This window comes from Micromonospora echinaurantiaca (assembly GCF_900090235.1).
Lineage (GTDB): Bacteria > Actinomycetota > Actinomycetes > Mycobacteriales > Micromonosporaceae > Micromonospora > Micromonospora echinaurantiaca.
Map to the genome: position 1 here is coordinate 7,107,117 of NZ_LT607750.1, position 55,565 is coordinate 7,162,681.

Consider the following 55,565-nt stretch of genomic DNA (forward strand, 5'->3'; position numbering starts at 1 on the left):
TCGCTGCAGCCGCAACAGCTGCACCCAAAGGTGTTTCGGCGCCGGTTGGGGGTGGCTGGGTGCTCAGACGGACGTCCCCGCACCGGAGACCGGTACGGGGACGTCGGGTCGTGCGTGGGTCAGTCGGCGGTCGCCTCGGCCGGCGTACCGGCGGCGGAGCCACCGCCACCACGGCGGCGCCGGCGGCGGCGCGGCTTCGTGGCGTCGCCCTCGGCGGCGGCCGGGGCGTCGGCGCCCGCTGCGCTGATCACCGCGGTCGGCTCGCCGGCGACCACCTCGCCCGCCCGGCGGCGCCGGCGGCGGCGCGGGGTGCGGGCGGCCTCGTCGGCGGTGTCTTCGGCCACGGGCTCGGTGGCCTCCGGCCCGGCGGCCGACTCGCCCCGGCCCCGGCGGCGCTCCCGGCCGCGGCTCTCACCGCGCCGGCCGCCCCGGCTCTCGCCCCGGCGCGACCGGCCGCCGCCGAGGTCCTCCTCGACCTCGGCCGACAGCCCGGCCCGGGTGCGCTCCGCGGTGGGCAGCGTGCCGGTGACCTCGCGGGAGATGTCCAGGTCCGTGTAGAGGTGCGGGGACGTGTGGTACGTCTCCGGCGGCTCCGCCATGTCCAGGCCCAGCGTCTTGTCGATGATCCGCCAGCGGGGCATGTCGTCCCAGTCGACGAAGGTCACCGCGACACCGGTCGCCCCGGCCCGGCCGGTGCGGCCGATCCGGTGGGTGTAGGTGTCCTGGTCCTCGGGGCAGTCGTAGTTGATGACGTGGGTGACGCCGCTGACGTCGATGCCACGGGCGGCGACGTCGGTGGCGACCAGCGTGTCGATCTTGCCGGCGCGGAACGCCCGGAGCGCCCGCTCCCGTGCGCCCTGTCCGAGGTCACCGTGCACGGCGGCCACCGCGAAGCCGCGGAAGTCGAGATCCTCGGCGACCCGGTCGGCGGCCCGCTTGGTACGGGTGAAGATCATGGTCAGCCCGCGCCCCTCGGCCTGCAGGATCCGGGCCACGATCTCGATCTTGTTCATCGAGTGGGTGCGGTAGGCCAGCTGCTGGGTCTGCGGCGACGGGCCGGTCTCGGCGGTGTGGCCGGCGTGGATCGTCACCGGGTGGCGCAGGAAGCGCCGGGAGAGGGCGACGATCGGGTCCGGCATGGTGGCCGAGAAGAGCATGGTCTGCCGGTCCTCCGGCAGCATCGCGAGGATCTTCTCGACGTCGTCCAGGAAGCCCAGGTCGAGCATCCGGTCGGCCTCGTCGAGCACCAGCGCGTGCACCCGGTCGAGGCGCAGGTGCTTCTGCTTGGCCAGGTCGAGCAGCCGGCCGGGCGTACCGACGAGGATCTCCACGCCCTTGCGCAGGGCGTCGATCTGCGGCTCGTACGCGACGCCGCCGTAGATCGGCAGCACCCGGACGCCCCGGGTGCGGCCCGCGGCGGCCAGGTCCTTGGCGACCTGGAGGCCCAGCTCGCGGGTGGGTACGACGACCAGCGCCTGGGGCAGGCCGTCCTCGCCACCCTCGCCCGGAGCGAAGACCCGCTCCAGCAGCGGTACGCCGAAGCCGAGGGTCTTGCCGGTGCCGGTGGGCGCCTGGCCGATCAGGTCGCTGCCGCGCAGCGCGATCGGCAGCGCGTACTCCTGGATCGCGAAGGCGCGGGTGATGCCCGAGGCGGCCAGCGCGTCGACGGTCTCCTGACGCGCGCCAAGCTGGGCGAAGGTGGGAGCCTCCGGTCGTACCGGGGCGGTGGGGGCCAGTTCCTGGCCGTCCATGAGATCTTGGGTCAGCTCGCTCATATGGATTTGGGGGTGCCCTCTCGTGGGTGCGCCCCGTCATGTCCTCAGGGCGCGATCGGTATGGCGCGGGCCACACGGTCGGGCGGCAGACTGCCGAGCCGGACCGGGCCGCACGCGCGCCGCGGGTCGGACTGCGACCGGATCGAAGGCCGGCCGGATGGGCGCCCACGGCAACTGCTACATCCTACCTGAACCGCCTGGACGCCGTCCTGATTCCGGGTGGCGCCCCGCAACTGGGGGCAAGTGATGTGACCCAGGTCACTACCGAGGGGCTGTCGGCGGCGTCCCCCACGAGTCGTCGGCGGGCGGTAGCCTGCGCTCGTGTCCGCCCCCGCCCCGCCCGGCCCAGCCGTCGTCGACCTGCTCGGCCTGGTGGCTCTCGGCGAGCTGCTCGCCTTCGAACGGATGGCCGCCGACGCGCGGCTCGCCCCCGACCTGCGCCGCCGGGCGGCGCTGGGCGAGATGGCGGCTGCCGAGATCGGCAACTACCGGCGGCTGGCCGGCCGGCTCACCGCGCTCGGCGTGCTGCCCGACGACGCCATGGCCCCGTACGTCGCGCCGTTGCAGGCGTACCACGACTCGACCGAGCCGCGGGACTGGGCCGAGGCGGTCACCAAGGCGTACGTCGGCGACGCGATCACCGACGACTTCCTGCGCGAGATCGCCGTCGCCCTGACCGAGCCGGACCGGCAGCTCGTCCTCGACGTGCTGCACGAGTCGCGCTACGCCGAGTTCGCCGCCGCCGAGATCCGGGCCGCCATCGAGCTGGATCCACGGGTGGCCGGCCGGCTCTCGATGTGGGCGCGGCGGCTGGTGGGCGAGGCGCTGTCACAGGCCGGCCGGGTGGCCGCCGCCGACCGGGGCGCGCTCACCGCGCTGATCGCCCAGGGCGACCAGGTGGACGTGCAGGCACTGTTCCGCCGGCTGACCGCCGCGCACACCGAGCGGATGGCCGCGGCGGGCCTGAACAACTGACGCGCCGGCCAGCGCCGCCCGCGGTGGCCGCGTGGTCCGCGGCAGGTGCGCGCGGTCACCTGCCGCGGACGGAGGGCCCGCTCAGCGGACGGTGAACCCGACCGCGCGCGGCGACGCCTCGGCGATCTCCACGTAGGCGACCTTGTCGACCGGGACGACGACCCGCCGCCCCTTCTCGTCGGTCAGGGACAGCGTGCCGGTGTTCTTCGCGATGGCGTCGGTCACGATCTGCTCGATCTCGGCCGGCGACTGCGCGCTCTCCAGAACCAGCTCGCGCGGCGCGTACTGCACGCCGATCTTGACCTCCACGGTGCCTCCTCAACTGGGGCGAAAAAGCCGCCGTGCGAAGGCTATCCGATCTCGGGGGTGGCGGTCAGGCTGACTCACCTTGCAGCGGGAAGCTGGCGATGCCGCGCCAGGACAGCGCCGCCACCAACGCCTCCGCCTCGGCCTTGGGCACCTGCCGGCCGCCGGCCAGCCAGAACTGCGCGGCGGTCTCGGCGGCGCCGACCAGGCCCGAGGCCAGCAGCTCTGCGTGCGCCCGGCTCACCCCGGTGTCCGAGATGATGGTGTCGGTGATCGCCGCGATGCAGCCCTGCTCGACCCGCTCCACCCGCTGCCGCACGGCCGGGTCGTTGCGCAGGTCGGACTCGAAGACCAGGCGGAACGCCTCGCTCTCGTGGTCGACGAAGTCGAAGTACGCGCGGACCGAGGCGCTGACCCGTTCCTTGTTGTCGTTGGTGCCGCGCATGGCCTCGTGCACCTTGGCCACGATGGCGTCACAGTGGGTGTCGAGCAGCGCGAGGTACAGCTCCATCTTGCCCGGGAAGTGCTGGTAGAGCACCGGCTTGGAGACCCCCGCCCGCTCGGCGATGTCGTCCATCGCGGCGGCGTGGTAGCCCTGTGCGACGAACACCTCCTGAGCAGCGGCGAGCAGCTGCTTGCGACGCGCGGACCGGGGTAGGCGCGTGGGCCGGCCGGCGGTCTGGGCGCCGTTCCCCACAGCGGTCATGGGAACCTCCGAGTTTCCTGTGTACGAGCCGGCACTTTTCCCCCGAACCGGTCCGGGCTCGTGACCCGTCGCGGAATTGGCCCGCCGCTGTAACTTATCGCCACTGTCACCACACGGTAGCCTCAGCGGGGGCGACCAAGGAGCGCGCGGTGAGTGAATCAGGGCAACCCGGTGCCGCCACCCCGGGAGAGCACGGCGACGGGACGGGTCAGCAGGACGACCTGGCCCGTACCGGCAACGGATGGGCGCCCGCACCGGCCGGCTGGGCCCGAGGCGGGGAGACCGGTGGTTCCCGGGAGCCGGCGCCGTCCTGGCGCCAGCCCGAACCGACCCTCGGCTGGGGCGCCTCCTCGCCCCGGCACGGCGACCTGCCGGCACCGCTGCCCGGCGTGCCCGTCGAAGCCCCGTCGGCCCGGGTCAACGGCCGGCACACCAACGGCGTCGGCCAGCACCCGACCGAGCCGCCGGCCGACCGGTCGGCCCCGGTCAGCGCACCGCCCGGCCGTGCGACGCCGGTGAGCGCCCCGCCCGGTCCGCTCGGCGACCCGCGCCGGGACTCCGACGGCGACCGCCTCGTGGTGCCGGCGCAGCGCCCCGCCCCGGCGGCCGAGCAGCCGGCCCCGCAGCACGGGTTCGCCGAGCCGGAGTCCGGCCCGGCCCGACACGCGTCCGACGACCCGCCGAACCGCTGGGCGGAGCCCGGCCCACCCACCTCCGCGCCGCCCGCCGTGCAGGTTCCGCCGGTCGGGACGACCGCCTCGGGGTTCGAGGTGCCGCCCGGTTTCCACGCGCCGACGCTCGACCGGTCCGCGGCCGGGGAACCGCCCAGCGCCGTCGACCCGCGCGGCTGGGGCGACCAGTTTCCGCCGGAGCAGTCCACCGCGGAGCCCCGCCCGGTCCCGCCGGGCAGCGACCGCACCGCCGGCCTCGACCGCGCGCTGAACGCCGGTGAGCCGGCCGGTCCGGTCGCCGGCCCGCCCGCCGACCGGACGCCGCCCGCCGAGCCCGACTGGACCGGCCCGAACTGGAACCGGCCGAGCTGGGGCAGTGGCTGGGCGCCGTCCTGGGCCCGGGACGAGGCCGAGCCGGCCGGCCGGCGCGCCCGCGACGAGTCCACGCCGGGCTGGGCCAGCGAGCCGGGCGGGCCGTACGAGCCGGTGCGCGCCGAGCCGTCGCGCCCCTACGAGACGCCCCGGCCCGAGCCGACCCGGCCCTACCAGCCGACCCGCGCCGAGGCCGAGCCCCGGCCGGCGTACCAGCCGCCGGCCGAGCCGCGCCCGGCGTACCAGCCACCGGCCGAGCCCCGGTCGGCGTACGAGTCACCTGCCGCCCCGGCCGAGCGGCCCGCGCCGACCGAGCGCCCGTCCTGGGCGGGCGGCCCACCGGCCACCGTCCCGGCGAGCGGGCCTCCGTCCCCGTACGCGCCCGAGGCGTCCGCCGCCGCGTCGTCGCCGGCCGAGGAGGAGCCCCGCAACACCCGGCCGTTCCGGTTCCGGTCGGCCGAACCACCTGCCGCGACGCCGGAACCGCCCGCCGACTCGGCGACCCCGCCCGGTCCCGCCTCGGCGCCCGCCACCAGCGGGGACGCCCGCCGCGACCGCACTCCGCCCGCACCGACGAGCGCCCCTCCCTACGCGGCCCGCCGATCCGCTCCCGAACCGGTGCCGGCGGCCCGGCCGGCCGAAGACCGGCTGCCGGACCACCCGTCGGCGGTGCTGCCACAGCGCGTCCCGGCCGAGCCGGACGTGCCCGTAGTGCCGGAGCCGCCAGCCGTGGAGCCATCCGCCGAAACCCCGGAACTCGCCCGCATCGCCACCCACCTGCGCCGCGACGACGAGCCCGCGCCGATGCGGGAGCGGCCGGAAGGCTTCGACGTCAACGCGATCCTGGACGCCGTCCGCGAGGTGGCCGGCGTGCGGGACGCGGCGCTGCGCCGCACCCCGGCCGGGGCGCACAGCCTGCGGCTGGACCTGGCCGACGGCGCCGACCCGGCCGAGGTGAGCCGGCAGGTCGCCCGCCTGCTCCAGGAGCGGATGGGCCTGGCCGCCGCCCCACAGAACGTGCCCGGCCTGCCCGCCGCGCCACCGCCCCCGGTGCGCCGGCGCTCCGCCGAGCCCCGGCCCGGGGAACGGGCTGCCGAGCCCCGCTCCGCTGAGCCCCGGGCTGCGGAACGGGCCGGGGAACGGGCTGCCGAGCCGCGGGCGACCCGTACCGCCCCGCCGGGCGCGGACCCCGCTCCCGGCGGCCGGCCGGAGGCAGGTCCGACCCGGGCCGAGCGTCGGGCCGAACCGGAGCCGGAGGTCACCCCGCGTCGGCGGCGGCAGTCCGCCGCCCCGCACCGGGGCCGGGCCACCGTGGAGGAGCCGGGCTCGGTCTCCGCCGCCCCGGCGGGGATGGCCACCGGCAGCCCGGCCACCGTCGGCTCCTACTCCGGCGGGCAGGTGACCACCACCGAGAGCGCGCCCTCCCGGCCGCTGGCCACCGGCGGCACGTCAGGTCCCCGGGTGGTGATCGACCACGTGCAGGTGAGCACGTTCGGGCTGGACGCCACCGTGGAGGTACGCCTGGTCGCCGGCGGGCAGAACGCCACCGGCTACTCCACCGGCCCGGCCGTGGACGGCTTCGTACTGCGGCTGTGCGCGGTGGCCGCCGCGGCGGCGGTGGACGAACTGCTCCGCGGCGCGGTCTCCGCGCCCGAGCGGGGGCGGTGCTTCGTTGAGCACGCGGCGGTGGTGCCGTTCGGTAACTGCGAGGTGGCCACGGTGGTGGTGCTGCTGGTCTGCGACGGCTGGGTCGAGCAGCTCGCCGGCTCGGCCCTGGTCGCCGGTGACCCCCGGCAGGCGGTGGTCCGGGCCACCCTGGCCGCGGTCAACCGACGACTCGAGGCGCTGCTGGCCTGAGCGTTCCGGGGCAGACTGGAGCGATGAAGCGCGCCACCCTCTGGCCGGATCATCTCCTCCCGGAGCATTCGGTCCCGCCGCCCTGGCCGGGCCGGGAGGTACGCCTCGACGGGGCGGTCACCTACGTCCGGGATACCCCGGCGACCGCGCCCGGCGCCGAGCCGGCGCTCTACGTGCACGGCCTCGGCGGCTCGTCGCAGAACTGGACCGACCTGGCCGGGTTGCTCGCCGACCGGCTCGACGGGCAGGCGATCGACCTGCCCGGGTTCGGCCGCAGCGAGCCGGGCCGGCGGTACACCGTGCCGGCCTTCGCCGAGCGGGTGATCCGCTGGATCGAGCACTCGGACCGGGGGCCGGTGCACCTGTTCGGCAACTCGCTCGGCGGGGCGGTGTCGGTGCACGTGGCGGGCGCCCGGCCGGACCTGGTCCGCACGCTGACCCTGGTCTCGCCGGCCCTGCCGTTCCTCGACTTCCGCCGTTCCCTGCAGGGTCGGATGCTGCCGCTGCTGGCGGTCCCCCGGGGCGAGCGGCTGGCCGCCTGGCGGCTGGCCCAGTTGGCGCCCGAGGTGATGGCCCAGCAGGTGATGGAGGCGTGCGTGGCCGACCTCAGCCGGATCTGCGAGCAGCGTCGCCGGGAGGCGCTGGAGGAGATCCGGGTCCGCTACCAGGCGGAGCACTACGCGGCCGCGTACGTGCGCACGTTCCGCGGGTTGGTCTACAGCTTCCTGCGGGCGTACCTGCCGGGCTCGGGGTCGCTGTGGCGGCTCGCCCGTTCGGTCCGCGCGCCCACCCTGGTGGTCGGCGGGCGGCAGGACCGGATGGTCGACGTGCGGGTGGCGCCGCAGACGGCCCGGGTGATCCCGGACAGCCGGCTGCTGCTGCTGGACGGGGTCGGGCACGTGGCGCAACTGGAGGTGCCGCGCCTGGTGGCCCGCGCCGTGGTCGGACTGCTCGCCGAAACGGAGGACACCGCCCGGCGGCCCGACATGGCAGGCTGACCAGGATGTGCCCCTCCCGCCGGTCCGCCGCCGGTCACCAGCAGCGCGCCGCGCGGGCCGACGGTCGCCGCGACCACCGCCGCTCCCCGGGGCGGGCGGCCCGCCGATTCCGGCGGGTGCTGGAGGCGATGGTCTTCGTCGTCGCGGTGGTGACGGCGGTGGCGGTGGTGACCGACCGGCGCGGCGCCGACGCGGACGCCGAGGTGGGCGCCGTGCCGGAGGTGGTCGCCGCGCCCACGCCGGCGGTGACGCTGGCACCCAGCGTGCCGGTGACGCCGAGCCCCACCGCCAGCACGCCCCCGCCGCCCGTGCTGCGGCTGCCGGGGCCGGTGCCCTCGGCCGGGCGGGGCAGCTTCGGATACGACGACCGGGTCGGCCCGGTGCTCGGCGAGGCGGGTGTGCTGCGGCGCTACCGGGTCGCCGTGGAGGTCGGCTCCGGCGAGGACGCGGGGGAGTTCGGGGCGGCCGTCGAGACGGCGCTCGCCGGGCCGGGGAGCTGGGTGGACAGCGGCCGGTTGCGGTTGCAGCAGGTCCGCGCGCGCTCGCCGTACGACTTCACGGTCTACCTGGTCACCGCTGCGACGGCACGCCGGATGTGCGCGGCGGGCGGGGTGGACATCCGGATCGGCGGGCGGCCCTACACGTCCTGCCGCGCGCCGGGCAAGGTGATCATCAACCTGGACCGCTGGCGGCTGTCGGTGCCGCACTTCGTGCGGGCCGGTGTGCCGCTGTCGGTCTACCGCACCTATGTGGTGAACCACGAGGTCGGCCACCAGCTCGGGCACCGGCACGAGCGCTGCCCGGGTCGGGGGCGACCGGCGCCGGTGATGATGCAGCAGACGCTCTTCTTGAACGGCTGCGTGGCGAACCCCTGGCCGTACCGGGACGGCCGCCGCTACGCGGGCCCGCCCCTGTAACCATTCCGGCACCTGCGTCAAAGGGGGGGCTAACCGGAAAGGGAATCTGAAAGGACGCGACGGAGCGAATACAATTTGCCCTATTCGTGTTTAACGCGCGGAAATACCCGGTTAACGTGCGACGCTGACCACATGACGTCGTCGTCCCCTTGCGACCCGCCTGATCCCGGCTCCGCCCGGCCGCGCCCGCGGCCCGGTCTGGTGCGGATGCGTCGACGACGACGCCGTACCGTCCTGCTCGGCCTGGTGCTGCTCGTCGCGGTCGTCGGCGCGGTGGCACTGACCCCGGGCGGCGACCCCGCACCCCGGCCGCCGTCCGCCGGTCCGGGCCCGATGGCGTACGGGGCGGACCAACGCACCGAGCCGACCGGCTACCCGCGGGCCGGCGCGGGCAGCTTCACCGCCGCCGCGGGCGAGTCGCCGGTCGTCGGGGCGGACGGGCCGCTGCGCCGCTACCGGGTGGCGGTGGAGCGGGGCACCGGGCAGGACGTCCCCGCCTTCGCCGCCGCCGTCGACGAGGTGCTGGCCGACCCGCGCGGCTGGACCGCGGGTGGCGAACGGCGGGTGCAGCGGGTGGCCGACGCGGAGGTCGCCGACTTCACCATCTACCTGGCCACCCCGCGCACCTCGGAACTCATGTGCGCCGAGGGCGGGCTGAGCACCGAGGGGTACACCTCGTGCCGGCTGCCGGGGAAGGTGATCATCAACCTGGCCCGCTGGCTGGAGGCGGTGCCGGACTACGGTGCGCCGCTGGAGGTGTACCGCGCCTACGTGGTCAACCACGAGGTCGGGCACGAGTTCGGCGAGGGGCACGAGGCCTGCCCGGGGCCGGGCCGCCCGGCGCCGGTGATGCAACAGCAGACGTACGGCCTCCAGGGCTGCGTCGCGTACGCCTGGCCCTGGTTGGCGGGGCAGCGCTACGCCGGCGAGATCGTTCCCTGACGATTCCCGGCACCGCCGCTTTATTCCCGCTCCCGAATGGCGGGCGACGTGTCCCTCCTCATGGCCGACCGGCCCGCCGGCGAGCGACAATGGCGCGGTTCGCCACCGCCGATCCCGGGGAGTCCACCGTGTCGTTGCCCCCGCTCGTCGAGCCCGCCGCCGAGCTGACCGTTGACGAGATCCGCCGCTACTCGCGCCACCTGATCATCCCGGACGTCGGGGTGGAGGGGCAGAAGCGGCTGAAGAACGCCCGGGTGCTCTGTGTCGGCGCCGGTGGCCTCGGCTCGCCCGCCCTGCTCTACCTTGCCGCGGCCGGCGTCGGCACGCTGGGCATCATCGACTTCGACACCGTCGACGAGTCCAACCTCCAGCGGCAGGTCATCCACGGCGTCTCCGACGTCGGCCGGTCCAAGGCCGAGTCCGCCGCGGCGAGCATTCGCGAGATCAACCCGCTGGTCACCGTCGAGATCCACAACACCGCGCTGGACCGGGACAACGTCCGCGAGATCTTCGCCCAGTACGACCTGATCGTCGACGGCACCGACAACTTCGCCACCCGCTACATGGTCAACGACGCGGCGGTGCTGCTCGGCAAGCCGTACGTCTGGGGGTCGATCTACCGCTTCGACGGCCAGGCGTCGGTCTTCTGGGCCGAGCACGGCCCCTGCTACCGCTGCCTCTACCCGGAGCCCCCGCCGCCCGGCATGGTGCCGTCCTGCGCCGAGGGCGGCGTGCTCGGCGTGCTCTGCGCGTCGATCGGCTCGATCCAGGTCAACGAGGCGATCAAGCTGCTCGCCGGGATCGGCGAGCCGCTGGTCGGCCGGCTGATGGTCTACGACGCGCTGGAGATGTCGTACCGCAAGATCAAGGTGCGCAAGGACCCGAACTGCGTGCTCTGCGGCGAGAACCCCACGGTCACCGACCTGCTGGAGGACTACGAGGACTTCTGCGGCGCGGTGTCGGTGGAGGCCCAGGAGGCGACGGTCGACGCGACCATCACCGCGCTGGAGCTCAAGGAGTGGCAGGACGCCGGCAAGGACATCTTCCTGGTCGACGTGCGGGAGCCGGCCGAGTACGAGATCGTCCGGATCCCCGGCGCCACGCTGATCCCCAAGGGCGAGATCATCTCCGGCGAGGCGCTGGCCAGGCTGCCGCAGGACCGGCAGATCGTGCTGCACTGCAAGTCCGGGGTCCGTTCCGCCGAGGCGCTCGCCGCGCTGAAGGCGGCCGGCTTCCGGGACGCGGTCCACGTCCAGGGCGGGGTGCTCTCCTGGATCAAGCAGATCGATCCCGCACTGCCCGCGTACTGACCGGACGGCCGGGGTCGGCGGCGGCGACGCGCCGCGCCGACCTCGGCCGATTCCCCGAGGCGGAATCGCCTTTGCGCAGGTAGCGTGTCCGCCGTGGTGGATCTCGACGCCGCTGTCGGCTTCGTCGTGGCGCACGGCGACGCGGTGGACCGTGCCCGGCTGTCCCGGCTGCGCACCGGCGCGGCGGTGCCGGCCGACCTGCTCGACGCGGCCGAGGCCGGGCAGACTCCCGACGGCGGCTGGTCCGCCACCCTCGACAGCCCGGTCGGCTCCGTCGACGCCACCTGCTACCGGTTGTCCGAGCTGGACGACCTCGGCGCGCTCGGCCGCCCGGCGGCGCGGCGCGCGCTGGACTGGCTCGCCGCCCGGCAACTGCCCGACGGCGGCTGGGACGAGGACCCGTCGCTGGCCGAGGTCGCGCCGGAGTGGGCCCGGCCGGGCGACCCGGAGGCCCGCTTCTACCTCACCGCCAACGCCGGATTCTGGCTGACCGTGGCCGGGCTGGACGCCCGGGCGGCCGGTCCGCTCGATCACCGGGTCGGCGGCGCGTACGCCGGTGTGGTGCAGGCGGCGGCGCACGCCGTGGCCGGCCAGCTCGCCCCGGACGGCAGCTGGCCGTCCTTCCTGCCGGCCGGTTGGCTGAGCGCGGTCGTGCTGCACCGGCAGGGGATGTACGACGAGTCCGCCCGGATCCAGGCGGTGCTGGCCGAGCGGGTTCCGCGGCTCTCCCCGGCCGACGCGGCGTGGCTGGCAGCGACGCTGCGCCGGGTCGAGGTGGGCGAGGAGCAGTGGCTGCTGGTGTCGGCGCGCCGCCGGCTGGCCGAGACGCAGCGCAGCGACGGCGGCTGGGACAGCGACGACGGTCACCAGTTCGACGTGCACACCACGCTGCGGGCGATCCGGGCCTGCCGGCCGGCGGTCACTTCAGCTGGCTGATCACCAGCGGCCACCACGCGTCCGGACCGAACGCGGCCGGGTCGATGCTCTCCAGCGTGGTGCGCAGCGCCTCGGCCCGCTCGGCCCGGCCGGCCTTGCCCTCGTCCGCCTCGACGAAGAGCGCGAACTGGTAGAGGAACTCGACGAAGGTGCGGAAGTCGCTGTTGACCGCCTGCACGTCCTGGGCCGCCAGGTCGAACTGGAGGATCTCGCCGGTCTTCGGGTCGAGCACGTAGAGCAGGTCGGTGTTGTCGGCGACCGCGCCGACCACGATGAGTCGGACGTCGAGCGAGCCGTCCTCGGTGGTCAGCTGGATGGTGTCGTACAGCTCGATGTCGCCTTCGAGGAAGGCGGTGAAGACCACCGCCACGTCGAGCGGGATCTCGTCGCCCTCGGGGAGCATGTCGGGGGTGAAACCCCCCTCCAGCCACGCCTCGCGCGGGTAGGGGATGAGCTCGTCCTCGTTCCACAACGCGGTGAACCGCGGATCAGCTGCCATGACGGTCCTTAAGCGGGGTCGACGGTGGGTCAGGAGGACAGGCCGGCGGCGATCAGCAGCCGCCGCCAGTTGTCGGCGTACTCGCCGGCGTGCCGGCCCTTGCGCAGCCGTTGTTCGGTGGCGGCCGGACCGAAGACGACGGAGGTCAGTTCCGGGTAGCGGGGGCCGAGCACGTGCTCGTCGAAGAACGTGGCGACATCGGGGGCGATGACGGTGAACTCGACGTCCTCGTCCGGGTGTTCGTACTGGTAGACGTACGCGCTGGACTCCATGTAGTACACGTCCAGGTCTTCCCGGTCGAGGTAGATCGGGTCACCGCCGCGGATCTCGGCGCGCAGGCCGGGGGGGACGCTGTCCATCTCGTAGCCGACGATCAGCGGGCTGCCCATCGGGTCGTTCGGGTCGACCTCGTGCTCCGCCCAGGCCTGCGGGGTGAGGATCTCCTTCGGCGCGTGGAACCGGAAGTTGTCGCCCTCCAACCGCTGGAACAGGCTGTAGACCTCGGCGACGCCGGGCAGGTCGGCGATCGGCTCCAGCGGTGCCGGTCCCTCGATACGGACACCGAAGCCGTGCTCGGCCTCCACCCGGGTGAGCAGTTCCAGCTTCTCGGCGATCCGGGTGAGGACGGCGGGATCCGGCCGGGTCATGGCAGGACCTTCACGATGACCGGGGTGCCCTCGGGGACGTCGCGCAACGCCACGGAGATGTCGCTGCCGATCTGGCGGTTGGTCCAGGCGTCCATCAGCCTGAGATTAGCGTATTCGTCCTTTCCGTCGAGTTGCAGCTCGTGCACGTGGTCCGGGTCGAGTCCCTGGCCCCGGGCGGTGATCGGCCCCCGGCCCTCGTAGAGGCGGTCGACGAGGTCCTTGTTGGCCAGGTACTGGTTGGTCTCCGGGGTGCCGTGCTGCTGGGTCAGCCGCTTGTTCCTGGTCAGCCGGCGGGTCACCCGGTCCCGGAAGACGTTGGTGCGGGTCCTGGTGCCCGGCTTGGTCCCTCGGCCGCCCCGGTGGTAGACGCTGTTGGCCGTCCGATCCGACTTCGCCTTGCTCAGCCGGCCCTCCTGGCCGAGCCGGACCAGGTCCTTGGCCTTGCGGTCGAAGTCCCGCTTGTCGAAGTCCGGCCGGTTGCGCAGCACCAGCACCGCCGGGCCCTTCGGCTTGGTGCCGGCCGACTTGGCGGTCCGGAACACGTCGGCGTTCTCCAGGTACGCCGAGACGATCTTGGCGCCCCTGGCCTGCGTCTGCCGGGGCGGCGCGGTCCGCTTCCTAGCCATTGAGCACCATGTCCACCGCCATGCCGATCAGCTGATCGATGATCATGCCGGTGATCATCTTGAAGATCGGGATCTCCAGCAGGGACGCGCCGAAGGTGACCGCCGCCGTGGCGATGGCCTGCGCGATCTGGATGGCCAGCAGCGCCAGTTGGACGATCACCTGGATCTTCAGGGCCAGCACCACGCCCGCCGCGACCATCAGCCCGATGCCGATGACGTTCGCCGGGTTGGCCACGTCGGCGATGTTGCGCGCGGCCGACTCGGCGTCGTTCCACTCGCTGGCGAAGGCGGTGAAGCTCTCGCCCCGGTTGTTGTCGAGCACCGTCCGCGCCGCCGACTCCAGTTGGGCGACCGAGCCGGAGATCTGCCCGGCCATCCCGGTCCACTCGCCGGCCAGCTGGAACAGCGCCGTCTCGTCGGACTGCGGCCACTCGTAGCCGAGCATGGACAGCAGGGAGGCGAGTTCGCCCGGCAGGGTCAGACCCACCGTGACTCCTTTCGTGCGTCGCTCGTCCGCCCGGCGGGCCGAGCGTTCATCCGCCCAGCGCGCCGAGCATCGAGCGGAAGGACGCCGTGACGTCCTCCTCCACGGCCCGGTAGCCGTCGGCCATCTGGTGCAGCCCGTCGGCGTAGCTGGTCAGCTCCTCGATGTTGGTGCTGAGGCACTCGGTCAACGCGTCCACACAGGCCTGATGGGCGATGCCCAGCAGCGAGCCGATGTCGTCGCCGCCGAACGCGGCGGCGTACCCGGCGACCGCGGCCTGGAAGCTCTCGAAGGTCTGCCGGACCGACTCCCGGGCCTGCTCCAGTTCCGCCGCGCCCCGGCGCAGCGCGTCGATGTCGACGTCCAGGTTCTCCACCGTCAGCTCCGCTGCTGCAGCTTGCGCATGGTCTCGCTGATCGCCTGGCTCATCTCGCGCATCTGCCGCAGGCTCTGGTCCTGCAGGCGCTCGACGGTGGCGCTGATCGCGGCGAGGTCGGGCATCGGCTCGGTGGCGGCCGTGCCGTCGTCCTGCCCGTCGAGCGCGGCGTTCACCGCCAGGCGCAGCTCGTCGGCGAGGTAGTCCGAGCCCTCGCGGAGCACCCGCGGGTCGATCTCGATGGCGCTGACCCGCCCGTCGGTGCCCAGGGTCACCCGGATCCGGCCGTCCGCCGCCTCGGCCACCGACTCGGTGCGCTCCGGCGGGGTGACGCCCCGGCCCACCTCGCGCAGCGCGGCCCGGGCCTGTGCCAGTTGCTCTTCCAGGGCGCTCTCGCCCAGCATGTCGCCTCCCCAGACAAGCCGTGCCGAACCGGCCCCAGACTATCGGCCGGCCGCAATCCCCGGCGACGCCCCGTCGCGGTCCACCCGGGACGCCCCCGGCGGGCGCGCCCCGGGCCGTTCAGCCGCGCAGGTGGCCGTTCCCGGTCACCACGTACTTGGTGGAGGTCAGCTCGGGCAGGCCCATCGGGCCCCGGGCGTGCAGCTTCTGGGTGGAGATGCCGATCTCGGCGCCGAAGCCGAACTCGCCCCCGTCGGTGAACCGGGTGGAGGCGTTCACCATCACCGCCGCCGCGTCCACCCGGGCCACGAACTCCCGGGCCGCCGTGGTCGAGTCGGTGACGATCGCCTCGGTGTGGCCGGTGCCGTAGCGCCGGATGTGCGCCACCGCGGCGTCCAGCGAGTCGACCACGGCCACCGAGATGTCCGCCGAAAGGTACTCGGTGGCGAAGTCCTCGTCGGTGGCCGGCAGCACCGCGGCGGAGTGCGCGGCCACCCGCTCGTCACCGTGCACCGTCACGCCCGCCTCGGCGAACGCGGCCAGCATCGGCGGCAGGAAGGCGTCGGCGACGGCCGCGTGCACCAGCAACGACTCGGCGGTGTTGCAGGTGGACAGTCGCTGGGTCTTCGCGTTCAGGGCGATCGCCACGGCGTTGTCCAGGTCGGCGGCGGCGTCCACGTAGACGTGGCAGTTGCCGACCCCGGTCTCGATCACCGGCACGGTAGACTCCTCGACCACGGTGCGGATCAGCGACGCGCCGCCGCGCGGGATCAGCACGTCGACCAGGCCGCGGGCGCGCATCAGTTCCTTGACCGAGTCGCGCGAGCCGGCGTCGAGCAGTTGCACCGCGTCGGCCGGCAGGCCGGCCCCGGCGACCGCGTCACGCAGCACCGTGACCAGCGCCGCGTTGGAGTGCGCCGCCGACGAGGAGCCGCGCAGCAGCGCCGCGTTGCCGGACTTCAGGCAGATGCCGGCCGCGTCCACGGTGACGTTCGGCCGGGCCTCGTAGATGATCCCGACCACTCCGAACGGCACCCGGATCTGGCGCAGCTCCAGGCCGTTGGGCAGGGTCGAGCCGCGAACCACCTCGCCGACCGGGTCGGGCAGCGCGGCCATCTGCCGCAGCGCGTCGGCGATGCCGGCCACCCGGCCCGGGTCCAGGGCCAACCGGTCCAGCACGGCCGCGGTCAGCCCGGCCGATCGCCCGGCCGCCAGGTCCGCCTCGTTCGCGGCCAGGATCTCCGGCGTACGCGCCACCAGCGCGTCGGCCATCGCGTGCAGCGCCGCGTCCTTGACCGTACGGGTGGCGACGGCGAGTTGCTCCGCCGCCGTACGGGCCCGCCGGGCCTGCTCGGTCACGCTCATCGGACACTCCTCACAGCAGCACCAGGTCGTCGCGGTGGACGACCTCCCGTTCGTACGCCGGGCCGAGCGCCGCGGCGAGTTCCCCGGTCGACCGGCCGAGCAGGCCGGGCAGTTCGACCGCGTCGTAGTTGACCAGCCCCCGGGCCACCGGCGCGCCCTCGGCGTCCACCAGGTCCACCGGGTCGCCGGCGGTGAACGCCCCGTCGACAGCGGTGATCCCGGCGGGCAGCAACGATTTGCGCCGGTCGACCACCGCCGCCACCGCGCCCGGGTCCAGGTGCAGCCGGCCGCGCGGCGAGGTGGCGTGGGCGAGCCAGAAGAGCCGGGCGGCGGGCCGCCGCCGGCTGGGGTGGAACAGCGTGCCGACCGGCTCGCCGGCCAGCGCCTCGGCGGCCCGGTCGGCCGCGGTGAGCACCACCGGGATGCCGAAGCCGGTGGCGATCCGGGCCGCCTCGACCTTGGTCACCATGCCGCCGGTGCCGACCCCGGCCCGGCCCGCCCCGCCGATGTCCACGCCGGCCAGGTCCCGCTCGTCGTGCACCTCGCTGATCCGGGCGGCGCCCGGCCGGGTCGGGTCGCCGGTCCAGAGCGCGTCCACGTCCGACAGCAGCACCAGCAGGTCGGCCTGCACCAGCGCGGCGACCAGGGCGGCCAGCCGGTCGTTGTCGCCGAACCGGATCTCCTCGGTGGCCACCGTGTCGTTCTCGTTGACGATCGGCACCGCCCGCAGGTCGAGCAGCTTGCGCAGGGTCCGGTACGCGTTGCGGTAGTGCGCCCGCCGGGTCACGTCGTCGACGGTGAGCAGCACCTGCCCGACGGTGAGCCGGTGCCGGGCGAAGCTGGCCGCGTACCGCCCGATCAGCAGGCCCTGCCCGACGCTGGCGGCGGCCTGCTGGGTGGCCAGGTCGCGCGGGCGCCGGGCCAGCCCGAGCGGAGCCAGGCCGGCGGCGATCGCGCCGGAGGAGACCAGCACCACCTCGCGGCCGTCGGCGGCCCGGGCGCCGAGGGCGTCGACCAGCGCGTCGACCCGCCCGTCGTCCAGCCCGCCGGCGGCGGTGGTCAACGAGGAGGATCCGATCTTGACGACCACCCGCCGGGCGGCCGTGACTACGTCGCGCACCCGCCCATTCTGCGTGGTCGAGCCGGCCGGGCCTCGCGCCGTTCCCATATCCTGGCCGGTCGTGAGCCCTGATGAATATGTCGAGGCGGTGCTCGAACTGGTCGAGCGGATCCCGGCGGGCCGGGTGATGTCGTACGGGGCGGTCGCCGACGCGCTGGCCGAGCGCTCCGGGCGGGCGTCGGCCCGGCTGGTCGGCTCGATCATGGCGCGGCACGGTGGCGGGGTGCCCTGGCACCGGGTGGTGAACTCGGCCGGCCGGTTGCCGCCCGGTCACGAGCGGGAGGCGCGGGCCCGGCTGCGTGCTGAGGGCACGCCGTTGCGTGGCGTCGGGGTGGACATGGCGGCGGCCAGCTGGTCGCCGGAAGAGGGGATGTGACCCGGGCCATAACGTGAGTAACATTCGGCGCCATGGACGCGCCGCCGGCTGGAACCGGTCCGGTCCCGGGCGGGCTACCGCGTCGGGTGCACGCCGGCTACGCGCTGGGCTCCCTGGCCACCGGGGCGTTCGGCACCGTGCCGGGGCTGTTGCTGCTGCCGTACCTCACCGACACTCTGGGCGTCGCCGCCGGGGTGGCCGCCCTGCTGGTGCTCGGGCCGAAGGCGTGGGACGTGCTGGTCAACCCGGTGGCCGGGCGGATCTCCGACCGCACCCGGTCGCGCTGGGGCGCCCGCCGTCCGTACCTGCTGGTCGCCGGGGTGGCCATGGCGCTGCTCTTCGCGGCCATCTTCGCCGGACCGGTGGACGCCGGCCCGGCCGCCGGGGCGTACGTGGCGATCGCCTTCCTGGCCACCGCCACCGCGTTCGCCTTCTTCCAGGTGCCCTACGTGGCGATGCCGGCCGAGCTGACCGGCGACTACGCGGAACGTACCCGGCTGATGACCTGGCGGATCGCGCTGCTGGCGGTCGCCATCCTGGTGTCCGGGGCGGTCGCCCCGCTGATCGTGTCGGCCACCGGCGGCGGCGTCGCCGGGCACCGCTGGATGGGGCTCTTCGTCGCGGCGCTGATCGTGCTCGGCGCGGTGGGCGCCTTCCTCGGTACCCGGGGCGCGCCGACCGGCACGGTGGCCGAGAGCGAGCCGACGCTGCGCGCGCAGCTCGCGGTGGCCGCCCGCAACCGGCCGTTCCGGGCGCTGCTGCTCTGTTTCGTGGTGCAGTCCGCCGGGGTGGCCACCATCCTGGCCGGGGTCAACTACTTCGCCGGGCAGATCCTGCGCGATCCCGACGGCGGGCCGACCCTCCTCTTCGTCTGCTTCGTCGGGCCGGCGCTGCTGGTGATGCCGCTCTGGACCCGGGTCGGGGCCCGGGTGGGCAAGCTGGCCGCCCTGGTCGCCGCGTCGCTGATCCTCGCGGTGGGCGCGCTCGCGCTGGTGGCCGCCCCGGTGCTGCCGGCGGTGGCGGTCTACCTGGTGGTCGCGCTGATCGGCTGCGGGTACGCCGGTCAGCAGGTCTTCGCGCTGGCCATGCTCCCGGACTGCATCGCCTGGGACGAGGCGCGCACCGGCCGGCGGCAGGCCGGCGTGTTCACCGGGCTCTGGACGGCCGGGGAGACCTTCGGGCTGGCCCTCGGCCCGGGTATCTACGGGCTGGTGCTCCAGGCCTCCGGCTACGTGTCGTCCGACACCGGCACGGCGGCCGCCCAGTCCGACACCGCCCGCCTCGGGGTGCTGCTCGGCTTCACCGTCCTGCCCGCCCTGCTGGTGGCCGTGGCCCTGCTCACCCTCCGTCCCTACGACCTGACCCCCGCCCGGCTCGCCGAGGCCGGCACCGTCCGCCGCGGCCACGACGTGGTGGCGGTCGGGGATGACAGCCGCTGAGCCGCACGGAAGGGCAGCACGACTTCGATGATCGACGAGGAACGGGACGAGCGGGCGCCGCTGGGGCCGGGGGTGCCGGCGGAGACGGTGCTGGCCGAGCTGCGCCGGCTGCGCAAGCTGGACCGGCCGACGCACGGGGGGCGGCTCTTCGCCTACGTCTACGACCCGGCGGTGCCGGGGCTGGACGAGCTGGCGGTCGCCGCGTACGCGGAGAGCGCGCACGTCAACGGGCTTGACCCGACCGCCTTCCCGTCCCTGCTGGCGATGGAGAACGCGCTGGTCGGCGCGGCCGCCCGACTGCTCGGCGGCGGCCCCGGCAGCACCGCACCGGACGTCGTCGGCAGCGTCACCAGCGGCGGCACCGAGTCGCTGATCCTGGCCGTCAAGGCGGCCCGGGACGCCCACCCGGAGATCGCCGCGCCGCGGATCGTGGTGCCGGCCAGCGCGCACGCCGCGTTCGCCAAGGCGGCGCACTACCTGCGGGTGGCGCTCGATCCGGTGCCGGTGTCGGCGGAGACGCTCCGCCCGGCGGTCGCCGACGTCGCCGCCGCGATCGGTCCGGAGACGGTGCTGGTGGTCTGCTCCGCCCCCTCGTACGCGCACGGCGTGGTCGACCCGGTTGCGGAGATCGCGGCGGTCGCCGCCGCGGCCGGGGTGCGCTGCCACGTGGACGCCTGCTTCGGCGGCTGGACGCTGCCCTGGCTGCGCCGGCTCGGCGCGCCGGTGCCGCCGTTCGACTTCGCCGTGCCCGGGGTCACCTCGATCTCGGTCGACCTGCACAAGTACGCGTACGCCCCGAAGGGGGTGTCGGTGCTGCTGCACCGGGACGCGGCGCTGCGCGCTCCGCAGTACTTCGCGTTCGCCGACTGGCCCGGCTACACGATGATCAACCCGGTGATCGCCTCCACCCGCTCGGGTGGGCCGATCGCCGCCGCGTACGCCACCCTGCGGCACCTGGGCGACGACGGCTACCTGCGGCTGGCGGCGCTGACCCGGGACGCGGTGGCCGGTCTGGCGGACGCGGTGCGCGGCGTCGACGGGCTGCGGCTGATGGCCGAGCCGGAGTCGACGGTGGTCTGCTTCACCAGCACCGATCCGGAACTGGACCTGTTCGTGCTGGTCGACGAGCTGGCCGCGCGCGGCTGGCACACCCAGCCCCAGCTCTCGTACGCCGACCTGCCGGCCAGCGTGCACCTGACGGTGACCGCGTCGGTGGCCCCCCGGGTGGCCGAGTTCGGCCCGGACCTGCTCGCCGCGGTGGCCGCCGCCCGGGCCGCCGGGCCGGTGCGGCTCCCGGACGAGCTGCGGGCCCTGGCCAGCACGCTGACCCCGGAGGCGCTCACCCCCGACCTGGTCGCCGGCCTGGCCGCCGGGCTGGGTCTCGGCGCCGGCGGCGCCGCCGGCGACGGCGCCGGGGCGGGCGCGGCCGGTGACGGCGCCGGGGCGGGCGGCGCGGCCACCTCCGGAGCCGGGCCGCTGCCGGAGCGGATGGCCCTGGTCAACGCGCTGCTCGACGCCGCGCCGCCGGCGCTGCGGGAGCGGCTGCTGGTGGAGTTCGTCGGCCTCCTGCAACGCCCGACCTGGTGACGGCCCGGTGCGGCGGGTCATCCGCCGCACCGGACCCCGGGCTCACCGGTAGTCGATCTTCACCCGGTTGTCGCCCTCGTAGACCTCCTCCACGAAGTCGAACCGGCTGTCCATCGGCCGGGCGTCCACGTCGGCCGTGCCCTGGCCGACGGTGGCTCCGGCCGCCGCCCGGAAGCCCAGCGTGAGCCGGACCTCCGCGCCCGCGTCGAGCCGGTTCAGGTCGCAGGTCACCGGCTCCCGGGTGGTCTCCGGTTCGTTGCGGCAGGGCGCCCACCCGTCGCCGTCCGGGCGCAGCGCCGCCGGCAGGCCGAGCCGGAGTGCCACGTACGTGGCCGGACCGCTGCCCCCGTTGCGGATCCGCACGGTCACCGTGCCCACCCGGGAGCCGTCCGGCAGGGTGTCGAGCACCAGGTCGGTGGCGGTGACGACCAGGTTCATCGCGTGCGGGTTCGGCCCGAACGACGTCGGCCCCTCGACCTGCGTGAACCGCCCGTCGGCCCAGCGGTAGCCGCGCCACTGGCGCTGCGACCACTCGCCGGGCCAGCCGCCGCCCGGGGCGATGTCGGCCACCTGCACCCGGACCACGCCGTCGGGCCGGACCGTCACGTCGGTGAGCCACTGCGGCATCTCCAGCGCGGTGGCCACCACCCGGCCCAGGGTGACCACCTTGCCGGCGGCGTCGCGGTCGAACACCACGACCTGTTCCGGCCCGCCGGTGCCGAGCAGGCAGTGCACCAGCGCGACCGTCTCGGTGGCGCCGTCGCCGTCGACGTCGCCGTACGCCAGCCGTTGCAGCACGTTGGTCTGGTCGCGGTTCGCCGTGCCGACCAGCCGGGTGTCGGTGACCGGGCAGCTCGGTCCGGGTCGCCAGGCCGGCAGCGACACCGGCGTGGCGAGCAGTTGCGCGCGGCTGATCCGGCCGTCCGGCACCGCCGCTGCCGGGCTGGCGCTGGTCGGCGCCGCCGACGGGCTCACCGAGCCGCTCACCGACGGGGAGGGGGACGGGGTGCCGGTCGGGTCGACCGGTCCGGGGCGGGGTGCCGGGTCGGTCAGCGCCGCGTACCCGAAGATCGGGCCGGTGCCCAGCGCCAGGATCGCCGCGACGGCGGTGCCCAGCGTCCGGCGCCGGCGCTGCCGCACGGTCCGGCGGACCGCCGCCGGCCCCGGCGGCTCGACCTCGGCCAGCACCTCGGTGCGGTACCGGGCGAAACGCTCGGCGAGGGCGACTGCGTCGTGCTCAGACATCCGGTGCCTCCTCGGTGTCCCGCAGGGACGCGGCGAGCGCGGCCCGCCCCCGGTGCAGCCAGGACTTGACGGTTCCCTCCGCGACGCGTTCCTGCGCGGCGATCTCGGCGACGCTCAGGTCGGCGAGGTAGTGCAGCACCACTGCCCGGCGCTGTCGGGGCGGCAGCAGGGCCAGCGCGGCGTCCAGCGCCACCCGGTCCGGGTTCGGCCCGGCCACGTGCACCTCGCGCTGCCGGTGCAGGAACGCCTGCGCGGTACGCAGCCGCCGCCAGCGGCTGTGCGCGAGGTTCCAGGCGACCCGCCGGATCCAGGCCAGCGGGTCGTCGTAGCCGGCCAGCCGGTCCCACCGGGCGAAGGCCCGGCAGAACGCCTCCTGCACCAGGTCCTGGGCCTGGCCCGGATCCCCGGTGTACGCCCGCAGCTGCACCACCAGGCCGCGGAAGTGCGCGTGGTAGAAGTCGTCGAAGTGCAGCGGTGCTCCGTCGGGCGTCGCCCGGGGCAGGGGGTCGGGTGGTGCCCCGCCGACCCGCGCGTCTTCTGTCACAGTCACTCGTCCTCCCCCGTGGCAGTCCGGAGCGGTGAGCCCCGACACCGGTCACACCGGTCGATGGGCGCGAAGGTTGCAGTGGATTCACCCGCCGTACTGTCGGCTCGCCGTCTGTCCGGTCCGGACGACCCGGCGTGCCGCGGCCCATGGTCCCGGCAACCCACGCCGCCGGCCGGGACGACCCGTCCTGGCGTGTCGGCACGTCGCCAGACGCAGGGGTTCGGCGGTCGGGTTGCCGCCGCGGTGCTGTGGTTGACTGTCCGGTGAAGGACAGGAAGGGGGGCGGTCGTGCAGCTGCCGGGGGTGCTCGGCGAGCCGATCCGGTTCGTGCTGAACTGGGGCCGCCGCTACTCGCTCTGGGTCTTCAACTTCGGCCTGGCCTGCTGCGCCATCGAGTTCATCGCGAGCAGCATGGGCCGGCACGACTTCATGCGGCTCGGCGTCATCCCGTTCGCCCACGGCCCGCGGCAGGCCGACCTGATGGTGGTCTCCGGCACGGTGACCGACAAGATGGCCCCGGCGATCAAGCGGCTCTACGACCAGATGCCCGAGCCGAAGTACGTCATCTCGTTCGGCGCCTGCTCCAACTGCGGCGGCCCGTACTGGGACTCCTACTCGGTGACCAAGGGCGTCGACCAGCTCATCCCGGTGGACGTCTACGTGCCCGGCTGCCCGCCCCGGCCGGAGGCGCTGCTGCACGGCATCCTGCGGCTGCAGGAGAAGATCGCCGCCGAACAGTCCGGCCTCGGCGGGGTGCCCCGGCCGGACGTGCTCGCCTCGCCGGTGGACGCCCCGCCCCGGGACGGGGCGGCGCCGCGCCCCGTCGAGTCGCTCACCGCGCCCCCGGTCCGCCGACCGACGTCCTGAGCCGCCGCCGGAGTCCTGAGCCCCTCCGCCCACCGGCGTCCTGAGCTGCCGGACCAGTCCGCCGTCGCGGTCCGCTCGGCCGAGCGCCGCGCTGGCGGCCGGGAGCTAGCCTGCGCACCATGAGCGACTCCGCCCAACGGCGTTCCGCCCACATCGTCGACGTGCTCACCGAGGAGTTCGGCGCCTCGATGGCGCTCGACCCGGGCGCGTTCCGGCGCAAGTTCCGCAAGATGGCGGCCTCGCCGTTCGCCTTCTACCGGGGCAGCGCCTCGCTCTTCTACGCCGACCAGCTCGGCGACTTCGCCGACGACCGGTTCCTGGACGGGCGGACCAGCCGGGTGTGGATCCACGGCGACCTGCACGCGGAGAACTTCGGCACCTACATGAACGCCTCCGGCCAGCTGGTGTTCAACGTCAACGACTTCGACGAGGCGTACGTCGGGCCGTTCACCTGGGACCTGCGCCGGCTCGCGGCCAGCGTGGCCCTGCTCGGCTACGGCAAGGCGCTCTCCGACCGGTCCATCGGCGACCTGGTGGCCGGCTTCGCCCGGTCGTACCTGACCGAGCTGCGGGCCATCGCGGCCGGTGGGGACGACGCGATCGGCTCGATCACCCTGGACACCGCGGACGGGGTGCTGCGCCGGGTGCTCCAGCAGGCCCGGCTGAACACCCGGGTCGACCTGCTCGCCACCCAGACCACCATCGACAACTACGAGCGCCGGTTCTCCCTCGGCGACGGGGTCTTCGCGGTGGACCGGCAGACCCGGGACCGGGTCACCGCCGCCTTCGAGCAGTACCTGGGCACCCTGCCGCCGTCCTCGGCACGGCTGCGCCCGGTCGCGACCCGGATCAAGGACGTGGTGCTGCGCAAGGGCGTGGGCATCGGCTCGGCCGGGCTGCCGTCGTACAACCTGCTGCTGGAGGGGCACACCCAGGCGCTGGAGAACGACGTCGTCATCTACATGAAGCAGGCGCAGGTGCCGGCGGTCGCCCGGCACATCCGGGACGAGTCGGTCGCCGGCTACTTCCAGCACCAGGGGCACCGCACCGCCGAGTCGCAGCGCGCCCTCCAGGCGCACGCGGACCCCTGGCTGGGCTTCACCGAGCTGGACGGGGTCGGGCAGCTGGTCGCCGAGGTCTCCCCGTACGCGGCCGATCTGGACTGGTCCGACGTCAACGAGCCGGAGGAACTGGCCGGGGTGCTGACCGACCTGGGCCGGGCGGTGGCCCGGATGCACTCGGTGGCCGACGACGAGTCCAGCCACGACCTGGTCGACTACTCCACGGAGGAGGCGATCGTCGCGGTGGTGGGCGTCGACGAGGACGGCTTCGTCACCCACCTGGTGGATTTCGCGCACACGTACGGCGTCCGGACCCGGCAGGACCACCAGCTCTTCGTGGACCTGTTCCGCAACGGTCGGCTGCCCGGCATCTGACCGGGCGCCGCACCGGTCCGAGCCCGCCCGGCCCGCTCGGACCGTCCGGCCCGCTTGGACCGCTTGGACCGCTAGGACCGCTAGGACCGCTCGGACCGTCCGGCCCGGTCAGGCGGCGAAGTCCAGCACCACCTTGATGTCGTCCGGCCCCGGCGTGTACGCCTCGGCGTAGCTCTCCACCGGCACCCGCCGGGTGATCAGCGACTCCAGCCAGGACTGGTCGGCCCGGGCCAGCGCCTCGGCGGCCATGTCCCAGTGCCGGCGGTTCGCGTTCACCGAGCCGAAGACCGCGTTGTTCTCCAGCACCAGGGTGCGGTTCAACGCCCCGGCGTCGAGATCTATCGTCCGGCCGCCGCTGGAGACGCCGGCCAGGCAGATCACGCCGGTCGGAGCGGCCTGGCACATCACGTCGATCACCACGCTCGGCGCGCCGGTGCACTCGATCACCACGTCCGGCTCGAAACCGAGCTGGTCGACCTTCGTCGAGTGGTACGTCGCGCCGAGCGCGCCGACCAGCGCCGGCTTCGGCCCCTCGGTGGCCAGGTCGAGCACGTGCACGGCGAGCCCGCGCTGGGTGGCCAGCAGCGCCGCGAGCAGGCCGATCGGCCCGGCCCCGGTGACCAGCACGCTCTGCGGCTGCCACTCGGCGCGGTGCCCGATCCGTTCGATGTGGTCCCAGGCCTTGGCCACCACGCTGGTCGGTTCGAGCAGCGTGCCCACCCGGCCCAGCGCCGGGTCCAGCCCGACGGCGAACCGTGGCGGGATCCGCCAGCGGTCCCGGGCGAAGCCCGGCAGCGCCTTGATGCCGTGCTCGGTGAACTGGCCGTTGCGACACATGTCCCACTCGCCGACGGCGCAGTTCGGGCAGGGCACCGGGTCCGGGTGGCGGACGATCCCGGCCACCAGGTCGCCCGGCTGGAGGGTGCCGGTCGGGTCCTCCAGCACCCGGCCGAGCGACTCGTGCCCGAGCACCAGGCGGTCGAAGCCGGGCGGCGCCTCGCCGTAGTGACCGGCGATGATCTCGAGGTCGGTGCCGCAGACGCCGACCGCCAGCGCCTCGACCAGGATCGAGCCCTCGTCGGTCGCCGGTTCCGGGTAGTCCTCGACGAGCGACAGCGAGCCGGCGGTACCGGGGGTCACAGTCACAGCGCGCACGAGCCTCATCTTTCCCCGCCGGCCGCCCCGCCGCCGGGCAAAGCCGGCAGATCGCCCCGACGGGGCCGGCGGCCGTCCGGCCCCGTGCCCGGCGTCCGTCCGGCCCCGGGCCCGGCCGGCGGCCTGGCTCGGCCCGGCGCGTCCGGCGGAGCAGGCCATAGGATCAGCCGCATGACTCCGGAAGAGGTCGGCCAGCGGGTGGTGGCGCTGCTCGCGCCCGCCGAGGTCACCCCGTCGGTCTCCGGCGGTCAGGCGCACGCCCGCGCCACCGTCGACGTACCACTGGCGAGCTGGGCGGAGGCGGTCCGCGCCGCGCGCGACGACGCCGAGCTGGCCTGCGACTTCTTCGACTGGCTCTCCGCGGTCGACGAGCTGGCCGACGGCTTCGCGGTGGTGGCCCACCTCTGGTCCACCACCCACCGGCACGGGCTGCTGCTGCGCACCCGGGTGCCCCGCGAGGCGCCGACGGTCGCGTCGGTGGTCGACGTCTATCCCGGCGCCGGCTGGCACGAGCGGGAGACGCACGAGATGTTCGGTATCGACTTCGCCGGCCACCCCGGGCTGCGGCCGCTGCTGCTGCCGCCGGAGTTCGAGGGGCACCCGCTGCGCAAGGAGTTCGTGCTGGCCTCGCGGGTGGCCAAGCCGTGGCCGGGCGCCAAGGAGCCGGGCGAGTCCGAGGCGGGCGGCGGACGCCGGCCGATCCGCCCGCCGGGGGTGCCCGCGCCCGGCGAGTGGGGCACGACGCCGACACCGGCGGGCGCCGGCGGGGCGGGTGAGGGCCCGCGCGGTGGGGTCCCGGCCCGCCCGGCCCGGGAACGGCCCGCCCGGCCGGCCCCCGGCACCCGGCCGACCCGTACCGCCCGCCCCGGCGCCGGCCCGGCGCCGGCCGATGCGACCCAGGCCGGTCCGTCGGCCGACGCGACCGAGGCCGGTCCGCTACCGGGCGCGCCCGGTAGCCGCGGCGCGGGAGCGGCCCGGTCCGGCCCGCCGGCGGACCGGCCGTCGGGGGAGGGGCCGGCCGCGACCGAGCGGGCCGACGGCGACGGAGGTACGGCCTGATGCCGCTCTGGCTGGAACTGGTGATCCGGGTGGGTGGCGTGCTGGTCGCCTTCCTCACCCTGCCGCTGCTCGTCGGGCAGGCCGAGCACAAGGTGATGGCGCACATGCAGGGGCGGCTCGGCCCGATGTACGCGGGCGCGTTCCACGGCTGGGCGCAGCTGATCGCCGACGGGGTGAAGTTCGTGCAGAAGGAGGACGTCACCCCGGACGAGGCGGACCGGGCGGTCTTCCGGCTGGCCCCGGCCGTCGCCCTGGTGCCCTACCTGCTCGTCCTGCTGGTCATCCCGCTCGGCCCCGGTGACCTGGTCGGGCAGCCGCTGGACATCGGCCTCTTCTTCGTGCTCGCGGTGGTCGGGGTCGGCGTGGTGGCGGTGCTGATGTCGGCGTGGGCGTCGGCCAACAAGTACAGCCTGCTCGGCGGGCTGCGCGGCGCCGCCCAGCTGCTCGGCTACGAGCTGCCGCTGGTGCTCGCGGCGGCGTCGGTGGCGATGGCGGCGGGCACGCTCAGCCTGCCCGGCATCGTCGAGGCTTGGCAGCCGTGGTGGCTGCTCTGGCAGGCACCCGCGATGATCATCTTCTTCGTGGCCGGGCTGGCCGAGATCCGGCGACCGCCGTTCGACATGCCGATCGCCGACTCGGAACTGGTGTTCGGCTACCTCACCGAGTACACCGGCCTGCGGTTCGCCTTCTTCCTGCTCGCCGAGTACGTCGGCATCGTGGTGATCGCGGCGCTGACCACCGTGCTCTTCCTCGGCGGCTGGCACGGCCCGTTCGCCGACGCGCAGCTCGGCTGGCTCTGGACGCTGCTGAAGGTTGCCGCGGTGTCCTTCCTGGTCATCTGGCTGCGGGTGGCGTTCCCCCGGCTGCGTGAGGACCAGCTGCAGCGACTGTGCTGGCTGGTCCTGGTCCCGGCCGCCCTGGCCCAACTGGTCCTCACCGCCGCCGTCCGGGTAGCCCTCTGACCCACCCACCCCCACCCTCGCGCCACCCGCTCGGTTGATCATGAGGTTGGCGGCGTCGCCATCGGCGCGTCGCGCCGCCAACCTCATGATCAACGGGCTGGGGAACCTCAGCGGAGGGGAGTGTGGGTGGGGTCGATGCGTTCGGCGGGGGGTGGGGGTGGCGGGGGAGTGCCGTCGCCGAACGGGCGGCCGCCGAGCGCCTCCCGGCCGTGCGGGGTGAGCCAGTTCGCCAGGTCCGGCCCGAGCGGCACCACCCCTGTCGGGTTGATGTCCCGGTGTACCTCGTAGTAGTGCCGCTTGATGTGGTCGAAGTCGATGGTGTCGCCGAAGCCAGGGGTCTGGAACAGGTCCCGGGCGTACGCCCAGAGCACCGGCATCTCGGTGAGCTTGCTCCGGTTGCACTTGAAGTGGCCGTGGTAGACCGCGTCGAAGCGGGCCAGCGTGGTGAACAGCCGCACGTCGGCCTCGGTGATGGTGTCGCCGACCAGGTAGCGCTGCCCGGCCAGCCGCTCGCTGAGCCGGTCCAGCTGGTCGAAGAGCCGCCGGTACGCCGACTCGTACGCCTCCTGACTGCCGGCGAAGCCGCAGCGGTAGACGCCGTTGTTGACCTCCCGGAACACCACCGCGTTGATGTCGTCGATCTCGTCGCGCAGCCGCTCCGGGTAGAGCTCCGGCGCGCCCTCGCGGTGGTACGCCGTCCACTCGGTGGAGAGGTCCAGGGTCATCTGCGCGTAGTCGTTGGTGACCACCTGCCCGGTCGGCACGTCCACGATCGCCGGCACGGTGATGCCCCGGTCGTAGCCGGGGAACCGGGCGAAGTACGCCTCCTGGAGCCGCTCGATGCCGAGCACCGGGTCGCGCCCGCCCGGGTCCAGGTCGAACGTCCAGCTGCGGGCGTCGTGGGTCGGCCCGGCCACCGCCATGGGGAGCACCTCCTCCAGCCCGAGCAGCCGACGGACGATGATCATCCGGTTGGCCCAGGGGCAGGCGTAGCTGACCGCCAGCCGGTAGCGGCCGGGCTCCACCGGATAGCCGTCCCGCCCGTCGGCGGTGATCCGGGTGGCGATGTAGCGCTGGTCCCGGGTGAACTCGCCGCCCGGCTCGACGTACTTGCCGCCGGTCGTCCCGCCTGATTCGCCGCCCACGCCGTCTCCTCCGGTGTCCTCGGTTGCCCCCATCATCGCGGATCTCGGGCCGCCCGGCCCGCCGGCCGCTGACTACGCTGCCGGGATGACCGATGTGGAGGCGGCGGCCCGACGCTTCATCGCCGACGTCTGGAACGCCGGTCGGGAGGAGTCCGCGTACGAGCTGATCGCGCCGGAGTGCCCCGGGCTCGGCGGCTCCGGCCCGGCGGGCACCCTGGCCTGGCACCGGGACCGCCGGGCGGCCTTCCCGGACCTGCGCTACAAGATCGTGGACCTGGTGGCCGCCGGCAACCGGGTGGCGGTGCACTGGCGGGCGGCCGGCACCCAGGCCGGCCAGTTCGGCCCGGTGCCGCCGACCGGCCGGGTGGTCAGCTACTCCGGCGCCACCTTCCTGCGCTTCGACGACAGCGGGCGGATCGTCGACGTGTGGAGCGTCAACGAGCTGTTCCAGGTCCTCCAGCAACTCGGCGTCGAGATGCTCCCGCCCGCCCCGGGCGACCTCGGCGGCAGCGGCGGGTGACCCGGCCCCGGCCCGACCGGGCGTAGGGGGTGGTCGCGCGCGCCGCGGGCACAGGGCAGGATGGTCCGCATGAGCGACCGCAGCGAGCGCAGCGAGGCCGGCGGCGGCACCGGCGAGCGCGGCGTGCCCGGCGCGGGCCTGGTCAAGGGGCTGGCGGTCACGCTGAAGACGATGACCCGGCGCTCCACCACCCAGCAGTACCCGGACGTCGCCCCCGAGCTGCCGCCCCGTTCGCGCGGGGTGATCGCGCTGCTGGAGGAGAACTGCACGGTCTGCATGCTCTGCGCCCGCGAGTGTCCGGACTGGTGCATCTACATCGACTCGCACAAGGAGGAGGTGGCGGTGCCCGGCGCCGCCCGCCCCCGCCAGCGCAACGTGCTCGACCGGTTCGACATCGACTTCTCGCTCTGCATGTACTGCGGCATCTGCGTCGAGGTCTGCCCCTTCGACGCGCTCTACTGGTCGCCCGAGTTCGAGTACGCCGAGTACGACATCAAGGACCTGCTGCACGACAAGGACCACCTCGGGCAGTGGATGGGTACCGTGCCGCCGCCGCCCGCGCACGACCCGAACGGCGAGCCGGCCAAGGAGGAGACCGCCGCCGCGCGCAAGGCCGCGGTCCCGGCCGCGCCCGCCGGCCGGCCGGCCACCCCGGCCGTACGTCCGGAGCCCGGCGAGGCCACCCCGTGAGCCCGCGGAGTGAGCCGGGTTTGCGAGTCCCGCGCATCGACGTGAGTTCGCCCGCCGGTCGGGCCGGGGCCGCAGGGGTGGCCCGGTGACCGGTGCGGACGTGCTGCTGCTCGCCCTCGGTGCGGTCGCGGTCGGCTCGGGCGCGCTGGTGGTGGGCACGAAGCACCTGGTGCGGGCCGGCCTCTACCTGGTGGTCTGCCTGGGCGCGCTGGCCGGGATCTACCTGGTGCTCGGCGCCGAACTGGTGGCCTGGGTGCAGGTGCTGATCTACGTCGGTGCGGTGGTGGTGCTGCTGCTGTTCGCGGTGATGCTGACCCGGGCGCCGATCGGCGCCTCCGACGACCTGGACCGCCCCGGCTGGCCGGCCGCGCTGATCGGCGGCGGGGCCGGGGCCGGCCTGGCCGCCCTGCTGGTCGACGCGTACCGCTGGACGGCCGTGACGCTGCCCGAGGCGGGCACCGCGGAACGTCTGGGCGAACAGATCTTCCGCGGCTGGGTGCTGCCGTTCGAGGTGCTGTCGGTGCTGCTGCTGGCCGCGCTGGTCGGCGCGATCGTGATCTCCCGCCCCGACATCGGCCGCCCGAGCGCCGCGCGGGACCGCGCTGGCCGTACCGAGCGGGACCGTGCGAGCGGAGCCGGGCGCAAGGAGCGGGGGCCGTCGCGGTGAGGCCGGTCATCCCGTACGTCACCGCCGCGCTGCTGTTCGGCCTCGGCGTCTACGGCGTGCTGCGCCGGCGCAACGCGGTGCTGGTGCTGATGGCCGTCGAGCTGATGCTCAACGCGGTCAACCTGGTGCTGGTCACCGCGGACACCACCGTGCGGGCGGCGCTGCCGCACGGCGGGCAGGTCTTCGCGCTCTTCGTGATCGTGCTGGCCGCCGCCGAGATCGGGGTCGGGCTGGCGATCGTGCTCCAGTTCTACCGGCTGCGGGCCAGCGTCGCCGTGGACGACGTTCCGCTGGCCGAAGGCCGGGGCGAGCCGGCCACCGCGGCCGGCGTTCCCGTGGCGGCCGGCGTCCGCCCGGCCGATCGCCCCGAGGGGGAGCGGTGACCACGACCACGCTGCTCGGCGCGCTGCTGCCGGTCGTACCGCTGGTGGCGGGTCTGGTCGGCCTGCTGCTGCCGCCCGCGCCGCCCGACGGCGGTGGCCGGCCGCGGCGCGCGGCGATCGCCCTCGGGGTGACCGGCGCGGCCGGCACGTTCCTGCTCGCGGTGGCCCTGCTGGCCACCCTCGACGGGCCGGCCGAGGCGTCCGGCACCTGGGTCGACCTGGGCGGGCTGGCCGTCAGCATCGGCGTCCGGCTGGACGGCGCCGCCGCGCTGGTCGCCGTCGCGGTCGCCGCGGTGGCGCTGGCCGTGCAGGTCTACTCCATCGGCTATCTCAAGCGCGGCCCGCACGACGACGTCGACGTCGACCACCGCTACCCGCCCTACGCCGCGCAGATCAGCCTCTTCACCGCCGCGATGCTGCTGGTGGTGGTCGCCGGCGACCTGATCCTGCTGCTGGTCGGCTGGGAGGTGATGGGCATCTGCTCGTACCTGCTCATCGCCCACGACCGCCGGCTGCCCGAGGCGCCCGCCGCGGCGATGAAGGCGTTCCTGGTCACCCGGGTCGGCGACGTCGGCTTCCTGCTCGGCATCGCGCTGCTCGGCGTCTCGGCGGGCAGCTTCCGGATCGCCGACGTGCTGGCCCACGACCACGCCACCGGCACGCTGACCGCCGCCTGCCTGCTACTGCTGGCCGGGGTGGCCGGCAAGAGCGCGCAGTTCCCGCTGCACACCTGGCTGCCGGACGCGATGGCCGGCCCGACCCCGATCTCCGCGCTGATCCACGCCGCGACCATGGTCGCCGCCGGGGTGTACGCGGTCACTCGGCTCTACCCGCTCTTCGAACGCGCGCCGGTCGCGCTGGCGGTGCTCGGGGTGATGGCCGTGGTGACCCTGCTGCTCGGCGCGCTCGCCGCCACCGCCCAGGACGACCTCAAACGGGTGCTGGCCTGGTCGACGGTCTCCCAGATCGGCTACATGACCGGTGCGCTGGCGGTCGGCGCGCCCGCCGCGGCGCTGTTCCACCTGCTCACCCACGCCGCGTTCAAGGCGCTGCTGTTCCTCGCCGCTGGTGCGGTGATCCACGCGGTCGGCACCACGCTGATGTCGCGGATGGGCGGCCTGCGGCGGGGCATGCCGGTGACCTTCTGGTGCACGGTGGTCGGTCTCGGCGCGCTGGCCGGGCTGCCGCCGCTGCCCGGTTTCTGGAGCAAGGACGGCGTGCTCGCCGCCGCCCAGGAGGCCGCCCTGCACGACGCCGGCCCGGCCGCGTCCTGGGTGGGCTGGCTGGTCTGGCTGGCCGGCCTGGCCGGCGTCGCGATCACCGCCTGGTACGCCACCCGACTGCTGCTGCGCACGTTCTTCGGCGAGGCGCGCACCCCGCTCGTCCAGCCGCACGACCCGCCCGCCGTGATGCGCTGGCCGGTGCTGCTGCTCGCCGTCCCGGCCGCGCTGCTCGGGCTGGCCGGGTTCGCCGGCCCGTTCACCGACCTGCTGCGGCCGGTGGCAGCGGCCACCCCGGAGCGGCCGTCGGATTTGCTGCCGTCGGCGCCGCTGGCCCACCTCGGCCCGGGGGTGCTGCTGCCGCTCGCCCTGCTGACGATCGGGGCGGGGCTCGCCTGGGCCCGCTGGCGGCGCGACCCGGCCGGTGATCCGGCCACCACGCTGGGCCGGCTGCGGCCGGTGTTCGCCCGCGCGTTCCGGCTCGACGACGTCCAGCACGCCCTGGTCGTACGCCCCACCGGCGCGCTGGCGAGCGGCGTGCGTACCGCCGACGAGGTGGTGGTGGACGGCGCGGTCACCGGCAGCGGCCGGGCCGCGGTCGGGCTCGGCGGCGGGCTGGCGGCGCTGCACCGGGCGGCGCTGCCCCGCGCGGCGGCCGGGGTGCTGGCCGGCGCCCTGCTGATCGGCCTGGCCGCCGCCCTGATCGGAGTCGCGGCATGAGCGAGCGCAGCGAGCGAATCATCGGGCTCAGCGCGAAGGTGCCTCATGGCGGCGCGGAGCGAAGCGGAGTGCCGGCATGAGCGAGCGCAGCGAGCGAATCATCGGGCTCAGCGCGAAGGTGCCTCATGGCGGCGCGGAGCGAAGCGGAGTGCCGGCATGAGCCTGGGGGAGTTCCTGCTGGTCGCGGTGCTGGCGGTGCCGGCGCTCGGCGCGGTCGCGGTGGCCGCGACGCCCCGGGACCGGGCCGCCCGGGTGGTCGGCACGGTGACCGCCGCGGTCACCCTGTTGGCCGCCGCGCTGCTGGCGCTCGGCGACCGCACCTGGTCCGGCTACACCCCGACCGCCCCGGCGGTGCGCCCCTGGCACCGGGTCGACCTGCCCTGGGTGCCCGGTCTGGAGTTGCGCTTCCACCTGGGCGTGGACGGCATCTCCTGGCCGCTGGTGGTGCTGACCGCCCTGCTCACCCTGCTCTGCTGTGGATACACCCTGTGGAAGGTGCCCGACGGCGGCAGCGGCCGGGCGTTGGTGGCGCTGCTGCTGGTGGTCGAGGTCGGCATCCTGGGCACCTTCCTCGCCCTCGACCTGGTGCTCTTCTTCGTCTTCTTCGAGGTCGTCCTGCTGCCGATGTACGCGGTCATCGCCGGCTGGGGCGGCGCGGACCGGCGGCGGGCGGCCCGCAAGTTCGCCCTCTACACGCTGCTCGGCTCGGTGCTGCTGCTGGTCGGCGTCTACGTCGTGGTGGCCGCTGCGGGCACCGCCGACATCGTGGCGCTCACCGGCGGTAGCGGACTGTCCCGGGGCACCCAGCTGGCCGCGTTCATCCTGCTGGCGCTGGCCTTCGCGGTGAAGAGCCCGCTCTGGCCGCTGCACTCCTGGCTGCCCGACGCGCACACCCAGGCGCCCACCGTGGGCAGCGTGATCCTGGCCGGGGTGCTGCTGAAGATGGGCACCTACGGCCTGATCCGGGTGGCGGTCGGGGTGGCGCCGGAGGGCGCCCGCTGGGCCGCGCCGGTGCTCGGCGCGCTGGCGGTCGCGGCCATCCTGGTCGGTGCGCTGGTCTGCCTCGCCCAGGACGAGTTGAAACGGCTGATCGCGTACTCCAGCGTGGGGCACATGGGCTTCGTGCTGCTCGGCGTGGCCACCCTCACCAGCGCCGGAATCCAGGCCGCGCTGATCGGCAACGTCGCGCACGGGGTGATCACCGGGCTGCTCTTCTTCCTGGCCGGCGCGATCAAGGACCGCGCGCACACCGGGTCGCTGGCCGAGCTGTCCGGGCTGCGGGAGACCGCGCCCCGGCTCGCCGGGCTGCTCGGTTTCGCCGCGGTCGCCTCGCTGGGCCTGCCCGGCCTGGCCGGCTTCTGGGGTGAGGCGTTCGCGGTGATCGCCGCGGTCGAGGTCGGCGGGGCGTTCTGGACCACGCTCGGCGTGCTGGCGGCGCTCGGCGGGGCGCTCACCGCGGCGTACTTCCTCCGGCTGCTGCGCCGGGTGACCCACGGCCGGCCCAGTCCGGCGGTCGCCCGGTCGACCGCGGGGCTCGCCGGCGCCGAGGTGACCGCGTGGGCGCCGCTGGTGCTGCTGGCCCTGGCGGTCGGGCTGGCTCCCGCCCTGGTGCTCGGCGTCGCCGAGGCGCCGGTCGACGCCCTGGTGGAGGTGCTGCCATGAGCGAGCGCCAGCGAGCGAATCATCAGGCTCGGTGCGGTGGTGTCTCAGGGCGGCACGCAGCGGAGCGGAGTGCCGGCATGAGCGAGCGGAGCGAGCGAATCATCAGGCTCAGCGTGGAGGTGTCTCAGGGCGGCACGCAGCGGAGCGGAGTGCCGGCATGAGCGAGCGGAGCGAGCGAATCATCAGGCTCAGCGTGGAGGTGCCTCAGGGCGGCACGCAGCGGAGCGGAGTGCCGGCATGAGCGTGGTGCAGAGCGTCGACAGCGTGGCGCTGCTGCCGGCGTACCTGGCCGCCGGCACTGCCGTCCTGGTGCTGGTCACCGACCTGGTGCTGGCCCGGCCGCGGGCCACCGTCGCGGCGGGCGCGCTCGGCGCGGCCGCCACCGCGCTCGGCGCGGCGCTGGTCGGCGCCGGCGGCGAGCGGCGGACGTTCTGCGTCGGCGCGGACTGCTCGTACGTCTTCGGCGGCCGGGCCGCGCTGGTCGGCGCCGTCGTCGCCCTGCTCACCCTCGGCGTGCTGGCGCTGTCCGGACCGGCGCTGCGGGCCGGGCAGTCGCCGGTGGGGGAGTACGCCTTCCTGCTGGCCTGTTCGATGACCGGTGGTGTGGTGCTCGGCGCGGCCGGCGACCTGATCACGCTGATCGTGGCGCTGGAGACGCTCACCCTGCCGCTCTACGTCCTGGTCGGGCTGCGCCGGGGCAGCCTGGCCAGCGCCGAGGCGGCGGTCACGTTCTTCGTGGTGAGCGTGGTCGCCACCACCCTGACGCTGCTCGGCGCCGCGCTGCTCTACGCGGCCACCGGCGCGCTGCACCTGGGTCGGCTCGGCGCGCTCTTCGCCGACCGGCCGGAGCTGCTCGACCTGCCGTTGACCGGAGTCGCCGTCGCCCTGGTGGTGCTCGGCCTGGCGTTCAAGGTGGCGGCGGTGCCGTTCCACGCCTGGGCGCCGGCCACCTACGACGGCGCGCCGCTGCCGGTGGCTGCCTACCTCTCCACCGCCTCGAAGCTGGGCGGGGTGGTGGCCCTGCTCGCCGTGGTGCAGTACGCGCTGCCGGCCGAGGTGACCGGCCCGGTGCTCGCCCTGCTCGCGGTGTTGACGATGACCGTCGGCAACCTGGTGGCGCTGCGCCAGCGGCGTACCGTCCGGCTGCTCGCCTGGTCCTCGGTGGCCCAGGCCGGCTACATCCTCGCTCCGCTCGGCGCGCTGGCGCTGGCGGCCGGCCGCACCGGTGACGCCCGCACCGCCGCCTACGCGGCCGCCGTGGCGTACGCCGTCTTCTTCGTGGTGCTGGAACTGGCCGCGTTCGCCGGGGTGGTGGCGCTGCGCCCGGCCGGCGCGGACGGCGGCAGCCTCGACGAGCTGCGCGGCGCGGCCCGCCGCCACCCGTGGCGGGCGGCGGCGTTCGGCCTGGCGCTGATCGGGCTGGCCGGCCTGCCACCCGGCCTGGCCGGACTCTTCGCCAAGGTGACGGTGGTCCGGGCGCTGCTGGACGGCGCCGCCGGCTGGCTGGCCCTGGTGGTGGCGGTCAACGCGGTCGTCGGCCTCGCCTACTACCTGCGGCTCACCGCCGCCCTCTACGCCGCGCCCGCCGCCGCTCCGCCGGCCACCACACCAGCCGCTGGCGCCACACCGGCCACCGCACCGGCCGGTCCGTCGACCCGCGGGGTCGTGCCGGCCGGCGCGGTCGTCGTGGTGCTGGCGGTGGTCACCGCGGTCGCCCTGGTCATCGGCTTCGCTCCGCAGCTCGTGCTCGATCTCGCCGCCCGCTGAGCCGGGCGCGTGGTCGCGCTCCCAGGCAACTCACAGCCATACGACGGATGGTTGACGGGTACCGGGTTGTTGAACCGGTCAGCGGATCCTCGCGATCCGTGCACCGAAGGAGCGAACGTGCATCACAACCGTCTGAAGACCGCCGCGCTGCTCGGCCTGCTCACCTCGCTGATCCTGGCGGTGGGCTACTGGTTCGGCGGCAGTGGTGGACTCGTCATCGCCGTCGTCGTGTCCCTGCTGATGAACGGCTTCACCTACTTCTACTCCGACAAGCTGGCACTGCGCTCGATGCGGGCGCAACCGGTCACCGAGGCACAGTTCCCCGAGCTGTACCGGATGGTCCGCGAGCTGGCCACCGAGGCCCGGCAGCCGATGCCGCGGCTCTACGTGAGCCCGACGTCGCAGCCGAACGCGTTCGCCACCGGGCGCAACCCGCAGAACGCGGCGGTCTGCGTGACCCAGGGGATCACCGAGATCCTCGACTACCGCGAGCTGCGCGGCGTGATCGGCCACGAGCTGTCGCACGTCTACAACCGGGACATCCTCATCTCCAGCGTGGCCGCCGGCCTGGCCGGCATCATCACCACGCTGGCGAACATCGCCTGGTTCATCCCGCTCGGCGGCGGGGACGACGAGGACTCGCCGAACCCGGCCGTGCTGCTGCTCACCATCATCCTGGGCCCGATCGCCGCGACGGTCATCCAGTTGGCCATCAGCCGGAGCCGGGAGTTCCAGGCGGACGCCTCCGGCGCCCAGCTGACCCGGGACCCGCTGGCCCTGGCGAGCGCGCTGCGGAAGATCCACATGGGTACCCAGCGCCGGCCGCTGCCGGCTCAGGGGCAGCTCACCAGCACCGCGCACCTGATGATCGACAACCCGTTCCGGGGTGGCGGCGTGGCGGCGCTCTTCTCCACCCACCCGCGGATGGAGGAGCGGGTCGCCCGGCTGGAGCGGATGGCCGCCAGCGCCGGCCCGGTCCAGTTCGAGCGCTGACCTGAGCATCGCCGGCTCCGCCCGTACCCGGACTCCCGGGTGCGGGCGGAGCCGTGTGTACGGGCACAAACCGTTTCTCCGCCGGGCGACCGAGCGTTAGGGTCAAAACGTCTTCCACTCATTACACCCGTCATGGAGGTCGATCGTGGCCGCACTGCGCCAGTACCTGGGCGTCTGGCGGGTCCCCGGAGCGCCGATGCTGCTGGTCACCGGCATCGTCGGCCGGCTCGGGATCGGCATGACGCCGCTGGCGCTGCTGCTCGTGGTCGAGCAGGTGACCGGGGGATACTCGCTCGCCGCGGTCGCCGGCGGCATCTACGCCCTCTCCGGCGCCGCGCTCAGCCCGGTCGCCGGGCGGATCGCCGACCGGGTCGGCCCCACTCCGGTGCTGCTCGGCACCGCTGTCGCCCACCCACTCGCCCTGCTCGGCCTGCTCGGCGCGGCCCGCCCCGGCAGCGGCAACCTGGCGCTGATCTTCCTGGCCGCCGGGGTGGCCGGAGCCACCTACCCGCCGCTGACCGCCGCGATCCGGGGCGCCTGGAACGACCTGACCGCTCCCGCCACCGGCCGGCACCACCTGCGCAACACCGCGCTGGCCGCGGAGACCACCCTGTTCGAGATCGTCTTCGTGCTCGGCCCGCTGCTGGTGGCCGGTTTCGTGCTGGTCGCCGACGCCCGGGCCGCGCTGGTCGGCTCGGCCGTGGTGACCCTCGTCGGCACCACCGCGGTGGCGCTCGGCCGGGTGATGCGCGGCTGGCGTCCGCACCCGCACGAAAACCGGGCCCGCGGGCTGGGTCCGCTGCGGGTCGCCGGTTTCCCGGCGCTGCTGCTCTGCGTGGCCAGCCTGGGCATCGCCTTCGGCGCGGCCGGTGTGATCGTGCCGGCATTCGCCACCGACTACACCGCCGACGACCCGGACAGCCTCGCCGGCGTGCTGCTCGCCGTCTGGGGGATCGGCAGCGCCGCCGGCGGCTTCTGGTTCGGCGTCCGCCGGCCGTCGCCCAACATGACCCGGCAGTTCGCCTGGCTGCTCGGCGCGGTGGCGGCCAGCTTCGCCGTCTTCGCGCTGATGCCCACCCCGGCCGCGCTGGGCGCCGCGCTGGTGATCGGTGGCGCCACCATCGCGCCCGCGCTCACCCTGGAGAACACCCTGGTCGGCCGGATCTCGCCGGTCAGCATGCTGAACGAGGCGTACACCTGGGTGGTCACCATGTCGGTCGGGGCGAGCGCGGCCGGCGGCGCGGTCGCCGGGCTGATCGTCGACCACGCCGGCGGGGTGCCCTGGGCGTTCCTCTTCGCCGGGGCCGCGGTCGCCGTCGGGGCCGCGGTCGCCGCGCTGCCCGCCGGCCCCATCGCCCGCGCGGAGGCGGCGACGGTACGCGTCGACGAGCCCGTCCCGGCCTGACCGGGAGGTCTGGGGCCGACCCGGAGCGGGTAGGTGACGGCCATGTTCGTCTTCTTCTCGAACCGGGTCGGCTGCCTCGGCTCGCTGCTGATCAGCGCGATCCTGACCGTGATCCTGCTACTGGTCTTCGCCACCTGACCCCGGCCGTCCGGTCGGCGGGCAGCGGGCGAGCGCGGCCCGAAATCCTGGATCCGAAGGGAACAGCCTCATGCGTGGTGCGGTCCTGCACGGCCCCGGCGACGTCCGGGTGGAGGAGCGGGCGGATGCCCGGATCGTCCTACCAACGGACGCGGTCATCCGCCTCTCCGCCACCTGCGTCTGCGGTTCCGACCTGTGGCCGTATCGCGGCATCGAAGCGGTCAGCGGGCCGTCCCCGATGGGCCACGAGTACGTCGGGGTCGTCCAGGAGGTGGGCAGCGAGGTCAGGAACGTCAAGCCCGGCCAGTTCGTGGTGGGCTCCTTCTTCGCCTCCGACAACACCTGCCCCATCTGCCGCGCGGGCTACCAGTCCTCGTGTGTCGAACGGGAGCCGGTCGGTGGCCTCGGGGCCCAGGCGGAGTACCTGCGCGTCCCGCTGGCCGACGGCACCCTGGTCGCCACGCCCGAGCTGCCCCCGGACGACCTCGTCCCGGACCTGCTCGCCGCCTCCGACGTGCTCGGCACCGGGTGGTTCGGCGCGGTGGCCGCCCAGGTGGGTCCGGGCAAGACCGTCGCGGTCGTCGGTGACGGTGCGGTGGGTCTGCTCGCCGTACTGGCGGCCAGGCATTTCGGCGCGGAACGCATCATCGCCGTCAGCCGGCACGAGCCCCGCCAGAAGTTGGCGGCCCACTACGGTGCCACCCACATCGTCACCGAGCGCGGCGACGAGGGCGTGGCGCGGATCAAGGACCTCACCGACGGCCTCGGCGCACACTCGGTCATCGAGGCCGTCGGCACCCAGGAGTCGATGATGCAGGCCATCCGCTCCACCCGCGCCGGCGGCCACGTCGGCTACGTCGGGGTGGCGCACGGCGTCGAACTGCCCGGCGAGGAGCTTTTCTTCTCGCACGTGCACCTGCACGGCGGTCCGGCCCCGGTGCGTCGGTTCCTGCCGGAGCTGATCGACCTGATCTGCAGGCGCGAGATCGACCCGGGCCGGGTCTTCGATCTCGCCCTGCCCCTTGAGCAGGCCGCCGAGGGCTACCGCGCGATGGACGAGCGTCGGGCCATCAAGGTGCTGCTGAACCCCTGAGCCGGGCCGTCACCGGGCCGCCGCCGTCAGCCGTTGATGACGAACGACGGCCCTTGACGACGGCGGCGAAGGTCAGTAAGCGTGTCCGCGCCAGCGGCCGGCGGGGCGGCCGAGGCTCACCGGTAGTTGGTGAACTGCAGGGCGACGCCGAAGTCTTCGCCCTTGAGCAGGGCGATGACGGCCTGGAGGTCGTCCTTCTTCTTGCCGGTCACCCGCAGCTGGTCGCCCTGGATCTGGGCCTGGACGCCCTTCGGGCCCTCGTCGCGGATCTTCTTGCTGATCGCCTTGGCCTTGTCCGAGTCGATGCCCTGGATGACCTTGCAGTCGATCTTGAACACCTTGCCCGAGGGCCGCGGGTCGCCGGCGTCCAGCGACTTGAGCGAGATGTTCCGCTTGACCAGCTTCTCCTTGAAGACGTCCAACGCGGCCCGCACCCGCTCCTCGGTCTCGGCCTGAAGACTGATCGCCTCCTCGCCCGACCAGGAGACCTCGGCGCCGGTGCCCCGGAAGTCGAACCGCGTCGCGAGCTCCTTCTCGGTCTGGCGGAGAGCGTTGTCGACCTCCTGCCGGTCGACCTTGCTCACGATGTCGAACGACGGGTTCGCTGCCATGCTCATGCTCCTGCTGTCCGGCGGTTTGTGGTCCTGTGTCCCCCGCTGACCAGCGGTACGACCCCCTGACGGTACCCGCTTGCGCCTGCGCCGGGGGGAGCCGCTATCCTTGCTCTCGCTGCCGCGTCACGACGCGGTGGGGTGCCCTGGCGGGTTGCCCGAGCGGCCAATGGGAGCGGACTGTAAATCCGTCGCGAAAGCTACAGAGGTTCGAATCCTCTACCCGCCACCAGGTGCTGAGTAGGCCCCGTGAGCTGCGGAAAGCGCTCCGGGGCCTTTCTCGTTGGGTTCGGCCGAGTCCAGGCTGATCCGGTGCTCCGCGAGCCGCCACGGGAACCGGGCGGGAACGCCGAGCCGTCAACCGCCCGCCCGCGAGCCGACAGCGACTTCAGTGAGGCCCACAGCGGCCGCGCGACGCCAATCATGCCAACAACTCGTTGCAAAGAATTCTTTGCAAAGCTATCTTTGCATCATGACGGAGGATCCGCACAAGCCTGGGTACGACTCCACGCAGGACGTGGTTCTCGACGCACGGACGCTGCGCGGCGTAGCCCATCCACTGCGCCTGCGCCTGCTCGGCTCACTGCGCCACGACGGACCGCAGACCGCCACCCAGCTGGCCGCCCGATTCGGCGAGTCCAGCGCGGCGACCAGCTACCACCTCCGCACACTGGCCGCGCACGGCTTCGTCGCCGACGCGCCCGAGCTGGGCCGCGGCCGGGAACGCTTCTGGCGCGCCGTGCACCGCTCGACCTGGTTCGACACTCCAGACCGGGACGCCCCGGAGCGTGAACTCGGCGAGGCGTACCTGCGCACGGTCGCGCGGATGTACGCGGAGAACGTCGAGCGGTCCATCACCGAGCTGGCCGACTGGCCGCAGGAGTGGGTGCGGGCGGCCAGCATGAGCGACCTCACGGTCAGCCTGAGCGCCGCCGAGGCGCAGCAGCTCGCCGACGACATGATGGCCCTGCTGGTGCGGTATCGGGACCGGGCGGCGGAACGGGCCGGCGACGGATCGGAACGCGTCGCGATGAGCACGCAGTTCCAGATCTTCCCGCGGCGCGGCCAGCTGGACGCGCTGTTGGCGGCGCGAGCCGCGTCCACCGGCACGTCCGGTACCGCGGCCGATGAATCGTCCGACAGTGCGGACGGAGACCGAGCATGAGTCAGCGGTCCGCGTACGGCTTGCTCGTCGCCCAGGCTGTATCGGTCACCGGCACCCGGATGTCGGTCGTGGCGGTGCCCTGGTTCGTGCTGCAGACCACCGGCGACGCCCTGCTGACCGGCGTCACCGCGTTCGTGGAGATGGGCGCCCTGGTCGCGGCGCGCATCCTCGGCGGGCCGTTGGTCGACCGGATCGGGCCGCGGATGGCCAGCATCGGCGGTGACCTGATCGCCGGGCTCGTGCTCGGCGTGGTGCCGCTGCTGTACGCCGCCGGCCTGCTCGGCTATCCGGTCCTGCTGGTACTGGTCGGCCTGGTCGGGCTGTTCCGCGGGCCGTCGGACAACGCGAAGTACGCGATGGTGCCCGACGTCGCGGCCACCGCCGGCTGGAGTAACGAGCGTGCCGCCGGGCTGGCCGACAGCGTGCACCGCCTCGGGTCGCTGATCGGGGCGCCGCTGGGCGCGGTGCTGATCGCGCTGGTCGGCGCTCCCGCCGTCATCGCGCTGGACGCGGCCAGCTTCCTGCTCGCCGCCGCGCTGGTGGCGACCCTGGTCCGGGTCCGGCGGGCCGAACCCGATCCGGCCGAGGCGGGCCACCGCACCGGAGTCCGCGGCTACCTCGCCGACCTCGGGGCCGGGCTGCGCTTCGTCCGGCGTGATCCGCTGCTCCGGGCGATCGTCGCGATGGTGCTGCTGACGAACCTGCTCGACCAGGCGATGACGGCGGTGCTGGTCCCGGTGTGGGCGGCCGAGCGCTTCAACGACGCCGCACCCGTCGGGCTGGTGTTCGGCTCCCTGAGCGCCGGCGCCTTCGTCGGGTCGCTGCTCGTGTCGGTGTACGGCGCGCGACTGCCGCGGTGGCGCACGTACGCCCTGGCCTTCCTGTTCGGTGCCGTCCCGCGGATCTTCGTGCTGGCGCTGCCGGTCGGACTGCCCGTCATCGCGGGCGTCGCACTGGTCGGCGGGGTGCTGATCGGGGCCATCAACCCACTGCTGTCCGCCGCGGAGTTCGAACGCATCCCGGCCGGCCTGCGGGCGCGTGTCCTCGGCGCGGTCGGCGGCCTGGCCTGGGCCGGAATCCCGCTCGGCGGGCTCGTCGGCGGTGTGCTCGCGGCCACGCTCGGCGCCACCGGCGGCATCCTCGTCGTGGGCATGGCGTACCTGCTGGTCACCCTCGACCCCCTGGTCCGCAGGCGCACCTGGCGGCTGATGGACCGGCCCGCTCCAGCCGCCGCCCCGGTCCCGGTGCCGGGCTGACGACGGCGTCACCGGCGCCATGTCCGGACCGCATCACGAGGTCCCGGCAGGAAGGACGTCGACAACACCCCCGGCGGTCGTCGGACCGGCTCAGCAACTGGCGCTGAGCGGCTCGACCGGCCGGCGGCGGCACAGCCCGCCGCCGGCCGGTCGTTCCGGAGGTCAGTTCCCGACGTCCGCCGCCGGCGGGTCGTCGTCGGTGCTCGTCGACACCAAAACCAGGTCGTACGTGTACAGCGCCCCCGGTGCCAGCCACGACCACGAGTCACGCGGCTGCACCACGCGGAGCTCCCTGCTCAGGGCCTGCCCGGTGTCGGGGTCGATGATCAGCCGTACCTCGAGCCCGTTCCCGGGGCCACCCGGCGTGAATGCGATCGCCTGCCCGGGCCGACCGCGCATGTCCTGCACGGCTCCCAGTCCACGCACCCCCGGCAACGTGGCGAGCATGCGGTACGCGGCGGCCCGCACCTCGTTGCTGACCGGCAGGTCGATCACCACATGGGTGGCGACGGTGAACAGCCACTCGTCGCGGTCGGTGGGCATGTCGCCACCTCCGCCGTCGAAGCGGCCGAGCAGTACGCCACGGAGGCCGGCCGGATCGGTCGGCAGCGCGTCGAGTTCCGCCTGCGAGACGTTCCGGTCGCCGAGGGCGAACAGGTGCGCCGGGTCGACCTTGTCGCCGTAGACCTTGCCCGGACCGATCCGCAGGTCGTACGGCTTCGGCTTGGTGATCCGGACGACGGACGGCGAACCGTCGCGCCGCCAGGCGGCCTCGTCGCCCGGCGTGGCGGGGGTGGCGCCGAGCGACTGCCCGAACACCCAACTGCTGTCGGCGTCGGAGCGGGCCAGCCAGTACTGGTCGCCGCTCCGGTCGACCATGGTGTACGTGCCGTCGGCGGCCTCGACCGGCACCGCCCGGCCGCTCTCGGTCTGCATGGTCAGGTAGCGCCCGCCGGATCGGGGGGCGCTGTCGCTACGTTCGGCGGCCACGAGCAGCAACCGGCTGGAGTCCATCGGCGCCTGGGTGGCGGGCGCCGCGGCGCCGGGGACGGTGTCGGGCACGGTGCGCGGAGCGGTGCCCGGTCCGGTCACGGCCACGACGACGGCGGTCACGGTCGCCGCGGCCGCCCCCACCGTCCCGAGGAAGGCCACCCGCCGACGCCGGGGCCCGCGCAGCCGGTCGAGCGCGACGTGCTGTTCGGCGGCCGAGGCGTCGGCCACGATGTCGGCGACGGCCGGCGGGAGTTGGTCGCTCCGGTGCGGCGGCGGGTCCAGCCGCGCCGGCCGGGCCTTGGCGAGCAGGTCCATCACGTCTGGTGATCGGTTCATCGGGTCGACTCCTTCGGAACGAGCGTGGCGGCGGGTCGAGGAAGCTCCGGTTCGGTGGCGGCGACCATGGCGTTCTTCAGGTGACGCCGGGCGCGGTGCAGGCGCACGTAGTACGTCGCGGTGGAACAGCCGAGGACCCGAGCCGCCTGGCCGGGCACCAGCCCGTGCCAGGCGACCAGCGTCAGCAGTTCGCGGTCGTCGTCGGACAACCGGGCCAACGCGGTGAGCACCGCGGCCCGTTCGGCGACACCGTCCGCGACGTCGGCGACGGACGCGTCGGTGATCCACGCGCGCAGCTCGGCGGCGACGGCCTGCTGCCGTTCCTCGGCGCGGTACCGCTCGTACACGATCCGGCGGGCGACGGCGAGCAGCCATGGCAGCGGAGTCGCCCTGGGCAGCGCCGGCAGCCGCCGCCACGCCACCAGGAACGTCTCGGCGACGACCTCGTCGGCCAGCTGGCGACCGGCGCGCGTGACGGCGTACGCGTACACCTGCCGGTAGTGCGCCTGGTACACGGCGGTGAAATGATCACCGGGATCGGGTTCGGGTTCTGGCACTGGTTCCGGCCCTCCCTGTCAGGCTTCTCAGTCACCAGGAAATGTCTCGCGCACGCCGTTTCTTACCGGCAGCGTTCACCGGGGTGCGAGGTGGACCCTCGCGGCCCTGATCCGGCTCCGACCGGGGATCTCCATCGGCCCGCGGGCGCGACGATCTCGCACGCCGGGCCGTGGGGCGAAGCGGCGACGGAAGGGGTGGGAGTTGGCGCCGGAGGTCTCGCCGCGCAGGGCCTGGGCGGCGCTCGTCGTGCTGTCTTCCGCCGCGTTCGCGTTCATCACGACCGAACTGCTGCCGATCGGTCTGCTCACCCTCATGGCACCGGATCTCGACCGGTCCCGGTCGCAGGTGGGCCTGCTGGTCAGCGGGTACGCCGTGGTGGTCGTGCTGGCGTCCGTACCGCTGGCCCGGTTGACCCGTCGGATCCCCCGCCGCGGGCTGCTCGGCGGCACGCTCGCGTTGTTCGCGGCCGCGAACCTGGTGGCCGCGCTCGCCTCGACGTACGCCGTGCTGGCCGGCGCCCGGGTCGTCACGGCGCTCACCCAGGCCCTGTTCTGGTCCATCGTCTCGCCCGCGGTGACCGGTCTCTTCCCGGTCACCGTGCGCGGCCGGGTGGTGGCGTTGTTCGCGACCGGGGCGGCGCTCGCCCCGGTGCTCGGGGTCCCCGCCGGCACCTGGCTGGGGCAGCAGGCCGGCTGGCGCGCGGCGTTCGCGGTGCTGGCCGCCGTCGGCGCGGCCATCGCCGCCGCGGTCGTCGTGCTGATCCCGTCGTACGCCCCGGCGTCCGGCGGCGCCGCCCGGGGCACCGCGCCGCACCGGCGTCGCTTCGCGATGCTGCTGGTCGCGACCGCCGTCGGCATCGGCGGCTTTCTGACGTTGCAGACGTACGTGACACCGCTGCTGCTCGACGTCAGTGGCTTCACCGACGCCGCGCTGGCGCCGCTGCTGTTCGTCTCCGGCGCGACCGGCGTGGTCGGCACCATCCTGGTGGGCCGCACCCTCGACGCCCACCCGACCGGGTCGCTGCTGGTGCCGCTGAGCGTCGGCACCACCGCCCTGCTCGGCCTGTACGCCCTCGGCACGCTCCAATCCGCAACGGTGGTCCTGCTCGCCGGCGTCGGCTTCGCCTACGCGGCGTTCGGCACCGCCGTGCAGAGCCGGATGCTGCAACTCGCCCCCGGCAGCACCGACATCGCCTCGGCCGGCGTCAGCACCGCCTTCAACGTCGGGATAGCCGGCGGGTCGATGCTCGGCGGTGCCCTGCTGCCCGGCCCCGGCCCGCGGCTGCTCGCCCTCGTCGGCGGGCTGCTGACCCTGGTCGCGCTCGCGGTGCTCGCCGTCGACGCGCGACGGCACGCCGTGCGCCCGGGGCCCGCCGCTCCGGCGGCGGCGCCCGCTGCGCTGGACAGGACCGAGGGCGACGAGACGGCCGCCGCCACCCGGTGAGCCGGGCCCCGCTGCCGCGATCAGCGGCGGCGGGGCCCGGCGCGGGCTCGGCGGCCGTCGACCCCGGCCGCACCCGGGCGGATCGCCGGGTGCGGCCTCAGTTGGCGAGCAGCGCCAGCGAGCCGACCACCGGCGCCGCGTAGAGCAGCGGGAACGGAATGTGCCCGTACGACCGGGCCCGGAGCACGGTGACCACCGCACCGGTGAAGTACAGCGCCAGGCCGACCCCGGCCAGCACACCGACGACCGGTGCGACCAGGCCGACCAGCAGGCCCACGGCTCCCGCCGCCTTGGCGGCGCCGAGCCAGGGCCACCAGGACCGGGGCACGCCGTAGTCGGCGAGTGGCTCCACGACCCACTTGGCGCGCAGGAACACGGAGGCGGCGGAGAAGCCGACCATCGCGGCGGCCAGGACGGTGACGACGAGGTAACTGCTGGACATGGCGATGCTCCTCATGGTGCGGATGCCGGTGCGGTGGTGACGCCCGGCTGGCTGACTCCCTCACCGCGTTGACCCGTCGCGCCGCGCCCGTGTGACAGGAGACCGGAAGGAATTTCCGAAGTGCCGCCGAGATCCGGTCACCGGTGCGGTGTCGGTTCGGCTCCGGTGGCCCCGACGGCGGTTACGCAACGGAGGGTGTCCGGGTGCTGGCGTCCGGGAGCCGAGGATGTATGGTGGTCGATGTGCCCGCCGCGCCGTCGTGCCGCCGGGCCGGGAGGCCAGTGGTATGGCGGGATGTGATCCGATCCGCCGGGAACGAGTCGATCAAGCGGTTACCACGGATTGCCGTGAAGGTCTTAATCCGCAGGGTGCGAAGTGGTCGGTGACGCGCGACCCCCGTGATCTGGGCTGGCTCGACGATGGCGGTGGCCCGAATGGCGCAACCTGGTCAACGCTCGGGCGGGGCGGGCTGGCGCGGCTTTTCCGTGTGCCCGCTCGTGTGGCACGATCGTGGAACCTCCACCATCCCTGTGACACTTCCCCGACAGGAGCAAACATGTCTGGTCGAAGGCTGGGCCGACTGGCTGGCTCGCTCCTCGTGCTTGCTGCCGCTGCCGCGATCGTCTACACCACCGGTCTCTACGCCATCGCCGGTAACTACCAGGCTGCCGACATCATCTGGACCATCAGCCCCGGCGACTCCGCCAGCTACCAGGCCGGCGACATCATCTGGACCGTCAGCCCGGGCGACTCCGCCGTCGACAGCGGGCTCTGACCGGAGCCATCATCATCACCGGCTGACGGCCGAGGCCGCGCCGGTTGTAGGGGAGCGGCATGGCGCAGCGTGAGCGCCCGCGACGGCGGTCGACCGACCATGCCTGGCTCATCACCGGGCCGCTCGCCCTGTTCGCCGTCGTCTGCGCCACGGTGACCGCGCTGGTCGCCGACGAGCCGGTCGGCGAGTGGCCGCAGGCGGCTCTCCTGCTGGTCGTCATGATCGGCGTCGGCATCCCGGTGCTCAACTTCGTCGTCCGGCGTCAGTCGTTCGGCGTGACGCTCACCGAGATACCGCTCGTCGTCGCGCTGTACCTGCTTCCGCCGCTCACCGTCGTGGTCATCTACACGGTGGCCTCGGTGGTCACCCAGACCCGGCACCGCTTCTCACCGGCCAAGTTCTGGTTCAACGTCGCCAAGGCGGCGGCGGGCACCTCGCTGGCCGGGCTGGTCCTGCAGGCGCTGCCGCCGATGGGGGTGGTGGGCCCTGGCACCTGGTTGAGCCTCTTCGCCGCGGTCACCGCCGTGATCCTGGTCAGCCTCGCCGCGGTGGTCGGCGTGCACACCCTGTTGCAGGGCTGGCAGGCCGGCCGGGACGCGCTCCGTACCGCTCCGCCGGCGCTGCTGACCGCGGCGATCAACGTCTCGATGGGCCTGATCATCCTGATCGCGGTCACCGCCACCTGGTGGTCGTTGGTGCTGCTGGCGGCGCTGGCCGCGGCGCTGGTCCTGGTCTACCGCTCCTACGCCCAGTTCTTCCGCCAGCACCGCACGCTCGCCGAGATGTACGACCTGACCCGGGCGATCGCCGAGCGCGGCCAGGACGGCAGCCTGGTCGACGCGCTGCTGGGCCGGGTGCGGGCCCTGATGCAGGCCGAGTACGCGACGCTCTGGCTGCCCGCCCAGGGCCGGCACCCGGAGGTGCTGCTCACCGCCCGGGTGGACGACCCGGGTCTGCTCGACGTCGTGCCGACCCCGGCCACCCTTCGTGAGCGGGCCGCGGCCGAGGGCCGGACGATCGCGGTCGGCCGGGCCTTCGACGGCGCCCAGGAGGCGCGCCGGACGTTGAGCGACGGCAAGATCAAGGATGTCGTCGTGGTGCCGCTCCGCTCCGGCCAGGCGGTCATCGGCACCCTGGAGGTCGCCAACCGGCTCAGTGACGTCGGCCACTTCAGCCCGGGCGACATTCCCATCTTCGAGACCGTGGCGGCACACGCCGCGGTCGCCCTGGAGAACTCGCGGCTGGTCGACCGGCTGCGCCACGACGCCTACCACGACGCGCTGACCAAGCTGCCCAACCGGCGCCGGATCGTCGGCGCGCTGGACGAGTCGGTCCGGATCCGGGCACCCGGCGAGGTGGTCGCGCTGCTGCTCTTCGACGTCGACGGGCTGCGCCAGGTCAACGAGTCGCTCGGTCACGCCGCCGGCGACAAGGTGCTCGCCGAGGTCGCCGACCGGTTGCGCGCCTGCGCGCCGTCGGCCGCCCTGGTCGGCCGGGCCGGCGGCGACGAATTCCTGGTGACGCTGCGACTGGAGAGCGTCGACGCGGCCCTCGACCTCGCCGCCCAGCTGCGCGAGCAGATCCGCGACGAGATGGTCTTCGACGGGCTCACCCTGGACGTCGACACGGCGGTCGGGGTGGCCGTACACCCGGATCACGGCAGCGACGCGGCCTCCCTGCTGCAACGGGTCGACCTGGCGGCGACGGCGGCGAAGTCGGTGCCGGGCAGCGTGCAGCTGTTCAACCCGGCGCTGGAGTCCCGGTCGCTGCGCCGGCTCGGCCTCGCCGGCGACCTGCGGCGGGCGCTCGACGACGGCGAGCTGAAGGTCTACTTCCAGCCCAAGGTGACCCTGCGGGACCGCCGGCTGGTCGGGGTGGAGTGCCTGGCCCGCTGGGAGCACCCGGCGCACGGCACGGTCGCCCCGGAGGACTTCGTGGCGGTGGCCGAGCACACCGGCCAGCTCGGCCGGCTCACCGAGTTCGTGCTCCGGGAAGGGCTGCGGCGCAGCCGGGACTGGACGCCCGGCGGCCAGCCGCTCGCGGTCGCGGTCAACCTCTCCGCCCGTACGCTCACCGACCAGCACTTCCCGGCCCGGGTCGCCGAACTGCTCGACGAGTACGGCGTACCGCCGCACCGGCTCACCCTGGAGATCAAGGAGTCCGGGGTGCTGGACGGCACCGACCGGCCCATCCCGACCCTGCGTCGGCTGCGCGACCTCGGCGTACGGCTCTCGGTGGACGACTTCGGCACCGGCGACTCGTCCCTGGCCCACCTGCGCCGACTGCCGGTGCACGAGGTCAAGGTCGACCGTTCGTTCGTGCAGGGCATGGCCACCGACCCGGGCGACCTGGCGATCGTGAACGCGGTGGTCACCCTCTCCCAGCAGTTCGGGCTGGCGGTGGTGGCCGAGGGCGTGGAGAGCGAGCTGACCCTGGAGCTGCTGCAGGACATCGGCTGCGAGATCGGGCAGGGCTTCCTGTTCAGCCGCCCACTGCCGTACGAGCGGCTGGAGGCCTGGTTCGGCGCCCAGGTGGACCCGGAAACGATCACCGCGGGCGAGCTTCCGCGCCTGCGTGTGGTGCCCTGAGCTGGGCGAACACCCCGGTGCGGGGTGGGCGGGGGATCCGATTTCACCTCCGGCGCGGGGCCGTGTAGTCTTACCCCTGCGCGTCACCCCCCGGGGAGATCGCGCAGGCCCCCTTAGCTCAGTCGGCAGAGCGTCTCCATGGTAAGGAGAAGGTCTACGGTTCGATTCCGTAAGGGGGCTCGAGGGTTCAGCTGGACCCACCGCGGCGGTGTAGCTCAGATGGCAGAGCAAGCGGCTCATAATCGCTGTGTCGCCGGTTCAAGTCCGGCCACCGCTACTCTCGTCCTCCGGGCGTGTTCCTGGTGGTCAGTAGGACGGGCGCCACTGGCGCCCACTTTGCATGTCCGCGTAGTCAGCGCGTAGGCTGATGCGCCGTAGTTGTTACCCGTAGCGAGGAAGGCACTCCGCCGTGGCGAAGGCGACCGATGTCCGGCCGAAGATCACTTTGGCGTGTGTGGAGTGCAAGGAGCGCAACTACATCACGCGCAAGAACCGTCGTAACGACCCGGACCGCATCGAGCTGAAGAAGTTCTGCCCGCGCGACGGCCGGCACACGGTCCACCGCGAGACCCGCTGACCTGCGGCCGGCCCCGCCGGCCCGGTCCACAGCACACCCGAGCGCCGATCTGTACGGCACGGCGCGGCTTCGAGCCGCCGCCGACCGCGCAGATCGGCGCTCGCGTTCTGCGTGTAGGTTCGCGGCATGTCCCTGGACCCGTCCTTCGTCGGCCGGAGCTACCCGCCGACCGCCCCGTACCAGGTGGGCCGAGAGAAGATCCGCGAGTTCGCGACGGCGATCGGCGCCACCGACCCGGCCCACCACGATCCGGAGGCCGCCCGCGCGCTCGGCCACCCGGACGTGGTCGCCCCGCCGACCTTCCCCGTGGTGATCACGATGGCCGCCAGCCGGCAGATCATCGAGGACCCGGCGCTGGGCGTCGACTACAGCCGCGTCGTGCACGGCGACCAGCGGTTCGCGTACACCCGCCCGGTGGTGGCCGGTGACGAGCTGGTCTGCGTCAACACCGTGGAGGACGTCACCTCCCGCGGTGGGCACGGCTTCCTGACCACCCGTACCGAGGTCAGCACCGTCGCCGGGGAGCCGGTGGTCACCGTCTGGTCCAAGATCGTCGTGCGTGGGGAGGGCTGAGATGGAACTGCCCGCCAAGACCTTCCGGGTCACCCGGGCGGACCTGGTCCGCTACGCCGGCGCCTCCGGCGACTTCAACCCGATCCACTGGAGCGACCGGACGGCCACCAAGGTGGGCCTGCCCGGGGTGATCGCCCACGGCATGTTCACCATGGCGCTGGTCGGCCGGGCGGTCACCGAGTGGGCCGGCGCGCCGGACGCGGTGGTCGACTACGGCGTCCGCTTCACCCGGCCGGTGGTCGTCCCGGACGACGACCAGGGCACCGAGATCGAGGTGACCGCGGTGGTCCGGGAGGTCACCGAGGACGGCCTGACCAGGCTCGACGTGACCGCCACCTGCCTCGGCGAGAAGGTGCTGTCGCAGGCCCGGGCGACCATCCGGACGGCCCGCTGAGCGGGCTCGCGACGCGCGATGGGCAGACCGGTTGGGAAAGTCGTGCCGCTACCCGTACACTGGTCCGCCGTGGGGCAATCGACCCCTGCCCGGCCGTGCGCGGTCGGGTGGGGCGAGCGTTGCCGCACAGGGGTGTAGCTCAATTGGCAGAGCAGCGGTCTCCAAAACCGCAGGCTGCAGGTTCAAGTCCTGTCACCCCTGCGCCTCAGGCCTGACCGTTCCCGTGGGTCGCGCCGCCGTCCGGCGGCGTTCGGCCCGTGGTGGTGGCATTGGCGGGGTGGCTCCGAGGCATCGGGCCCCCGGTTGATCCGCCGGCCGCGGCCCGTCGCGGGACGGTTGGTCCGGCCGGCGTGACCAAGCGCCGCGCACGCCGACGGCGTGCGACCCCGACATCCCGCACGGAGGGCGAAGTGGCCGACAACAAGCGGCGCGGCGAGGACGCCGGCGACGACCGTCTGCACGACGAGGTCGTCGACGACGTGGCCGACGACGACGCCACCGACGCGGAGGAGCCGGTCTCCCGGGGCGGCGGCACCGCCACCCGGTCCCGGGCCAAGGCGGAGTCGGCCGACCGGCCGAAGACCCGGGCCGAGACCGACAGGGTGGGCCTCTTCGGCCGCATCGCCCGATTCATCCGCGAGGTCGTCGCCGAACTGCGTAAGGTCATCTGGCCGACGCGCAAGGAGCTGCTGACCTACACCGCCGTGGTGGTCGCCTTCGTCGCGGTGATGCTGACGATCGTGGCCGGCCTGGACTACGCCTTCGCCAAGGGCGTGCTGTGGGTCTTCGGCAACCCCAGCTGACCGGCTGACTGTGCCGATAGTGACGGAAGTGAGCGAGCGTGCCTGAGTACGACGAGACCGCCGGACCCGAGGACGAGCAGTCCACGGTGGCGACGGCGGCTGGTGACGAGTCGGTCGAGGCCGCCAGCGAGCCGGAGTTCCCCACCAGTGAGCCCGCGCCCGACGAGGACTACGACCCGGTCGCCGAGCTGCGCCAGAAGCTGCGCTACGCGCCGGGCGACTGGTACGTGGTGCACTCGTACGCCGGCTACGAGAACAAGGTCAAGACCAACCTCGAGACCCGGATCACGTCCCTCGACATGGAGGACTACATCTACCAGGTCGAGGTGCCGACCCGGGAAGAGGTCGAGGTCAAGAACGGCAAGCGGTCCCAGGTGCAGGCCAAGGTCTTCCCGGGCTACATCCTGGTCCGGATGGAGCTGACTGCCGAGTCGTACTCCTGCGTGCGCAACACGCCGGGGGTCACCGGCTTCGTCGGCGCGACCGACCGGGCCGACCGCCCGGCGCCGCTCTCCCTCGACGAGGTGCTCAAGTGGCTGGCGCCGGCCGTCGAGACCGAGCAGAAGAAGGCCAAGCCCGAGGTCAAGGTCCTCGACTTCGAGGTCGGCGACTCGGTCACCGTCACCGACGGCGCCTTCGCCTCGCTGCCGGCCACGATCAGTGAGATCAACGCCGACCAGCAGAAGCTCAAGGTGTTGGTGTCGATCTTCGGCCGCGAGACGCCGGTCGAGCTGAACTTCAACCAGGTCGCCAAGATCTGACGTACGTCGGCACCGGCGGTGGGCCTCGCGGCCGGCCGCCGGTGCGTCGTTTCGCCGCCCGCCGGACCTCGGCCGGAGGGGCGGTGGACGGCTGCGCTACCCTAGAACGTCGGCTGTCCGCACCGCGCTGACCGTGCGCGCCCGCTGGCCGGCGACAATCCCAGTTCCAAGCCCCAGGAAGAGACATGCCTCCGAAGAAGAAGCTCGTCAAGACGTTCACGCTTCAGCTGCCGGCGGGCCAGGCCACCCCGGCGCCGCCGGTCGGCCCCGCGCTCGGCCAGCACGGCGTGAACATCATGGAGTTCTGCAAGTCCTACAACGCGCAGACCGAGTCCCAGCGGGGCGACATCGTCCCCGCCGAGATCAGCGTGTACGAGGACCGGACCTTCACCTTCGTGCTGAAGACCCCGCCCGCCGCCCGGCTGCTGATCAAGGCCGCCGGCGTGCAGAAGGGCTCCGGTGTCCCGCACAAGGAGAAGGTCGGCTCGGTCACCCGCGCCCAGCTGCGCGAGATCGCCGAGAAGAAGATGGCCGACCTGAACGCCAACGACATCGACCACGCTGAGAAGATCATCGCCGGCACCGCTCGGTCGATGGGCCTCGACGTCACCGACTGATCCCGGTCACCACCAGATCCAGTTCGTGGGAGGGCGCGCGGACGCCGCGGCCCGCCATAGACCACAGGAGTTACCAGAACATGCAGCGCAGCAAGAGCTACCGCAAGGCCGCCGAGGTCATCGACCGGTCCAAGCTCTACACCCCCGCCGAGGCCGTGAAGCTGGCCAAGGAGACCACCAACGTCAAGTTCGACGCCACGGTCGAGGTCGCCATGCGCCTCGGCGTCGACCCCCGCAAGGCGGACCAGATGGTCCGCGGCACGGTCAACCTGCCGCACGGCACCGGTAAGACCGCCCGCGTGATCGTCTTCGCCGCCGGCGCGAAGGCCGAGGAGGCCGCCGCGGCGGGTGCCGACGAGGTGGGCACCGACGAGCTGGTCGCCCGGATCCAGGGTGGTTGGCTCGACTTCGACGCGGCGATCGCCACGCCGGACCAGATGGCCAAGATCGGCCGGATCGCGCGGATCCTGGGCCCGCGCGGTCTCATGCCGAACCCGAAGACCGGCACGGTGACCATGGACGTCACCAAGGCGGTGCAGGACATCAAGGGCGGCAAGATCACCTTCCGGGTGGACAAGCACTCGAACCTGCACCTGATCATCGGCAAGTCGTCCTTCTCCGAGGCGCAGCTGGTCGACAACTACGCCGCGGTCCTCGACGAGGTGCTGCGGGCCAAGCCGTCCGCGGCGAAGGGCACGTACCTCAAGAAGGTCACCCTCACCACCACCATGGGCCCGGGCGTCCCGGTCGACCCGAAGCTGGTGAAGAACCTCCAGGAGGCCCCGGCCGAGGGCTGAGCATCCGCTCCCGCAACGGGGCGTCGCCACACCGTGGCGGCGCCCCGTCCGCGTTCTGCTGTGGCAGGCTTCACCGCATGCGGCTGGAGAACGTCTGGTTGCGGTACCGCCGGCGGGGGCCGTGGGTGCTGCGCGGCACGGACGCCCGGATCGACCCGGGTGAGGTGGTGGTCGTGCTCGGCCGCAACGGCGCCGGGAAGTCCACCCTGCTGCAGGTCGCGGCGGGGGTGCTGCGGCCGGTCCGGGGCCGGGTCACCGATCGGCCCGGTCGGGTCGGCTGGGTCCCCGAGCGGTTCCCCGCCGACCAGCCCTTCACCGTGGCGCGCTACCTGACCGCGATGGCGCGGGTCGCCGGCCTCGACGCCGCGGCCGCCGGCCGGGCGGTGGCCGACTGGACCTCGCGGCTCGGCCTGTCCGCGTTCCGCGACGTACGGCTGCCGGAGCTGTCCAAGGGCACCGCGCAGAAGGTCGGTCTGGCCCAGGCGATGCTCCGCCGGCCCGGCCTGCTGGTGCTCG

The 55,565-nt window shown here is 73.9% G+C and carries 55 protein-coding genes, 4 tRNA genes and 1 pseudogene (1 of these 60 only partly in view); 41 read left to right on the forward strand and 19 right to left on the reverse strand.

Features of this window, described 5'->3' with window-relative positions:
• Positions 1-119: 119 nt before the first annotated feature.
• Complete coding sequence (locus GA0070609_RS32475) at positions 120-1,775, reverse strand: DEAD/DEAH box helicase (protein ID WP_088997314.1); 1,656 nt, start codon at positions 1,773-1,775, stop codon at positions 120-122.
• 321 nt (positions 1,776-2,096) lie between these two features.
• On the opposite strand from GA0070609_RS32475, the gene GA0070609_RS32480 reads away from it, so the two are divergent.
• Positions 2,097-2,750: a ferritin-like fold-containing protein gene (locus tag GA0070609_RS32480; RefSeq protein ID WP_088997315.1), complete on the forward strand. Its 654-nt coding sequence runs from the start codon at positions 2,097-2,099 to the stop codon at positions 2,748-2,750.
• Between the two features lie 81 nt (positions 2,751-2,831).
• On the opposite strand, the gene GA0070609_RS32485 is transcribed toward GA0070609_RS32480, so the two are convergent.
• Together GA0070609_RS32485 and GA0070609_RS32490 are read right to left on the reverse strand one after the other, a co-directional pair.
• Positions 2,832-3,059: a DUF3107 domain-containing protein gene (locus tag GA0070609_RS32485; protein ID WP_088997316.1), complete on the reverse strand. Its 228-nt coding sequence runs from the start codon at positions 3,057-3,059 to the stop codon at positions 2,832-2,834.
• 64 nt (positions 3,060-3,123) lie between these two features.
• Positions 3,124-3,762, reverse strand: a complete 639-nt coding sequence (locus GA0070609_RS32490; protein WP_088997317.1) for a TetR/AcrR family transcriptional regulator — start codon at positions 3,760-3,762, stop codon at positions 3,124-3,126.
• Between the two features lie 149 nt (positions 3,763-3,911).
• On the opposite strand from GA0070609_RS32490, the gene GA0070609_RS32495 reads away from it, so the two are divergent.
• The 6 genes from GA0070609_RS32495 (at position 3,912) to GA0070609_RS32520 (ending at position 11,765) form a co-directional block, all read left to right on the forward strand.
• Positions 3,912-6,662: a hypothetical protein gene (locus tag GA0070609_RS32495; RefSeq protein WP_088997318.1), complete on the forward strand. Its 2,751-nt coding sequence runs from the start codon at positions 3,912-3,914 to the stop codon at positions 6,660-6,662.
• 23 nt (positions 6,663-6,685) lie between these two features.
• Entirely contained in the window at positions 6,686-7,660 is a 975-nt protein-coding gene (locus GA0070609_RS32500; protein WP_088997319.1) for an alpha/beta fold hydrolase, read from the forward strand.
• A 5-nt stretch (positions 7,661-7,665) separates the two neighbouring features.
• Positions 7,666-8,577, forward strand: coding sequence for a DUF3152 domain-containing protein (locus tag GA0070609_RS32505; protein ID WP_231928478.1), 912 nt, complete (start codon positions 7,666-7,668; stop codon positions 8,575-8,577).
• A 132-nt stretch (positions 8,578-8,709) separates the two neighbouring features.
• Positions 8,710-9,519: a DUF3152 domain-containing protein gene (locus GA0070609_RS32510; RefSeq protein ID WP_088997320.1), complete on the forward strand. Its 810-nt coding sequence runs from the start codon at positions 8,710-8,712 to the stop codon at positions 9,517-9,519.
• A gap of 89 nt (positions 9,520-9,608) precedes the next feature.
• A complete protein-coding gene (gene moeZ / locus GA0070609_RS32515) occupies positions 9,609-10,829 on the forward strand; it encodes an adenylyltransferase/sulfurtransferase MoeZ (RefSeq protein WP_172899448.1) in 1,221 nt (406 codons plus the stop codon).
• An 84-nt stretch (positions 10,830-10,913) separates the two neighbouring features.
• Positions 10,914-11,765: a prenyltransferase/squalene oxidase repeat-containing protein gene (locus tag GA0070609_RS32520; RefSeq protein WP_331716901.1), complete on the forward strand. Its 852-nt coding sequence runs from the start codon at positions 10,914-10,916 to the stop codon at positions 11,763-11,765.
• Here the strand turns inward: GA0070609_RS32520 and GA0070609_RS32525 are convergent.
• From GA0070609_RS32525 to proB, 8 genes are all read right to left on the reverse strand, one after another.
• Entirely contained in the window at positions 11,749-12,264 is a 516-nt protein-coding gene (locus GA0070609_RS32525) for an SUKH-4 family immunity protein (RefSeq protein WP_088997321.1), read from the reverse strand. The two genes, GA0070609_RS32520 and GA0070609_RS32525, sit on opposite strands and share 17 nt — an antisense overlap.
• A 29-nt stretch (positions 12,265-12,293) precedes the next feature.
• Positions 12,294-12,911: a hypothetical protein gene (locus tag GA0070609_RS32530; RefSeq protein ID WP_088997322.1), complete on the reverse strand. Its 618-nt coding sequence runs from the start codon at positions 12,909-12,911 to the stop codon at positions 12,294-12,296.
• A complete protein-coding gene (locus GA0070609_RS32535) occupies positions 12,908-13,537 on the reverse strand; it encodes a hypothetical protein (RefSeq protein WP_088997323.1) in 630 nt (209 codons plus the stop codon). Before GA0070609_RS32535 ends, GA0070609_RS32530 begins: the two co-directional genes overlap by 4 nt.
• Positions 13,530-14,024, reverse strand: a complete 495-nt coding sequence (locus tag GA0070609_RS32540; RefSeq protein ID WP_088997324.1) for a WXG100-like domain-containing protein — start codon at positions 14,022-14,024, stop codon at positions 13,530-13,532. Before GA0070609_RS32540 ends, GA0070609_RS32535 begins: the two co-directional genes overlap by 8 nt.
• A gap of 46 nt (positions 14,025-14,070) precedes the next feature.
• Entirely contained in the window at positions 14,071-14,397 is a 327-nt protein-coding gene (locus tag GA0070609_RS32545) for a hypothetical protein (protein ID WP_088997325.1), read from the reverse strand.
• Between the two features lie 2 nt (positions 14,398-14,399).
• Entirely contained in the window at positions 14,400-14,801 is a 402-nt protein-coding gene (locus GA0070609_RS32550) for a YbaB/EbfC family nucleoid-associated protein (protein ID WP_088997326.1), read from the reverse strand.
• Between the two features lie 118 nt (positions 14,802-14,919).
• Complete coding sequence (locus tag GA0070609_RS32555) at positions 14,920-16,164, reverse strand: glutamate-5-semialdehyde dehydrogenase (protein ID WP_088997327.1); 1,245 nt, start codon at positions 16,162-16,164, stop codon at positions 14,920-14,922.
• Positions 16,165-16,174: 10 nt separating this feature from the next.
• Positions 16,175-17,284, reverse strand: a complete 1,110-nt coding sequence (proB, locus tag GA0070609_RS32560) for a glutamate 5-kinase (RefSeq protein WP_172899449.1) — start codon at positions 17,282-17,284, stop codon at positions 16,175-16,177.
• A 61-nt stretch (positions 17,285-17,345) separates the two neighbouring features.
• On the opposite strand from proB, the gene GA0070609_RS32565 reads away from it, so the two are divergent.
• The 3 genes from GA0070609_RS32565 to GA0070609_RS32575 are packed head-to-tail and all read left to right on the forward strand — an operon-like array spanning position 17,346 to position 20,686.
• Positions 17,346-17,660: an MGMT family protein gene (locus tag GA0070609_RS32565; protein WP_088997329.1), complete on the forward strand. Its 315-nt coding sequence runs from the start codon at positions 17,346-17,348 to the stop codon at positions 17,658-17,660.
• A gap of 32 nt (positions 17,661-17,692) precedes the next feature.
• Positions 17,693-19,099, forward strand: coding sequence for an MFS transporter (locus tag GA0070609_RS32570; RefSeq protein WP_088997330.1), 1,407 nt, complete (start codon positions 17,693-17,695; stop codon positions 19,097-19,099).
• A gap of 27 nt (positions 19,100-19,126) precedes the next feature.
• A complete protein-coding gene (locus tag GA0070609_RS32575) occupies positions 19,127-20,686 on the forward strand; it encodes a pyridoxal phosphate-dependent decarboxylase family protein (RefSeq protein WP_088997331.1) in 1,560 nt (519 codons plus the stop codon).
• A 42-nt stretch (positions 20,687-20,728) separates the two neighbouring features.
• Here the strand turns inward: GA0070609_RS32575 and GA0070609_RS32580 are convergent, their stop codons facing one another.
• Together GA0070609_RS32580 and GA0070609_RS32585 are read right to left on the reverse strand one after the other, a co-directional pair.
• Positions 20,729-21,931, reverse strand: coding sequence for a hypothetical protein (locus GA0070609_RS32580; protein ID WP_088997332.1), 1,203 nt, complete (start codon positions 21,929-21,931; stop codon positions 20,729-20,731).
• On the reverse strand, positions 21,924-22,481 hold the full coding sequence (locus tag GA0070609_RS32585) for an RNA polymerase sigma factor (RefSeq protein WP_172899450.1): 558 nt from the start codon (positions 22,479-22,481) through the stop codon (positions 21,924-21,926). Before GA0070609_RS32585 ends, GA0070609_RS32580 begins: the two co-directional genes overlap by 8 nt.
• Positions 22,482-22,766: 285 nt before the next feature.
• On the opposite strand from GA0070609_RS32585, the gene GA0070609_RS32590 reads away from it, so the two are divergent.
• Together GA0070609_RS32590 and GA0070609_RS32595 are read left to right on the forward strand one after the other, a co-directional pair.
• Positions 22,767-23,345: an NADH-quinone oxidoreductase subunit B gene (locus GA0070609_RS32590; protein ID WP_088997334.1), complete on the forward strand. Its 579-nt coding sequence runs from the start codon at positions 22,767-22,769 to the stop codon at positions 23,343-23,345.
• Between the two features lie 119 nt (positions 23,346-23,464).
• Positions 23,465-24,781: a DUF2252 domain-containing protein gene (locus tag GA0070609_RS32595; protein WP_088997335.1), complete on the forward strand. Its 1,317-nt coding sequence runs from the start codon at positions 23,465-23,467 to the stop codon at positions 24,779-24,781.
• Positions 24,782-24,889: 108 nt separating this feature from the next.
• Here GA0070609_RS32595 and GA0070609_RS32600 read toward each other — a convergent pair whose 3' ends face one another.
• On the reverse strand, positions 24,890-25,936 hold the full coding sequence (locus tag GA0070609_RS32600) for a glucose 1-dehydrogenase (RefSeq protein ID WP_172899451.1): 1,047 nt from the start codon (positions 25,934-25,936) through the stop codon (positions 24,890-24,892).
• A 171-nt stretch (positions 25,937-26,107) separates the two neighbouring features.
• Here GA0070609_RS32600 and GA0070609_RS32605 point away from each other — a divergent pair.
• Together GA0070609_RS32605 and GA0070609_RS32610 are read left to right on the forward strand one after the other, a co-directional pair.
• Positions 26,108-26,707: pseudogene (locus GA0070609_RS32605) on the forward strand (NADH-quinone oxidoreductase subunit C); the annotation flags it as partial.
• 287 nt (positions 26,708-26,994) lie between these two features.
• Positions 26,995-27,957: a complex I subunit 1/NuoH family protein gene (locus tag GA0070609_RS32610; protein WP_088997338.1), complete on the forward strand. Its 963-nt coding sequence runs from the start codon at positions 26,995-26,997 to the stop codon at positions 27,955-27,957.
• A 107-nt stretch (positions 27,958-28,064) separates the two neighbouring features.
• Here the strand turns inward: GA0070609_RS32610 and GA0070609_RS32615 are convergent, their stop codons facing one another.
• Positions 28,065-29,135, reverse strand: a complete 1,071-nt coding sequence (locus tag GA0070609_RS32615; RefSeq protein ID WP_088998106.1) for a glutathione S-transferase family protein — start codon at positions 29,133-29,135, stop codon at positions 28,065-28,067.
• Between the two features lie 52 nt (positions 29,136-29,187).
• On the opposite strand from GA0070609_RS32615, the gene GA0070609_RS32620 reads away from it, so the two are divergent.
• The 10 genes from GA0070609_RS32620 to GA0070609_RS32665 all read left to right on the forward strand — a co-directional run bounded on the left by GA0070609_RS32620 (position 29,188) and on the right by GA0070609_RS32665 (position 40,360).
• Complete coding sequence (locus tag GA0070609_RS32620) at positions 29,188-29,622, forward strand: ester cyclase (protein WP_088997339.1); 435 nt, start codon at positions 29,188-29,190, stop codon at positions 29,620-29,622.
• A 60-nt stretch (positions 29,623-29,682) separates the two neighbouring features.
• Positions 29,683-30,312, forward strand: coding sequence for a NuoI/complex I 23 kDa subunit family protein (locus tag GA0070609_RS32625; RefSeq protein WP_088997340.1), 630 nt, complete (start codon positions 29,683-29,685; stop codon positions 30,310-30,312).
• 85 nt (positions 30,313-30,397) lie between these two features.
• Complete coding sequence (locus tag GA0070609_RS32630; RefSeq protein ID WP_088997341.1) at positions 30,398-30,979, forward strand: NADH-quinone oxidoreductase subunit J family protein; 582 nt, start codon at positions 30,398-30,400, stop codon at positions 30,977-30,979.
• Positions 30,976-31,362: an NADH-quinone oxidoreductase subunit NuoK gene (nuoK, locus tag GA0070609_RS32635; RefSeq protein WP_088997342.1), complete on the forward strand. Its 387-nt coding sequence runs from the start codon at positions 30,976-30,978 to the stop codon at positions 31,360-31,362. Before GA0070609_RS32630 ends, nuoK begins: the two co-directional genes overlap by 4 nt.
• Positions 31,359-33,302, forward strand: a complete 1,944-nt coding sequence (locus tag GA0070609_RS32640) for an NADH-quinone oxidoreductase subunit 5 family protein (RefSeq protein ID WP_088997343.1) — start codon at positions 31,359-31,361, stop codon at positions 33,300-33,302. The genes nuoK and GA0070609_RS32640 overlap by 4 nt, the downstream gene beginning before the upstream one ends.
• A 156-nt stretch (positions 33,303-33,458) precedes the next feature.
• On the forward strand, positions 33,459-34,964 hold the full coding sequence (locus tag GA0070609_RS32645; RefSeq protein WP_088997344.1) for a complex I subunit 4 family protein: 1,506 nt from the start codon (positions 33,459-33,461) through the stop codon (positions 34,962-34,964).
• 237 nt (positions 34,965-35,201) lie between these two features.
• Entirely contained in the window at positions 35,202-36,731 is a 1,530-nt protein-coding gene (locus GA0070609_RS32650) for an NADH-quinone oxidoreductase subunit N (RefSeq protein WP_088997345.1), read from the forward strand.
• Between the two features lie 117 nt (positions 36,732-36,848).
• The gene (htpX, locus tag GA0070609_RS32655) at positions 36,849-37,724 is read left to right on the forward strand and encodes a zinc metalloprotease HtpX (RefSeq protein ID WP_088997346.1); all 876 of its coding nucleotides are present in this window, start codon (positions 36,849-36,851) and stop codon (positions 37,722-37,724) included.
• A 145-nt stretch (positions 37,725-37,869) separates the two neighbouring features.
• Positions 37,870-39,129 carry an MFS transporter gene (locus tag GA0070609_RS32660; RefSeq protein ID WP_088997347.1) on the forward strand — a complete coding sequence of 420 codons (1,260 nt, stop codon included), beginning with the start codon at positions 37,870-37,872 and terminating at the stop codon, positions 39,127-39,129.
• A 208-nt stretch (positions 39,130-39,337) separates the two neighbouring features.
• Positions 39,338-40,360, forward strand: a complete 1,023-nt coding sequence (locus GA0070609_RS32665) for a zinc-dependent alcohol dehydrogenase family protein (protein WP_088997348.1) — start codon at positions 39,338-39,340, stop codon at positions 40,358-40,360.
• Between the two features lie 116 nt (positions 40,361-40,476).
• Here the strand turns inward: GA0070609_RS32665 and GA0070609_RS32670 are convergent, their stop codons facing one another.
• Entirely contained in the window at positions 40,477-40,971 is a 495-nt protein-coding gene (locus GA0070609_RS32670; protein ID WP_088997349.1) for a YajQ family cyclic di-GMP-binding protein, read from the reverse strand.
• A 148-nt stretch (positions 40,972-41,119) separates the two neighbouring features.
• On the opposite strand from GA0070609_RS32670, the gene GA0070609_RS32675 reads away from it, so the two are divergent.
• The 3 genes from GA0070609_RS32675 to GA0070609_RS32685 all read left to right on the forward strand — a co-directional run bounded on the left by GA0070609_RS32675 (position 41,120) and on the right by GA0070609_RS32685 (position 43,392).
• Positions 41,120-41,203 (forward strand) — tRNA-Tyr (locus GA0070609_RS32675).
• A 240-nt stretch (positions 41,204-41,443) separates the two neighbouring features.
• On the forward strand, positions 41,444-42,136 hold the full coding sequence (locus tag GA0070609_RS32680) for a winged helix-turn-helix domain-containing protein (RefSeq protein WP_088997350.1): 693 nt from the start codon (positions 41,444-41,446) through the stop codon (positions 42,134-42,136).
• Positions 42,133-43,392: an MFS transporter gene (locus tag GA0070609_RS32685; RefSeq protein WP_088997351.1), complete on the forward strand. Its 1,260-nt coding sequence runs from the start codon at positions 42,133-42,135 to the stop codon at positions 43,390-43,392. Before GA0070609_RS32680 ends, GA0070609_RS32685 begins: the two co-directional genes overlap by 4 nt.
• Before the next feature lie 162 nt (positions 43,393-43,554).
• Here the strand turns inward: GA0070609_RS32685 and GA0070609_RS32690 are convergent, their stop codons facing one another.
• A complete protein-coding gene (locus GA0070609_RS32690) occupies positions 43,555-44,721 on the reverse strand; it encodes a CU044_5270 family protein (RefSeq protein WP_157748357.1) in 1,167 nt (388 codons plus the stop codon).
• Entirely contained in the window at positions 44,718-45,278 is a 561-nt protein-coding gene (locus tag GA0070609_RS32695; RefSeq protein WP_088997353.1) for an RNA polymerase sigma factor, read from the reverse strand. The genes GA0070609_RS32690 and GA0070609_RS32695 overlap by 4 nt, the downstream gene beginning before the upstream one ends.
• Before the next feature lie 247 nt (positions 45,279-45,525).
• Here GA0070609_RS32695 and GA0070609_RS32700 point away from each other — a divergent pair, with 247 nt between their 5' ends.
• On the forward strand, positions 45,526-46,722 hold the full coding sequence (locus GA0070609_RS32700) for an MFS transporter (RefSeq protein ID WP_231928480.1): 1,197 nt from the start codon (positions 45,526-45,528) through the stop codon (positions 46,720-46,722).
• A 97-nt stretch (positions 46,723-46,819) separates the two neighbouring features.
• Here the strand turns inward: GA0070609_RS32700 and GA0070609_RS32705 are convergent, their stop codons facing one another.
• The gene (locus tag GA0070609_RS32705) at positions 46,820-47,164 is read right to left on the reverse strand and encodes a DoxX family protein (RefSeq protein ID WP_088997355.1); all 345 of its coding nucleotides are present in this window, start codon (positions 47,162-47,164) and stop codon (positions 46,820-46,822) included.
• A gap of 556 nt (positions 47,165-47,720) precedes the next feature.
• On the opposite strand from GA0070609_RS32705, the gene GA0070609_RS33465 reads away from it, so the two are divergent.
• From GA0070609_RS33465 to GA0070609_RS32765, 13 genes are all read left to right on the forward strand, one after another.
• Positions 47,721-47,939: a hypothetical protein gene (locus GA0070609_RS33465; protein WP_146227986.1), complete on the forward strand. Its 219-nt coding sequence runs from the start codon at positions 47,721-47,723 to the stop codon at positions 47,937-47,939.
• Positions 47,940-47,998: 59 nt separating this feature from the next.
• The gene (locus GA0070609_RS32710; RefSeq protein WP_088997356.1) at positions 47,999-50,527 is read left to right on the forward strand and encodes a putative bifunctional diguanylate cyclase/phosphodiesterase; all 2,529 of its coding nucleotides are present in this window, start codon (positions 47,999-48,001) and stop codon (positions 50,525-50,527) included.
• A 107-nt stretch (positions 50,528-50,634) separates the two neighbouring features.
• A tRNA-Thr gene (locus GA0070609_RS32715) sits at positions 50,635-50,707 on the forward strand.
• Positions 50,708-50,731: 24 nt separating this feature from the next.
• Positions 50,732-50,804: transfer RNA gene (locus GA0070609_RS32720), tRNA-Met, on the forward strand.
• 132 nt (positions 50,805-50,936) lie between these two features.
• Positions 50,937-51,104 (forward strand): 50S ribosomal protein L33, encoded by a 168-nt coding sequence (gene rpmG / locus GA0070609_RS32725; protein WP_007073056.1) that lies wholly within the window; start codon positions 50,937-50,939, stop codon positions 51,102-51,104.
• 126 nt (positions 51,105-51,230) lie between these two features.
• On the forward strand, positions 51,231-51,677 hold the full coding sequence (locus tag GA0070609_RS32730) for a MaoC family dehydratase N-terminal domain-containing protein (protein ID WP_088997357.1): 447 nt from the start codon (positions 51,231-51,233) through the stop codon (positions 51,675-51,677).
• Between the two features lies 1 nt (position 51,678).
• The gene (locus tag GA0070609_RS32735; RefSeq protein WP_088997358.1) at positions 51,679-52,071 is read left to right on the forward strand and encodes a MaoC family dehydratase; all 393 of its coding nucleotides are present in this window, start codon (positions 51,679-51,681) and stop codon (positions 52,069-52,071) included.
• Positions 52,072-52,199: 128 nt separating this feature from the next.
• A tRNA-Trp gene (locus GA0070609_RS32740) sits at positions 52,200-52,272 on the forward strand.
• Between the two features lie 209 nt (positions 52,273-52,481).
• The gene (secE, locus tag GA0070609_RS32745) at positions 52,482-52,874 is read left to right on the forward strand and encodes a preprotein translocase subunit SecE (protein ID WP_088997359.1); all 393 of its coding nucleotides are present in this window, start codon (positions 52,482-52,484) and stop codon (positions 52,872-52,874) included.
• A gap of 38 nt (positions 52,875-52,912) precedes the next feature.
• Complete coding sequence (gene nusG / locus GA0070609_RS32750) at positions 52,913-53,635, forward strand: transcription termination/antitermination protein NusG (protein ID WP_088997360.1); 723 nt, start codon at positions 52,913-52,915, stop codon at positions 53,633-53,635.
• 185 nt (positions 53,636-53,820) lie between these two features.
• A complete protein-coding gene (gene rplK, locus GA0070609_RS32755) occupies positions 53,821-54,252 on the forward strand; it encodes a 50S ribosomal protein L11 (RefSeq protein ID WP_088997361.1) in 432 nt (143 codons plus the stop codon).
• A gap of 80 nt (positions 54,253-54,332) precedes the next feature.
• On the forward strand, positions 54,333-55,049 hold the full coding sequence (gene rplA / locus GA0070609_RS32760) for a 50S ribosomal protein L1 (protein WP_088997362.1): 717 nt from the start codon (positions 54,333-54,335) through the stop codon (positions 55,047-55,049).
• Between the two features lie 77 nt (positions 55,050-55,126).
• On the forward strand, positions 55,127-55,565 hold the beginning of the coding sequence (locus tag GA0070609_RS32765) for an ABC transporter ATP-binding protein (protein ID WP_088997363.1). 518 nt of this gene lie beyond the right edge of the window; only the first 439 of its 957 coding nucleotides appear in the window; the start codon lies at positions 55,127-55,129; the stop codon falls past the right edge of the window.

Bases quoted from the DNA above. Each gene is read 5' to 3' on its own strand.
- GA0070609_RS32475 (WP_088997314.1), bottom strand. From the start codon at position 1,775: ATGAGCGAGCTGACCCAAGATCTCATGGACGGCCAGGAACTGGCCCCC.
- GA0070609_RS32490 (WP_088997317.1), bottom strand. From the start codon at position 3,762: ATGACCGCTGTGGGGAACGGCGCCCAGACCGCCGGCCGGCCCACGCGC.
- GA0070609_RS32500 (WP_088997319.1), top strand. From the start codon at position 6,686: ATGAAGCGCGCCACCCTCTGGCCGGATCATCTCCTCCCGGAGCATTCG.
- GA0070609_RS32505 (WP_231928478.1), top strand. From the start codon at position 7,666: ATGTGCCCCTCCCGCCGGTCCGCCGCCGGTCACCAGCAGCGCGCCGCG.
- GA0070609_RS32510 (WP_088997320.1), top strand. From the start codon at position 8,710: ATGACGTCGTCGTCCCCTTGCGACCCGCCTGATCCCGGCTCCGCCCGG.
- moeZ (WP_172899448.1), top strand. From the start codon at position 9,609: ATGGCGCGGTTCGCCACCGCCGATCCCGGGGAGTCCACCGTGTCGTTG.
- GA0070609_RS32525 (WP_088997321.1), bottom strand. From the start codon at position 12,264: ATGGCAGCTGATCCGCGGTTCACCGCGTTGTGGAACGAGGACGAGCTC.
- GA0070609_RS32530 (WP_088997322.1), bottom strand. From the start codon at position 12,911: ATGACCCGGCCGGATCCCGCCGTCCTCACCCGGATCGCCGAGAAGCTG.
- GA0070609_RS32535 (WP_088997323.1), bottom strand. From the start codon at position 13,537: ATGGCTAGGAAGCGGACCGCGCCGCCCCGGCAGACGCAGGCCAGGGGC.
- GA0070609_RS32550 (WP_088997326.1), bottom strand. From the start codon at position 14,801: ATGCTGGGCGAGAGCGCCCTGGAAGAGCAACTGGCACAGGCCCGGGCC.
- GA0070609_RS32555 (WP_088997327.1), bottom strand. From the start codon at position 16,164: ATGAGCGTGACCGAGCAGGCCCGGCGGGCCCGTACGGCGGCGGAGCAA.
- GA0070609_RS32570 (WP_088997330.1), top strand. From the start codon at position 17,693: ATGGACGCGCCGCCGGCTGGAACCGGTCCGGTCCCGGGCGGGCTACCG.
- GA0070609_RS32575 (WP_088997331.1), top strand. From the start codon at position 19,127: ATGATCGACGAGGAACGGGACGAGCGGGCGCCGCTGGGGCCGGGGGTG.
- GA0070609_RS32580 (WP_088997332.1), bottom strand. From the start codon at position 21,931: ATGTCTGAGCACGACGCAGTCGCCCTCGCCGAGCGTTTCGCCCGGTAC.
- GA0070609_RS32595 (WP_088997335.1), top strand. From the start codon at position 23,465: ATGAGCGACTCCGCCCAACGGCGTTCCGCCCACATCGTCGACGTGCTC.
- GA0070609_RS32610 (WP_088997338.1), top strand. From the start codon at position 26,995: ATGCCGCTCTGGCTGGAACTGGTGATCCGGGTGGGTGGCGTGCTGGTC.
- GA0070609_RS32615 (WP_088998106.1), bottom strand. From the start codon at position 29,135: ATGGGGGCAACCGAGGACACCGGAGGAGACGGCGTGGGCGGCGAATCA.
- GA0070609_RS32620 (WP_088997339.1), top strand. From the start codon at position 29,188: ATGACCGATGTGGAGGCGGCGGCCCGACGCTTCATCGCCGACGTCTGG.
- GA0070609_RS32625 (WP_088997340.1), top strand. From the start codon at position 29,683: ATGGTCCGCATGAGCGACCGCAGCGAGCGCAGCGAGGCCGGCGGCGGC.
- GA0070609_RS32645 (WP_088997344.1), top strand. From the start codon at position 33,459: ATGAGCCTGGGGGAGTTCCTGCTGGTCGCGGTGCTGGCGGTGCCGGCG.
- GA0070609_RS32650 (WP_088997345.1), top strand. From the start codon at position 35,202: ATGAGCGTGGTGCAGAGCGTCGACAGCGTGGCGCTGCTGCCGGCGTAC.
- GA0070609_RS32665 (WP_088997348.1), top strand. From the start codon at position 39,338: ATGCGTGGTGCGGTCCTGCACGGCCCCGGCGACGTCCGGGTGGAGGAG.
- GA0070609_RS32670 (WP_088997349.1), bottom strand. From the start codon at position 40,971: ATGGCAGCGAACCCGTCGTTCGACATCGTGAGCAAGGTCGACCGGCAG.
- GA0070609_RS32680 (WP_088997350.1), top strand. From the start codon at position 41,444: ATGACGGAGGATCCGCACAAGCCTGGGTACGACTCCACGCAGGACGTG.
- GA0070609_RS32685 (WP_088997351.1), top strand. From the start codon at position 42,133: ATGAGTCAGCGGTCCGCGTACGGCTTGCTCGTCGCCCAGGCTGTATCG.
- GA0070609_RS32690 (WP_157748357.1), bottom strand. From the start codon at position 44,721: ATGAACCGATCACCAGACGTGATGGACCTGCTCGCCAAGGCCCGGCCG.
- GA0070609_RS32705 (WP_088997355.1), bottom strand. From the start codon at position 47,164: ATGTCCAGCAGTTACCTCGTCGTCACCGTCCTGGCCGCCGCGATGGTC.
- GA0070609_RS33465 (WP_146227986.1), top strand. From the start codon at position 47,721: ATGTCTGGTCGAAGGCTGGGCCGACTGGCTGGCTCGCTCCTCGTGCTT.
- GA0070609_RS32710 (WP_088997356.1), top strand. From the start codon at position 47,999: ATGGCGCAGCGTGAGCGCCCGCGACGGCGGTCGACCGACCATGCCTGG.
- GA0070609_RS32730 (WP_088997357.1), top strand. From the start codon at position 51,231: ATGTCCCTGGACCCGTCCTTCGTCGGCCGGAGCTACCCGCCGACCGCC.
- GA0070609_RS32735 (WP_088997358.1), top strand. From the start codon at position 51,679: ATGGAACTGCCCGCCAAGACCTTCCGGGTCACCCGGGCGGACCTGGTC.
- rplK (WP_088997361.1), top strand. From the start codon at position 53,821: ATGCCTCCGAAGAAGAAGCTCGTCAAGACGTTCACGCTTCAGCTGCCG.
- rplA (WP_088997362.1), top strand. From the start codon at position 54,333: ATGCAGCGCAGCAAGAGCTACCGCAAGGCCGCCGAGGTCATCGACCGG.